The sequence below is a fragment of the Streptococcus thermophilus genome, from assembly GCF_010120595.1.
GTDB classification, from domain to species: Bacteria; Bacillota; Bacilli; order Lactobacillales; family Streptococcaceae; genus Streptococcus; species Streptococcus thermophilus.
Genome location: NZ_CP038020.1, coordinates 1845490 through 1903160 on the forward strand (window position 1 = coordinate 1845490; position 57671 = coordinate 1903160).

Consider the following 57671-nt stretch of genomic DNA (forward strand, 5'->3'; position numbering starts at 1 on the left):
ACGGATTGACCAGAATGATAGAAGGCGATAAGGGTTTCTTTAAATTCTTTTGAATAGCGTTTTTTCATGTTTTTGTCCTTTGTCTAAATTATACAATAGTGACTCTAAGATTTAAGGATAACATCACCTTTACGTTTCACCAAGAACTTATAAACTTGCCCTTCTTCAGGAAGGGCTGAACTTACCTCCCAAACACCGATATGGTTTTTGGTCATATCCAGAGGTTCATCAAACCAACCTGTGAAATCTCCAATTACCTGAATCTGCTCAGCATGAGGGGCCCACACACGGAAGACAAATCCTTCTTATCTCTCCAATTAATGCACACCCAGATGATTCTGAAGGTGGAAGTTCTCACCTGTTCCAAACGTTTACATGGCTTCATCGAGATTCATACCATCACTCCTTCCTAAAACTAGCCTTGATAGATCTAACTATCAAGAAATTAAAACATTGAAATATATGTAAATACACTAGAAAACCCTTCAGATTGATCGGGCTCACGAGTGAATAAAACTGATTGTGTAAACGTTTTCTGTATTATAACATTTTTTGACTGTCTCGCCAGTAAATCTCCAAATCTTTTTTTCATATTATTGAACACAAAAGTCTTACGTAATTTTCCAGAAATGTGTAATTCAACAATACCTGAATCGTACTCCGCTTTTGCGACATAGAGATTATCATATATATCCGCATATGAACGATATGAAAATTCTGCTACTGTTCGCTTGCGTTCAATTAATTTGGCAATTTTATCAATCAATTCTTTCTTAAGAGTCACCTGATTCCAATCCACCCTATTTACTTCATCAGGGGCATTGTAGCTATTCATAGCACGCTTAACATCTTCTTCTGTGTAATTTCCATCTCCACCTGTTGCAACCATCTTACTACGCTGGAATTCTTGTCCCAACTGCATGAAACACATCCCTTGCATACTTAGATTAAGAGCATTTGCCAAGTAGATACGTTTTTCAATATCTTCTGGCGAATCATGTGGATGCAAATGATGCATAAGATCATTCAAATTGTAATTGTCATGAGCTTCAATATAGTTGAGGCCCTGACCTGGCATGAGGTAGTTTAAAAAACCACGGCTACCAAGCAGGCTCTTGGCAATCTAGTCTTCCAATGGGGCTCCAGACACATAGCCATTACTGATGTACCCATAGACCTCTGCTCCCTTGACCGCGTCACGCGCATTATCATTGAAAAATCCGATTCTAGGCATCGAGGCTGCATTATCCTTCTTGGCCTTTTGGTCTACAGGAAGATCAATTCCCATATCCCATCTTTCACCATATAGAAGAATCCTAGGATCAATATCATCCATGGCCGAACGAATGGCATTCATAGTAGCAACATCATGCAAGCCCATAAGGTCAAAACGGAAACCATCCACTCCAAATTCTTCTGCCCAATAGGTCAAAAAATCAATCATATACTTACGGTACATTTCCTTTTCACTGGCTGTTTCATTTCCACATCCTGACCCGTCTTGGAAAGACCCATTGTCATGCATACGGTAGTAATAAGCCGGCACAGATAGTTGGAAGGTAGAGCTGTAAGATGAGTAAGTATGGTTATATACCACATCCATGATGACCCCCTATTCCTGCCTCATGGTAGGTCTGAATCATTTTATTAAGCTCTAAAATTGGTGCCACGGGATTCTTTTGATCAGCAGCAAACTGACGATCCGGGACATTATAATTCTAAGGGTCATCCCCCCAGTTGTAGAGAAGCTTCCCATCTTTATCGTAGGTTTTATGGTGATCAAAGACCGGTTGCAACTGGACATAGTTGTAGCCCATGAGTTTGAGGTAATCAAAGCCAGTCACATCTCCCTTGTCATTTTTTGTCACTTTCTGACAGGCACCTAGATAGGTTCCTCTATAGGATTTCTTAACACCAGACGTCTCTGAAATTGAGAAATCACGGATGTGCATCTCACAGATAACGGATGAGCAAGCATTTGGCTTACGCCAACTCGCTTTTTGTTTGGTAACCTTTTCATATCCTCGTGGGACAAGTCGTTTAGGATCGACCACCAAACTTTTTTATTATCTAAACTAAGTGCGATTCTATAAGGATCTCTCGTATCCTGATAGAAGCTTTCCTCATGATAAACACGAAACTGGTAAGCTACCCCATCTAGATGCTTTTTGACAGTGGCACTCCAAACACCCTGAGTATTCATCTCATGACGGTCCTTATTGACACTGTTTCCTCGACTCATCTTAATGACCTTAGGATTTTTACTCCCCTTTTTAAAAAGTAAGAGCTGCACACAACGAGCTAGGGGTGACCAAAGGCGAAACTCTGTCGCCCCTCTTTCATACTTATGCCCTAACCAGCCTTGAAAACCCCACTTCTGGTCAAATTCCTGTCTACGAAGAGCCATATCAAAGGCATGCTGATCGCGACCCTCAAAACTATGGCTAGTCAAGGCTGCCTGTTTAGAATAATAAACCGTTGGATCACCTTCAACTATCCAAATAGCATTGGGAGCACCCCCTAGGAAGCGTCGGACACGATAATCATGTGTTTGCCTCGACCAGTCTTCCGTTTTGACCAAAAGATTGACAGAATCAATAAAACGATTGGAGGGAGAAGTAACCTGACCAACAAGGCCAAAATCATCCTCACGTGAAAAATGGGCCTCTTCGCCCCAATAACAATCTAGCCACTTCCACATACTGTATCGGGAATAGTCGCCATGCATACTATGAAAATGAACGGTTAATAAATTGTCATTTTTTTACTCCTTAGTTTTTATTACTCACTTTTTCTACTATTATAGAAGAAAATGTTCGTTTTGTAAGCGTTCTTATGGGATGTTTTGCAATTTTTTGGTCTATTTTGAACATAAAAAAAAGAATGAGAAAATTTGCGCCGAAACAGTTACTCTCTCATCCTTTTATTATATTTAAAACATATGTAAATGGTGGGTAGTACTTTTCCTATCATCACTCTTGAGTCATCAAAACCTTACGTGGCTTAGTGCCTTCAGCAGGTCCAATCACTCCGGCTTCTTCTAGTTCTTCCATCAAGCGAGTAGCACGGTTAAATCCGACCGACAGACGACGCTGAAGCATGGAAGCGCTAGCTTTTTGTGTTTCCAATACCAATGCTTTCGCTTCTTCGAAGAGAGGATCTCCTTCCAAGCTACCACTATTAGTGGATGAACCACTACCAAAATCATTCTCTGAAACTTCACCAGGATCAAAGCTCTCGTCATAGTTAGCTGAAGCCTGCCCCTTAATAAAGGACACAATACGTTCCACGTCATCATCTGAAATGAAGGACCCTTGCAAACGAACAGGATGATTCTCATCAATCGGTTTGAAAAGCATATCCCCGCGTCCAAGTAGTTTTTCTGCCCCATTTTCATCTAAAATGGTACGACTATCTGTTCCAGAAGACACAGCAAAGGCCACACGAGATGGCACATTGGCCTTAATCAAGCCAGAGATAACATCAACTGATGGACGTTGGGTTGCAAGAATCATGTGAATTCCAGCCGCGCGTGCCTTTTGTCCCAGACGGATAATGGCATCTTCCACTTCCTTACTGGCCACCATCATCAAATCAGCCAACTCATCAACGATAACCACAATCAAAGGCAAGGGAATCTGTTTCTCTTGCGACTTGGCATTCCAGTCCTCAACCTTGGAATTATAGCCTGCGATGTTACGCACGCCAAACTTACTAAAGAGTTCGTAACGATTTTCCATCTCATCAACTACTTTTTGAAGAGCCTTGGCGGCCTTACGTGGATTGGTCACCACAGGAATAAGGAGATGAGGAATATCGTTGTAAACAGAAAGTTCAACCATCTTAGGGTCGACCATGAGGAACTTAACCTGGTCTGGGCGAGCCTTCATCAGAATACTAGAGATGATTCCATTAACCGCAACAGATTTACCAGAACCAGTTGATCCAGCCACTAACAAGTGAGGCATACGACCTAGGTCAAAGCTACGAGCCGAACCATCAACCGCCTTACCAAGAGGAACTTCCAAGAGCTTATTAGGATCCGTCTTAGACTGTTCCCAAAGTTCACGGAAAGAAACTGTTGCTATCTCGAAATTAGGTACTTCGATACCAACCAAAGATTTTCCAGGTATAGGTGCCTCAATACGGACATCTTTTGCAGCAAGAGCCAGAGCCAAGTCATCCGCTAAATTAGAGATACGATTGACTCGGACCCCAACAGCAGGCTTGACCTCATACTTGGTTACAGACGGTCCAATCTCAGCCCGCTCAACCTTGACATCAATGTTGAAACTTTTGAAGGTATCTTCTAAGATTCGGATGTTCTTACGAACGATATTTTTCTCTTTAGACTGACTCTTTGGTTTATCAGGTGCAAAGAGATCTATATCAGGAAGTTTATACTGTAGGAGTTCCTTCGGTGTAAAATCAACCTCAACAGGAGCATCATCTCCCTCAACCACCATAGATGGTGGGAATTCTTCGGTTGGCAATTCCTCCGGATAGGGAACATAACTATCTTGGAAATCCTCACGATCCCCTGGAGGCGGATTATCATAGTAATCCTCAGAGGCATAATCACTGATTTCAGGTTCAGGTTCAAAAATCTCGGCTTCTTGTGGTAACTCTTCTGAAGCATCGTCCAAGATTTCACCCGTTTCCTCGTCGACAATCAAATCGGCCAGACGCTCTTTCTCGGCACGTTCTTGCGCTTCACGCTCTTTCTTAGCCTGACGTTCCGCCTTCTTCTCCAGACGTTTGGCCGTTCGTTCCAAATGCTTCTTGGCACCTCTCTGCCAGATGTCTTTTGCATAATCCATGATATCTAAAACATCCCAAGGACTAAAAATGAAAGCACCCAATAGAATAATCAAGCCCCCAATCATGAAGCTACCAATATTTGAAAAGAGGAAGGAAATAGGCTTGTACAAGAGTGCACCCAACATACCACCACCCGCAAAACGAGCCACCTGAACACTCACCAAATCCCCAAAAAGCAAATCCTTAGTCCCCGGAAAAATATCTAGCCCATCCATGCGTTCTAGACTAAAGAGATAGGCGTGAAACTCGAGTAGAAGACCTGCAAAGACCATCCAAAATCCAGTCACGTAGTTACTATGTTTCCGTAACCATTTAAAACCAAAGAGATAGATATAGATGGCAAAAATCAAGAGATAAGCCATACTCCCCACGAACACTCGAAAGAGATTATATAGTGTAATCCCAAAGAAACCCAATCGAAAAACTGGGAAAATTAAGACAAAGGCAAAAAAGAAGGTCCATAGCATTCGCTTAATCGCCTTCTGTCTGTCTAATTCTGCTTTTGTGAGACGCTTCTTACCACTCTTAGAAGCCGCCCCTTTTTTCATTTTTTTCGTTGTAGCCATAAATGTATTATACCATGTTTTTAGACACGAAAAAAGAGAGACGAGTCTCTCTTAAGATTGAAGACAAGGTCATCTTTTGAGACTTTCCTAAGGTAATAGTAGAAAATCTCCCTGTTCGCCCACTTCGAGTGACTTATCTCTTCTTTTTTTAATTATTCTTCAATTAATGATGTTGAGTGAACCGGACGATTCTTACCGTCTGGTTCAATATATTGAATAGCTTGGTTGATAGCAATAGGAGCTTCACCCATACCAACCGCAATCAAATCAATCTTACCATCATATTCTGCCGCACCACCAATAGCATAGACACCTTCTTGTGAAGTTTCAAACTGAGCATTAACAGTAATACTAGAACGTTTGTAGTCGACATTCCAGTTACGAAGATTCTTGTTATTAGTAGAGAAACCAAAGCTAACAACGAGGGCATCGATTGGCAATTCTACAACTTCATCCGACTTAACTCTCTGAACAGTCAAGCTTTGAGCATGACCATTTTCACCCTTAATTTCGAGGGGGACATAAGGTGTCATCACATTAACTGATGATTGATAAAGAAGCTCCACACTATGCTCATGGGCACGAAAGGCATCACGACGGTGAATCAAGGTCACACTCTCAGCAACACCATCCAAGTGATTGGCCCAGTCAACAGCTGAATCACCGCCACCAGCAATCACAACCTTCTTGCCAGCAAATTGGTCCAGACTATGCACATTATATAACAAGTTATTGTTCGCAAAATCTTCTTCATTGTCCACACCTAAAGGACGTGGAGCAAAAGCACCATTTCCACAAGCAATGACGATAGCCTTGGACAAGTGTTGACCCTTGCTAGTAGCGATTGTGAAGATACCATCTGTTTTTTCAAAAGTTTGAACTTCCTCTTTTAAGTGAATGCTGACACGATCTTCAAAACGCTTAAGCTGGATCAAGAGATTTTCTGTCAATTCGGCACCTGTCGTCTGAGGAAAGGCTGGGATATCATAGATTTTCTTTTCTGGGTAGAGAACGGCAGGCTGACCACCAAGCTCTGACAAACTCTCGATAATATTCACAGTCATACCACGTAGGCCGGCATAAAAGGCGGCCCAAAGGCCGACTGGTCCACCACCGATAATAGTAATATCGTATATCTTTTCTTCTGACATTTTATTTTCCTTCTGATTTTATCTCTTCTAAAATCTGACGTTCTTCGTCTGTAAAATCATAGTTTTCCAAGAGGTCAGGTCTACGCTCCCAAGTCTTTCGCAAGCTCTGCTCCATACGCCAACGTCGAATATTAACATGATGGCCCGACAAGAGTACATCTGGCACCTTCATGCCACGAAATTCAGCTGGGCGAGTGTACTGTGGGAACTCCAAAAGACCTGATGAGAAACTATCATCCTTGTGACTGGCTTCCTTGCCTAAAACCTCAGGAATCAAGCGGACAGTGGCATCTACAATAGTCATAGCGGCTAGCTCTCCACCAGTCAAGACAAAGTCTCCTAGTGATATTTCGTCAGTCACTAAAGTTTTGATACGCTCATCATAGCCCTCATAATGGCCACAGATAAAAACTAATTCCTCTTCTTGCGCCAATTCCTCAGCATAGGCCTGATTGAAGGTACGACCTGCAGGATCTAGGAGAATAACGCGAGGCTTAGTCACATTTAATTTATCAAAGGTATCGAAAATTGGCTGAGCACGTAACAACATGCCTTGTCCACCACCATAGGGTTCATCATCTACATGACGTGCCTTCTCCGCATTGTCACGGAAATTGTGATAGTTGATTTCTAGGATGCCCTTGTCCTTTGCCTTACCAACAATGGAGTGTTCCAAAGGAGCAAACATATCTGGAAATAGAGTCAAGATATCAATCTTCATCGTCTAATCCTTCCATGAGCTCAACCTCAATACGACCGGCTGTGACGTCAACATCAAGAACAACTGGTGGAATATATGGCAAGAGCAGGTCTTTTTTCCCTTTACGTTTCACTACCCAAACATCATTAGCACCCGGTTGGAGAATCTCTTTAACCTGACCGATTAGCGTATTACCCTCATAGACATCAAGACCAATGATTTCATGATAGTAAAATTCACCGTCATCAAGATCTGTTAGATTTTCCTCAGCAATCTTTAGGCTACAGCCCTTATACTTTTCTACATCATTGATATGGTAAAGACCTTTAAACTTAACAATATCAAAGTTCTTATGCTTACGGTGACTCGCAACCTCAACATCCATGATGTAATTATCTTTGTCATCAAAAAGAGCTAGTACACTCTTCTTCTTAAAACGTTCGTCCGTAAAATCTGTTACAGACAAAACACGAAGTTCACCCTGCAATCCCTGTGTATTTACAATCTTTCCAACGTTATAATATGTCATTCAACTTCCTTATTATTTCTTATTCAAATCAAACCATGAGTCAACGAATTATCAAGTAGCCCATGACGGCTATCTCAAAACGCACATTTTAAACCAGGTTAGATTTTTATTATTCTTCATTTCAAAGCGATATAAAATGTCTGGATTAGACCATTCAACCCCTCTATTTTATCAAAAAGCACACAAAAAAACCAGCTTTCTCTAGCTGGAGCTTATAGTCCGTACGGGATTCGAACCCGTGTTACCGCCGTGAAAAGGCGGTGTCTTAACCCCTTGACCAACGGACCATAATCTGTATCTCTACCCTCAGATAGAACTGGGGTAGCTGGATTCGAACCAACGCATGAGGGAGTCAAAGTCCCTTGCCTTACCGCTTGGCTATACCCCAAAAGACTCTTATTATTCTACAGAAAAATCAGGAGGCTGTCAATACCTTTATTAACTTTTTTCAAAAAAACAATCGGCATAACCGATTGCTAGGAGTTAGGAGATTTTATCATATAAGTGACCTTAGATGATGATTCGAGGTTGAAGAAACCTCATATGAAAAAAAGTTTTAGGACAGACTAATTATATATGTTGCTAGAAATAAAGTCAAACACTTTGACTCGTAAAATAAGAGATAATTTGCACAGCCATAATTAACCTTTTCCAACTCCTAAAATAGATTTATTCATCATCCTGTGAAACCAGATGATGTCTAAAGGCATAAACTACAGCCTGAGTACGGTCATCAACATTTAATTTCCCAAGGATATTAGACACATGAGTCTTGACGGTTTTTAAAGAAATAAAAAGTTCGTTAGCAATGGTTTGATTGTCATAGCCTTTAGCTAGGAGGGCTAAGATATCACGTTCGCGCGCGGTCAAGTCATCATGTAAGTTCGGGTGACTATCGTGGTATTTAATCTTATTGTCTACCTCAGTTTCGATAGCTTCCTCTCCACGGTAAACCTTACGGATACTATTTAGAATCTCTGCTGCACTGCTCGTTTTAAGCATATAGCCTTTGGCGCCAGCTTCAATGACTGGATAAATTTTTTCATTATCCAAATAGCTGGTCAAAACTAGAATCTTAGCTTCAGGCCATTCTTTGAGCAATTCCAAAGTCGCCTGAACACCATCTAGCTCAGGCATAACAAGGTCCATAACAACGACATCTGGTCGTAGCTCCAGGGCAAGATCGACACCCTCACGGCCGTTTTCTGCCTCTCCAACCACTTCTACATCTCCTTGGAGATTCAAGAAACTCTTAAGGCCTAAACGAACCATTTCATGGTCATCTACCAAAATTACATTAATCTTATTCGACATTGTCTTCTCCTCTTAATACTGGCACACGAACATCAATAGACGTCCCTTTACCTTTAGCTGATAGGAACTGCACAGTTCCCGCCATTTCATCAACACGCTCTTGGATATTTTTTAGTCCATATCTCATCTCGTCAGTCGAGGCATTCAAATCAAAACCAACACCATTATCTAGCATTTTTAACTGAATTTCCTGACTATTTTGATAGAGGTAGACCTCTATTTGGCTGGCCTTGGCGTGCTTAAGGGTATTAGAGATAAACTCTTGGGCAATCCTAAAGAGATTATCTTCAATACGCTTAGGCACTTTCTTAACCATATCCTTATAGACAATACGGATATTGGATTTATCAGTTAATTCTTTAAGAATCATCTGCAAGCCTTCCTGTAAAGTCTTGTTCTCAAGTTCTGTCGGACGAAGGTGCAAAAGCAAGACACGCATATCATTTTGAGCATCAGTCAGCAAGGCCTCGACTGCCTGAATCTGATGATGTAAATCTTCCTTACTTAGCTGGTCCACCATCTGAGAAACACCAGATAGAATCATACTAGCCGCAAAAAGCTCCTGGCTAACGGTATCGTGAAGATCTCGAGCAATGCGACCTCGCTCTTTCTTAATAATATCACGACTTTTCAAAGCCTGAGCATTTTCCGTTTTTTGCAGATCCTTGGTCAATTTACGCATTTTATGAGATAGACGCATCATATTCTTGTCCAACTCACTATCTCCCTGACGTTTGACAGGTTGGTTATTGATAATACGACGCAAGTCTTGATTGACCGAACGCATACTATTATCATTTGCAATGGCCCAAAGAATATACAGCAAAATGAGCAAACTCAGAACCACAAAAAACATGTTAAAAAGGAAGTGAAATACCTGAGAGATACTACCGAAAACCAGTGAAAAGTTGAGGTTAAAGCTATCCATAACCACAAGGGTAACCCCAATTAAAACAACAACTGAATAAGTTAGGATTAAAAATAGGTACTGTTTCTTCATTTACGACGTACCTCCACTGGTCCAGCTCCCACATTGAGAATCAATTTAAGCGTTCGATGGGCATGCTCATACTCTGCCCCCTGTAAGGTCAAGCTTTCGTAACGGAGGTCGTATTCATCTTCATCAAAGAAGGTCACAGAGCTATAGATAGCTGATATATTCAACTTAACGGAAATATCAATTGGTACCAAGATTGTCGTTGGTCCATAAAGTTTCTGTAAAATGACGACATTTTCTCGACCTGAAACGATAACCTGGGTCAAATCAATCACATCTGTCCCAAAGAAACGGATAATATTAATATCATCAAAGTCATAGCGATCACTTACGGGTTCCATACGAGTTCCAATCCACTGATTTCGCACAGCCTGTGGATTCAAGTCATCTTCCTTAAATTGAATGAGAGCGTAGCGATTCTTTTTCTTGACCTGTGAAAAATGATTAATCATGACATAGGCCACACCCACTAAGATAGCAAGAACCACATAGATATTCCACATGGAAACCAAAAAAAGTGAAATCAAGCAGATCGTCAAGACAAAGTCGCTCTTGGACTCCTTGTTAAAAAAGCGAACGGCCAACGAGGTTAAAACCAGTATGAAAATAAAACGGATAATATCATTATTAAAGATGGTGATTAAGCCTAGAGTTAAAAGAAGAGCCTCCACCACTAAGAAAAAATTAAATTTGGTCATAAGGACCTCTCAAATAAAAGTATACAGGGTTCATTCTATCAAATTTTGGACTAATTGACAAAGAGGACTATTTCGAGAGATTACTGGCTATACGAGATAGCGACAAAAAAGCACCCCCATCATAGGAAGCACAATCTTTAATCTACAGAAAACCTAGTCGTCGTTCTTATTCATTTTCCTACTCATAGCAAGCACCGTACTTCTGATTTCCTCAAGAATGACACGTTGTTCAGCCAACTCCTTCTCAAGCTCAGCTATTTTTCGTTCAGTTTAGCGACCTGAACGCACAAAAATATTATTAAGAGAGCTGTCAACAACCCCAGAGTAGCAATTCCACTAAACATGAGCACAACAGCAACTGCCTTACCTACGAGGTTTTTAGGGACAATATCCCCGTAACCTACTGTGGTAACTGTTGCCACAGATCACCAAATATCATCTATAAAATTATGATGCTCCACACGGGCAATAATACTACTACTGATAAGGATGATAATACTATTAGCCGAAAACAAAAAGTGAAAACCATTTCTACGATTAATACGATTTGAATTATGCTTAAACTTACTACTTAGACCAATTCAACGTGAGATTTTTTCCAAACGATCAAAGCGTTCCAGCCTTGAAAAATAAAGGAAGGTGAATACTACATTTTAAGAAATAATGGTCAACAAGTCCAACACATGCGTTTTAACAAAAATCCGCTCCCGAAGTGCCAAGGAAAAACGAATAGTATAATCTAAAGCAAATTTAAGGGTAATGGTCTGATTAATAAATAGAAAAGAATGTCACCCAATAGTAATCAACCCAACCAAATCAAAAAATTACTCTCCCTATGAAAAGAAGGGCTAGAACCGTCATGACAATATCGTAGCTAATAATATACCTTTTTCAGTTTTCTACGGTTTCTCATTTACGCCTCTCCTCTATATGACGCGTTCGTTATAAAAGAATCTGCCATTCCTGACAAGCAGCCACTTTAAAATCCCCAAGCAATTGAATCAAAAAGAGAGTCAGAAAGCCTCTCTTTTTCTTATATCTAAAATTTTCAAACTCATTATTGCTCTGTGTGAGTAGCTTCTGTAGCTGTTTCGGTACTAGAAGCTGTACTACTTTCAGAACTAGAACTTGTAGATGACGGCGATTGTGTCGTACTTGCTGAGCTTGACTGTTGAATACTTGAACTCTTAGTTACGACTGAAACATAGAGAATCACTGTGCCATCAACAGCAGTACCAACTTGAGGATCTTGATAAAGGACCTCTGTATTACTAGGTACCTTACTCTTATCCAACTTAACACCAGTATTATAGTCATGATACTCAATACTGCTACTTGAAATGTCTTTACTATTCAAGGTTTGGACTGCTGTCGAGACAGTTAAACCAGTCACATCAGGCATAGTTATAGTCTTAGGAGTTGCCACACGAAACTTGATTTTTGCCTTACTATCTTTAGGATTGAAGGACTTGTTTTTCTCCGGACTTTGAGATAGAATTTCGCCTTCTTTAGCATTATCGTCTTCGACATGTTGAATATCGATCTGATCCTCGGAAACCCCATAATTCGAGGTTAAATCCTCAATGGCATCCTTATAATTTTTCCCCTTGTAATTTTTCAGAGTGAAACCTTTGCTACCAGAAGAAACATAGACATCAATGCTTGCTCCCTCTTTACGCATTGTCCCAGCTGTAGGGTCGGTCTTGATAACTTTGCCCTTATTGACTGAATCATTTTCGACTTCTTTAACATCGCCAACCTTAAAGCCTGCACTTTCAAGTTTCGTCTGAGCTGTTGACAACTCTTGACCTACAACATTTGGTACTTGGACATTGTCAGGATTGGTAAAAACAAGATAGGCAAAAATGATAATTCCTATAAAGACGAAGCCTAGTAAAACCTTGAGTAGAGTTAAAAAGAGATTTTTCTTTTTTTTAGATAGAGAAGCTTTTTCCCTCGGTTGTTTGCTTGGAGCCGGTGTAGGCTCTGATGGTTTAGGAGAAATCTTTTTCTCAGGACCTACTGATGGAACTGAATCGACCTTTGGCAGGGTCTTAGTATCCGTCATGTCATCAAAAACTACCTTAGAATCACGACTATGACTAGGATGCAAACTAGTTGCTAGGTCGCGACTCATTTCCAAAGTGCTGTTGTAACGATTTTCAAGCTTTTTAGCAGTTGCTCTAATAACAACATTTTCTAAAGCTTGAGGAACGTTACGGTTCTCAGCCAAAATCGATGGCAGGGGCTTTTGGAAATGTTGAAGTGCAATGGTTACTGCACTATCGCCATCAAAAGGGATATGCCCTGTCAACATTTCAAAGAGCATAATCCCCATAGCATAGATATCACTTTGGATAGTGGCTTTAGAACCACGTGCCTGTTCTGGTGACAAATAATGGACTGACCCCAACATTGAGTTAGTTTGTGTCAGGCTGGTTTCAGCAAATGCTACTGCGATACCAAAGTCTGTAACCTTAGCTCTACCATCCTTAGTTAATAGAACGTTCTGTGGCTTAAGGTCACGGTGAATAATACCCTTTTGGTGGGCAAGAGTCATGGCGGAAAGGACTTCCCCCATAATACGCACAACATCTTGGTTAGACAATGGTGCATGGTCTTGAATGAATTTCTTCAAGTCCGAACCATCCACATACTCCATCACCAAGAACTGCTGACCGTCTTCTTCACCAATATCTCTAATCGCAACGATATTCGGATGGCTAAGCTCAGTCATGGCACGTGCTTCACGCTGGAAACGCGCCACAGCAACCTGATCAGTTTGATAATTGGTACGTAGCACCTTAATAGCTACACTTTCATTATCCAGAATCAGGTCGTTAGCCAGATAAACATCCGCCATACCACCACGTCCGATAGATTTAAGGATTCGATAACGTCCAGCAAACAATTTGCCAACTTGGATCATTATCCTTCCTCACTTTCTACTTCGATGAGAGCAACTGTAATATTATCATGACCACCGGCTTCATTGGCAGCAGCAACTAAACGACTGGCTTTTTCTTCGACAAGACCAGGACTGTTAACAATATGAATAATCTGTTCAATTGAAATCATATTAGTCAATCCATCTGAATTGACCAAAATATAATCTCCCGGTTCCAATTGTTGAACACCAAGATCTGCTTCAACTGGAGCAGCTTGCCCTATAGATTGCGTAATAATATTACGCTGTGGGTGAACTGCAGCTTCTTCTTCTGTCAACTGACCAGCCTTGATAAGAGCATTGACCAAGGAGTGATCGCTCGTTAATTGCTTATACTCACCATTACGGATAAGGGCAATACGTGAATCCCCAACATGAGCGAAAATCACAGCATTATCAACTAAGGCAAGAACCTCGATAGTCGTTCCCATTCCTTTATATTCTTCATTTTGACCAAGCTCATAGATTTTACGATTTTCTTCATCGATGGCAGCAATCATCCAATCACGAATATGGCTCAACTCACGATGATCAGTATTAATCCAGTCACGACCAAGGTCAGATACTGACATCTCACTGGCAATATTTCCAGCACGGTGTCCACCCATTCCATCTGCAACAATGACAAGTGTAACACCAGCCTTGTTGACAAATTTATTAACAAAATCTTGATTGTTTGACCGTTTTTGGCCAATGTCCGTTAATAATGATATTTCCATAATTTTCTTTCTGACTTGCGTCAGTGTTTCCTCCTCTGTAACCCTAGACTTTCTTACGCAACTGAGCGATAAAAAAACCATCAGTTAGATACTGTTCGGGGGTGATAGCCAAATAGCCATTGACCACGATGTCCTTGCATGGATGATCCAAGGCAACTTGCTCAAAATCAGGATGGCTCTCAAGAAAGGCCTGAATTACCTCTTGATTTTCTTCTGCTATGATGGTGCAAGTACTGTAGGTTATTATACCACCTTTTCGTAGGGTTTGACAAACACTGGATAATATATCCAATTGCTCAGACTTGAGGGATTTAAAGTCTTGGAGATCCTTATTGTATTTTATGTCTGGTTTTCGACGAATGAGACCGATCCCTGAGCAAGGAGCATCCACTAGAATCTTGTCAAAACTAGCAGTCGGAAAGACTTGATGCACCTGACGAGCATCTAGTTTCTGAGTTTTAACCTTATCAGCCAGACCAAGTCGTTGTGCATTTTCTTTAATAAGAGCAAGCTTATGATCATAAAGGTCAAGAGCCGTCACATGTCCACTCGTCAAGTATGATGCCATATGGACAGTCTTACCTCCGGGTGCCGCACAAGCATCCAGGATTTCTTCCATACCTTGAATTGCTAAAGTTGGTGCAACTAGCTGACTAGTCTCATCCTGAATGGTCAATAACCCCTCTTTAAAATAATCAGTCCCAGCAAAATAACCCGAAGACTTAACAAGCCCAACTGGTGACAAATCTGAACGCTCAGCTCCAGTGGCCTCCGCAATTTCTTCCATACGGGACACATCCGTCACACGGACACTGGCCTTGTTTCTCACAAAGAGACTTTGGAAAATAGCAAGGGCTCGCTCTTCCCCATACTGCTCAATAAGCTTTTTCACCAACCATACAGGTAGGGAATATTGAACAGAATAGCGTTTATTGACACGTTTAATCTTGCTTGGATCTGGCAATGGCTGGCTAGATAGTTTGCGAAGAACTGCATTCACCAGCTTCTCAGCTCCTTTTTTATTGCCACGATTTTTGGCAATAGAAACGGCATCGTTAACCACCGCATGGGATGGAATCTTATCCAAGTAGGCCAACTGGTAAAGACTCAAAAGCAATAGGTCATAGACCCAAGCTTCAAGTTTATCTCGATCCTCAATGACATGGGCTAAGATCCATTCCAAAGTGATCTTACGGGCAACAGTTCCATAAACAATTTCCGTTACCAGGGCCTTGTCCTTATCTGTTAGACATGAATTGCTCAGACGTGCATTGAGGGCAATATTTGAGTAAGCCCCTTCTTGAAAGACTTCTTCTAAAACTTCAAGTGCCTGTCCACGGGCTGTTTTTTTCCAATCATTGGCCAAAGACATCACCTACTTCAAGATTGCGACCGACTCCATTAAGGAAATCAGCAATAGCCATACGAGGTTTACCTTCAGGCTGAACACTCTTAAGCGAAATAGCCCCCTGACCAGTCGCAACGACCAAACTCTTCTTAGTTTTTTCGATAATATGACCAGCCTGTCCTTGTCCTTCTACTAAGTCTCCCTCATAAATTTTGAAACGTTTGCCATTAAGCAGAGTGTGTGCCACAGGCCATGGATACATACCTCGGATTTGATTGAAAATGTCACGACCCGACTTATTCCAATCAAGGCGCTCCTCTTCTGGGCTAATGTTTGGTGAAAACGTTACCTGACTGGCATCTTGAGGAACGGGTTTGATTTCTCCTGCAATGTAGGCAGGCAAGGTTTCAAGCAAGAGGTCACGACCCAAAACTGCCAATTTTTCAAACATAGTACCGACATTATCTTGGTCCAGAATTGGCAAGGCCTTTTGGCTGACCATGTCACCAGCGTCCATTTCCTTGACCATTTCCATAATGGTCACACCAGCTTCTGCATCACCATTGATGATGGCATAATGGATAGGTGCACCACCACGATATTTTGGCAAGAGCGATGCGTGAACATTAACCGCAAAGTCCATGCTATCAAGCAATTTGCTTGGCAAAAATTGACCATAAGCCGCAGTAACAATACCATCAGCTCCAAGTGATATCAGTTGGACCATTTCTTCAGAGCCTGATAATTTTTCAGGCTGATAGATTGGCAACTCATGCGCCAAGGCTAATTCCTTAACTGGTGTCATGCGAATTTCTTTTTTTCGGCCGACAGCACGATCTGGCTGTGTGACAACAGCGACAATGTCGTAACGCTCATCTGTCAAAAGTCCCTCCAGCACTGTCGCTGAAAAGGCCGGCGTTCCCATAAATATTATTTTTGTCATATTCTTCCTTTTCTAAATTAGGTAAAATTCTGAGGCTCATGATCGATAATCAAACGTAGATCCTTATTTTCAGGTTCCTGTGTCATATCAAGGATCCTATTAAGCGTCTCTTCCAAGCTATCCTCAAAACGATATTTGATAATAATCTGATAATGATAAAGGTTATGTGTTCGGGCAATAGGTTTTGGTGTTGGTCCCAAGAAAGTCACCTTGTCCGACAAATGTTCTCTTAAACAAGCCATGACATCATAGCTCTTACGGACTACAAACTCTTCATCCTTGTGGGAAAGAGTGATCCCTACCGTATAAAAATATGGCGGGTAGGCCAACTGACGGCGAATCCCCATCTCATAGGCATAGAATCCCTCATAATCCTGTTGCTGAGCAAAACGAATGGCATAATGACTAGGGTTATAGGTCTGAATAATAACCTCCCCTTCCTTGTCCGCACGACCAGCACGACCAGCCACCTGAGTCAACAACTGGAAAGTGCGCTCAGCCGAACGAAAATCTGGTAAATTTAGCGACGTATCCGCATTTAAGACCCCTACCAAGGTAACATTGGGAAAATCCAAGCCCTTGGCAATCATTTGGGTGCCTAGCAGAATATCAGCCTTGCCACTCCCAAAAGTCTCTAAAAGTTTCTCGTGAGCGCCTTTTTTACGTGTAGTATCAACATCCATACGAATCACTCTGGCTTCTGGAAAAAGTTCCGTCAATTGATCATAAGCCTTCTGTGTCCCAGTCCCATAATAGCGAATCTGACGACTCTGGCAATTAGGACAGACATTAGGAATAGCTTTTTGAAAATCACAGTAGTGACAATTCATGGTCTTGGTATCCATATGCAAAGTCAGTGAAATATCACAGTTCGGACAGTCATCCACATAGCCACAGTCACGACACATGACAAATGAAGAATACCCACGACGATTCAACAACAAAACGACTTGTTCCTTACGTGCCAATCGCTCTCGGATTTTCTCCAAGAGAGGTGGCGTAAAATCACTCGCCTCTTGTCTACCGACAAAGTCCTTAAAGTCCACCACTTCAACCTGCGGAATTTTAGCACTAGGATTGGCCCTCTCCGTCAATTCAAAAAAATGGTAGACCCCTTTCTGAGCCCTCGCTCGAGACTCAATAGAAGGCGTGGCTGAACCAAGTACAAGAATAGCGCCATGGCTTTTGGACCTAAGCAAGGCCACATCTCTAGCATGATAGCGAGGATTGGATTCCTGCTTATAGGTCGCCTCGTGCTCCTCATCGATAATGATTGCTCCAATATTGTCCAAGGGAGCAAAGATAGCAGAACGTGCTCCTACAACGACCTTTGCTTGACCAGACCTAACCTTACGCCACTCGTCAAATTTTTCACCATCTGACAAGCCTGAATGCATGATTGCTACCAAGTCACCAAAACGGGAGATGAAACGATTGGTCATTTGTGGCGTCAGAGAAATTTCTGGAACCAAGACAATGGCAGTTTTTCCCATAGCCAAGGTTCTCTCAATAAGATGCAGGTAAACCTCAGTCTTACCTGACCCCGTCACTCCTTTCAACAAGAACGGCTTCCCACCATGACCAATCTGACCTGTCATTACTTCAACAGCATGTGCTTGCTGAGCATTAAGCTCTAGAAAATCCGTCTTCTCTACCTTTTCAAAGTAGCTATCAGCACGATTGACCTCAACTTCAGTGATGGCTAGAGCTCCAGCCTCAATGAAAAACTTCACCACATCTCGAGAAAAAAGTTTATGCAGGTCTACTAACTTTCCAGGCTCATTCTTTTCTAACAAGAAGTCCCGCAACTCCAGCCGCTTCTTGGCTCGTTGCGAAATATCCAAAGTCTCTAAAATGCCTCTTTGAACACTATAATGTTTCTCCGTTTTTATATTTTGTTTATCCCTAGCAATGTAATCAACCGTTACGCGACCAGATCCCACCAAACGCGGAATGGCTTGACCTTGTTTTTTCGACAATTGAGAGAAGAGAATATGGTCTCGCCCCTGAAGAAAAATGTCCCTCTCCTCTTCGCTCAGTTTATCAGTTGCCATGATAACTTTGTCATACTGTGAATTAAGGAGACCCGGAAGCATAGACTTCAAGATGGAAATCTTATAGGAAAAAACCGTGTGTCGCATTTGGTCAGCCAAATCCAGCTGATCCTGATTAAGGACTGGTTCATAATCCAAAAGTTCCGCAATTGGCTTCAAGTCCGGCAGATTTCTTACATTTTCTTGCTCTACAAAGCCAATAACAAACCCTTGCAAGAGACGATTTCCTTTACCAAAAGGCACATGAATCCTCATACCGATGGTAATTTGCCCCTGCATGGATTCTGGTACAAGGTAACTATAAGGCCTGTCCGTCTGCATTAGAGGAACATCTACAATTATTTGTGCAACTAAAACCATATATCTCCTCTCTTCACCTTTGGTCCAGCGATTTCCTAAACTCCAGAAATCCTGAGCTAAGTGATATGCATCATAAAGAAGGAAGCTGAGACACTATGCCTCAGCTCCTCTTATCCTCGTAAACCAAAGCAAGACTTTGATTTTAGATTTTATCTCCCTCTTCTTTTTCTTTAGCGATTTGTTCTTTGATTTTACGTTCTTCTTCCTCAGCAGCAAGACGCGCTTGGATAACTTTCAAACGTGCCAATTTACGTTTAGCTTCTGGATTTGGGTGAATAATGACATTACCAGATTCAATTTCTTCAAGGGCTTGAAGCGTATATTTTACAGACGAAAATTCTTGAGTAGGTTCAGCACCAGCTGCCAATTCATGGGCACGTTTTGCTTGCAAAATAACTAATGAATATCTTGAAGGCACTTTATCCAAAAGTTTATCAATAGAGGGTTTCAACATCATAATTCTATACCTATTTCTAATTTATTTATCTGATAATCTCTTATCTGAAATCATATTACGATAGTGGCCAATCACACGTTCAACTCGGAAGTGTTCCGCTTCAATAACACGCTTTACACGCTCGGCAGCCAAAGGCACCTCGTCATTGACAATGGTATAATCGTATTCGCTCATGAGAGCAATCTCTTCACGCGCACGTTCAATACGTTGAGCAATAACTTCTTCAGAGTCTGTCCCACGGCCAACTAAACGTTCTTCAAGTTCGTTCAAATCTGGTGGTGTCAAAAAGATAAAGACAGCATCTGGAACCTTTTTCTTAACCTGTAGGGCTCCTTGAACCTCGATTTCAAGGAAAACATCAATTCCCTTATCCAAGGTTTCATTGACATAGGCCAAAGGTGTTCCGTAGTAGTTGCCTACATACTCAGCATATTCCAGCATTTGACCATTACGAATAAGCTCTTCGAATTCCTCACGCGAACGGAAGAAATAATCCTTCCCATCAACTTCACCAGGACGTTGAGCACGTGTGGTCATTGATACTGAGTATTCAAATTTGTGGTCAGGTTTTGAAAAAATCTCCTGACGAACAGTTCCTTTTCCGACACCAGAAGGCCCTGAAAAAACAATTAAAAGTCCACGTTCAGACATGTCTTCTCCTTAAACTAAGATTAAAATTCTTATTATGACTCACCTTAAAAAGAGAAGTAAATCATCTCTTTTTATGGTTTAGTAGGGGTTGTTCAGTGATTAAGTTACAGCTCACTTTTCAAAGCAGCCTTATTCTCTTACCATTCTATCAATAAAAGCGACTTTTTTCAAGGTGAGGACACTATTAAAAAGAGTGAATACCTTTTCCCAGTACTCACTCTTTTTAAATATCTTTTTAAACCAGTCCAGTCAAGAGACTTTGCATGAATTCTTCTGAATGGAACTCGCCAATATCATCAATCTTCTCACCGAAACCAATCAACTTAACTGGGATATCCAACTCTTGGCGAATGGCTAGAACCACACCACCCTTGGCACTACCATCCAACTTGGTTAAAACAAGACCCGTAAGAGGTGTGATTTTTGAAAATTCCTTAGCCTGATTAAGTGCATTTTGACCTGTTGAAGCATCCAAAGCCAAGAGGGTTTCATGGGGTGCTTCTGGCACCACACGCTTGATAATACGGCCAATTTTTTCAAGCTCTGCCATAAGGTTGTCTTTGTTTTGTAAACGACCCGCAGTATCAATCATAAGAACATCAACACCTTCAGCAAGAGCCTTCTCCATACCATCAAAAACCACGGAAGCAGGGTCGGCCTTTTCAGCACCAGTCACTACAGGCACATCAACACGACGTCCCCACTCGACCAATTGAGCAACAGCTCCCGCACGGAAAGTATCAGCAGCAACTAGCATGACATTTTTGCCTTCTTGTTTGTATTTATTTGCCAACTTACCAATAGAAGTCGTTTTACCAACCCCATTAACACCAACAAAAAGTATAACTGTCAAACCATCTTGGAAATTAATCTGCTCCTCGTAAACATCGTCCTTCTCGTAGATATCCACAAGTTTTTCAATAATCAAGCGTTGCAAATCCTCAGTCTTTTTGACATTCTCAAGTCGAGCTTCATAGCGCAAGTCTTCCGTTAATTGCGTCGCAACATTGACCCCAACGTCAGAGAGAATCAGTATTTCTTCCAATTGTTCGAAAAACTCTTCATCAACACGACGAAAATTAGCGAAGAATTCATTCAAGCGAGCAGCAAAACCAGTACGCGTCTTCTTAAGCGTACGATTATACTTTTCTTGCTCTGTTTCAGTCTTGGAATCAGGTAATTCTGTAGCTGTTTCCTCAACCTTACGGGTTTGGACCGCTTCAAAAGTAACTGTCTCACCTTTTTCCGCAGCTGCAGCTACTTGAGCCTTCTTAGCATAGTAATCAGCCATGACATCCGCAAAGTGGCTATCCACAGTTGCTTGACTATCGACTGATTCTGAAGCTATTTCTGATTCGCTTGAGGGCTGATTATCCACAGAAAGTTCTTCAGTAAGTGCCTCTTCACTTTCATCTGTCACAACAGATTCTGTGGATAAATCTTCTTCTACTTGAGTATCAGTCTTGCTAAACTGTCCTGCTTGATTTCCAGTTGTTAATTCACTTGATGACAAATCTTGATCAGCAATAGAATCCGTTTCTGAAATCACCTCTGTAAGCTCTTTATTAGCAAGAGTTTCCTGTGAATCGGTTTTCTCTTGTCCAAATAATCGATCAAATAGACCCATCTGGTTCTCCTTATTACTCTAGAATGTATTTATGGATGGCCTCAGCCACTCCAGATTCTTCATTTGTTTTTGTCGTTACAGCCTTAGCAACAGCCTTAACCTGAGGAACACCATTCGCCATAGCGACACCCAGACCAGCCCACTCTAGCATGGACAAATCATTCTCTTCATCTCCCATAGCCATGACTTGACTTCTGTCAAGAGCGAGATAATCAGTCAAGAGTCTCAAACCCGCAGCTTTATGAACACCCTTTGGCATAACCTCTAGGATAATTTCACGAGACTTAAAGACCTCAAACGCTTGGTATAGATGGTCAGGTAGTTTTCCAATTTGGGAATCCAAAAAGTCTCCCTCACAAACCGTAACTACCTTATTATAGACGATATCTTGCGGAATGTCATCAATGCTATCCACATCAACAAAAGTCAAAGTAGGATTAGCCTGACGATAGAGCGAATGATTCCCTTTACTAGGCACTCCATAGACAATACCATCACTAAGAACATCCATAGGGAGTCCCAGAGGTTCAAAAACAGCATAAATCTGCTTTAAATCATCTCTGGTCATCTCTTTCTTGATTAAAATATCGCCGTTATTACGCTGAACCAACCCACCATTGAAGGTTACGCTGTAGTGCTTGTCGTCTAACAAACCCAAGTCTCCCAAGACATGATTAATAGCTGGAAGGGGACGACCGGTCGTGATAACCACGTGAATCCCCTTAGCTTCTGCCGCCTTAAGAGCAGCTCTATTTTCAGCAGTCACTTGCTTATCCTTGGTAAATAGCGTCCCATCCAAATCCAAGGCCAACAATTTAATCTCAGCCATCTGAACCTACCAATCCTTCCATGTAGTCAAAGACTGCACCATCTCTATGGTGACCAATCACCTCATCTGCCACTTCCTTAATCTCATCACGCGCATTTTCCGTAGCAACCGCACATCCTGCAAATGTCAGCATCTCCATATCATTGAGATTATCACCAAAAGCAACGACATCTGAAGCCTGACGCCCCAACTCTTGACAAAGATGGTAAAGCCCAAATCCCTTGTCTACACCTTTAAGGATAATATCCATAGAATCAAAGCCAGTAGTTACAGCTGTTATATCCTCAAAAATCGTATTGAGATAGTCACCACGTTCCATGATGGTATCCCCTTGAAACTTAGCAGTAACCTTGAAAATATCATCTGTAACCCCTTCAAGGTTTGTTGCCATGACATTTTCATAGTAGCGTTCCATGGCCTTAAGATAGGCTGGATCTGCATCTTCTGGTGCATAGGCTCCTCGACGTCCTGACAAAAGAATTCCCTCACAAGTTGGTAAAGCTGAGGTCGTATCTGCAATTTCCAAATAGTCTTTAGGTTCTAGCTTAGACTCAAACAAGACTTCACCCTTGTACTGAACCAAGGCCCCATTTTCCGCAATAATAGCAATGCGGTCCACAAAGCCGTCAAAGAGTTCTTCCAAAGCTAAGAGAGATCGACCAGAAGCTACTGTAAAGACGTAATTTTTAGCTTCACAAGCATCCAAAAGCTTATCTAAACGCACCTTATCATAGGAACCAAGGTGGTCCAAAAAAGTACCATCCATATCTGTCGCTAAAATATTCAAAATAAACTCCCTTCAGGTCGAATATACTTGCCCCTATTGTACCAAAAATAAGGATATAAGTTAGGGAAAAGCTAAAGAAATTAGAGAAAATATGGATTATTACTTGCAAAATCACCTTTTTAGTTGTATCATTACTTTAGTACAAAAAAATAATACTTTTATATCTCTTAGAAAGGAGTCTCTTATGGCTTGGACATTTGATGAAAAATCACCAATTTATCTCCAAATCGCCTATCGTGTGAAATTGAAGATTGTTTCCAAAGAATTAAGTATGGGACAACAACTTTTACCCGTGAGAGAGTTTGCTCAGGAAGCCGGTGTCAATCCCAACACCGTACAAAGAGCCTTCCAAGAACTTGAAAAAGAGGGGTTGGTTTATTCTGCCCGTACGTCCGGTCGCTTCGTTACTGAAGATGAGAAACTCATTGATCAAAAAAGACACGAGATTGCTCAAACTCTCATGAAAAACTTTGTCACTGAAATGACAGCCATTGGTTTTAGCTCACCTGAAATCAAGACTATCATCACTGACTACATCGAACAAACAGGAAAGGACTTATAGACCAATGACTGATATTGTAACTCTAACAAATCTCACCAAGACCTATAACGGTATTCCAGCCCTTAGAGATGTGACCATGTCCATCCCGTCAGGAAAAATTGTTGGCCTTTTAGGTCCGAACGGTAGTGGTAAAACAACCCTAATCAAAATTTTAAACGGTCTCCTTCAACCGACTTCTGGTTTAGTGACCATTAATGGATTTCATCCGTCACCTATCACTAAGGCGCAAGTAGCTTATTTGCCTGACATTACCTATTTAGATGAAAGTAAGACAATCCAGTACTACTTGGATTTCTTCCAAGATTTTTACGCTGATTTCCGCTATCCTCTTGCCTTGCAACTCTTGGAGGATCTAAAGCTCCAACCTGATTTGCGACTTAAAGACCTTTCAAAAGGTAATAAAGAAAAAGTTCAGTTGATTTTAGTTATGAGTCGTGAGGCTAAACTCTATCTCCTTGATGAACCTATTGGTGGGGTCGATCCTGCATCACGTGACTATATCCTAAAAACTATTATCAACCAATACTCTGAAGATGCTTCTGTTATTATTTCAACCCATTTGATTGCAGACATTGAATCTGTCTTAGATGAAGTTGTCTTCTTAAAATACGGTCAGATCGAACTTCAAGGTGATACAGATAATATCCGTCAAGCCCATGGCAAGTCTATTGACAAACTCTTCAGAGAGATGTTCCACAATTAGGAGGTATGAGCATGTTTTGGAAATTAGTTAAATATGAATTACAATCAGTCCGTAAGTGGTATCTTGGCATCTATGGAATTGCCATCCTACTGTCCATACCTTTGGGCTTAATGCTTCAAAAACTAACGGTCACCTTTGAACACATCCACAAGGAACCAAGCTTACTGTTTATGGCTTTCTTTACACTGATTGTGATTGCCACCATTGTTGTTTGGGGAACCATCTATATCGCAACCATTGTTCTCATTATCAAACGCTTTGCGACTAGTGTCTTTGGACGAGAAGGCTACCTAACCAATACACTCCCAGTTTCTGCCCACCAATTAATCTTGTCTAAACTTTTGGCAGCTTTTATTTTAGATACGATTTCATCTCTCGTTGTACTCGCTTCAATTGGCATTATAGCCGCTTTCAACCTTGATATAAAAGATATCCTCCTGACTACCAGCTACTTCGGTCAAATCTTAAAAGAAATGGGGGCCCTCTACCTCTTCATCCCTTCTATAATTTTAGGAAAAATTAGCGGTATCCTATTCTATTACCTCTGTATTAGTATTGGAAACCTCTTCAATACCAACAAAGTTCGTATGGGATTTGTCGCCTATTTCACCATTCAGGCCATCCTATTCTTTATTGGTTTCTTCTTTGGAATCGGTGCAGCCTTGACCGGAAATGCAACAAATACTGTAATTAATAACTCGTCATATATCTTTAGTCTAGTCCAGTCTCTTGTTCTCATCGCAGCAAGTTACTTTGGTACCTACTATATCATGACAAAGCATTTAAATTTGGACTAAAGAAAAACCGTGTTCCTTTTGGAACACGATTTTTTTGCATTGAAAAGACTTACTTACTTTGTTCTTTACGATAAGTCTCAATTTCTGTCTTATTACCCCAAACGAAGTGACCTGGGCGTACTTCCACCATTTCTGGTTTATCAACCGAATAGTCGTGTTGGTTTGGATCATAAACCTTCAAGACTTTCTTACGTTCCAAGATTGGATCTGGAATAGGAACAGCAGACAAGAGTGACTTGGTGTAAGGATGGATAGGATTGTTGTAGAGCTCTTCTGTCTCAGCAACTTCCACGATTGTCCCCTTATAGATAACAGCGATACGGTCAGAAATGAAACGGACCACTGACAAATCGTGAGCGATAAAGAGATAGGTTAACCCCAACTCTTTTTGGAATTTCTTAAGCAAATTCAAAACTTGGGCACGAACTGACACGTCAAGGGCTGAGATTGGTTCATCAGCGATAACCAAATCAGGCTGCATGACCAAAGAACGCGCAATCCCGATACGTTGACGTTGTCCCCCAGAAAATTCGTGAGGGTAACGTGTTAAGTGCTCCTCAAGAAGTCCTACTTCTTTGATGATTTCCTTGATTTTAGCCTTACGTTCTTCCTCATCTTTATAAAGATGGAAATTGTACAAGCCCTCAGACAAGATATAATCGACTGTCGCACGTTCATTCAAACTAGCCGCAGGGTCTTGGAAAATCATCTGAATACGACGGATAAGGTCGTTTTTCTCAGAGTGTGATAAGTATCCATTGATCTTCTTACCGTCAAAAATAATCTCACCATTACTTGTGTCATTTAAACCGATAATGGCACGTCCAATAGTCGTTTTACCACTACCAGACTCACCAACGAGGGAGAAGGTTTCACCCTTGTTGATGAAAAAATTAGCATTGTGGACAGCAACGAACTTCTTTTTTCCTTCGCCGAAGGAAATTTCCACATCTTTTACTTCAACTAATTTCTCAGGCATTGCCTTCCTCCTCATCTCCTAAATGTGCAAATCCCATATTGGCTAGGATTTTTTCATGTAGATTTTGGATAACCGCAGGTTTATCAACTTTTGGCGCATCCTCATGTAAGAGCCAGGTCTTAGCCCAGTGAGTATCTGAAACTTGGAATTGTGGTGCTTTTTCCTCAAAATCAATCTGCAAAGCATAATCTGAACGCAAGGCAAAGGCATCCCCAACAACTGGTGTATAAAGTGATGGTGGCGTCCCTGGAATTGAGAAGAGTTTTCCATTATCACCAGCCAATTGTGGCAGACTTGAAAGCAAGCTCCACGTGTATGGATGACAAGGCTCATAGAAAATTTCCTCAACAGTTGCGTATTCAATGATTTCGCCAGCATACATGACAGCAACCTTGTCCGCGATACTTGCTACGACGCCAAGGTCATGGGTAATGAAAATGACCGAGAAACCATACTCCTCTTTGAGTGATTTCAAGAGGTCAATGATTTGAGCTTGAATGGTCACATCAAGGGCAGTTGTTGGTTCGTCACAGATAAGGACATCAGGACGACAAGCCAAGGCAATGGCAATAACGATACGTTGACGCATCCCACCAGAGTATTGGAAAGGATATTCATTGAAACGTTTTTCAGCATCTGGAATACCAACCTTGTCCATGTAATCAATTGCCATTTTTTTAGCTTCCTTGGCTGTTTTCCCTTGGTGCTTAACAATAACTTCAATAATTTGACTTCCGATAGTCTTAATTGGGTTAAGACTGGTCATTGGATCTTGGAAAATAGTTGCAATCTTAGCTCCACGGATAGCTGCCCAATCTTGGTGACTCTTAAATTTAGTCAAGTCTTTGCCACGGTAGTCGATAGATCCGCTAGCTACACGACCATTTTCTTCCAGCATCCCTGTAAAAGTTTTAGTCAAGACTGATTTCCCTGAACCAGACTCACCAACCAAGGCTAAAACTTCACCTTCAACTAAATCAAGAGAAACCCCTCGAATAGCTGTCAAAACACGGTCACGAACGTCAAATTCCACGACGATATCGCGAGCCGATAATATTACATTTTTATTTTCTGTCATATTGGACTCCTATCTATGCGTACGTGGGTCACTAGCATCCGCTAAGTTTTGACCAATAATAAAGAGAGCAAGAGAAACAAGAATCAAGGTAGTCAATGGAATCCAGAAGAGATAGGCATTGACTGTAACATTCTGTGCATAGTCTGAAATCAAACGACCAAGACTAGGCGTAGTAACAGGAAGACCCAAACCAAAGTATGAAAGGAAGGCCTCATAAGAGATAAATCCTGGCAAAAGTTGACTAGCCATGGTTACAATAACTGACACAAGTTGTGGCATAATATTTTTAATCACAATCTTAGCCGTTGGTGTTCCCAAATTGCGAGAAGCCAAGTTATACTCCAAATCACGATAACGCATGATTTGAATACGGATTGTGTAGGCAATACCAATCCAACCTGTTACGGTCATGGCAAAAATCATATTCCAAAAACCAGCACCTAATGAGTAAGTCAAGACGATAACCACAAGGAGAGAGGGAATATTTGAGATGATGTTGTAGATTTCCATCATAATCATATCGAAGGTCTTAGAAATCCCCCAAACAGCACCTACAAGCAAACCAATTATAACATTCAGGAAGGTAGCGATAACAGCGATAAGGATAGAATTACGAGCCCCAAACCAAACACTGTCAAATAGAGACTTACCATTACCGTCAGTACCGAACCAGTATTGAGCGTTTGGATGTACATAACGCAAACTGAAATCATTTACTTTTGAGACATCATTGAAGTCAAATTTAGAAAACATTGGGTAGATGAAACTCATCAAAACAATAGCAATCAAGATTCCCAACATTACAACTGTTGATTTCTTTTTAAAAAATTGACGCATCACTGATTTCCAGTATGAGTAAGACGGTGCATCAATTGTTTCAGAGGCAAAATCATCGCGCTTTACAAATTGGAACTTACTTTTATCAATTGAAGCCATTATTTACCTCCTTTAGATGTCAATTTGATACGTGGGTCAATAATAGTCATAAGGATATCACCCACAAGCAATGAGAAGATGGAGAGAGCTGTAAAAATAAATACCAGCCCAACGACCATAGCATTATTAGAAGCACGAACAGAATCGATCAACATTTTACCCATACCAGGGTAGGCGAAGATTGTTTCTGTCAAGGTTGCCCCTGTGATAACCCCAACAATAGATGCTGGGAACCCTGAAACCAAGGAAACCATAGCGTTTTTTAAAATGTGTTTATTTGAAATTTCTTGTTCTGACAACCCTTTGGCACGTGCAAAACGAACAAAGTCTTGTGATTGCAAGTCAATCATGTAACGACGAATCCAAATCGCAAGACCTGGTGTTGACAAGAGACCGAGAATAACAGATGGCAAGACGTATGAACGCCAGTCACCCGCACCCAAGATAGGAAAAGAATCCGGAAGACCAATCTCAGAACCAATCAAGCGAATGATATATACCAAGGCAATCGTCGGTAGCGAAAGCAAGAAAGTCAAGACGCCTGTTAACACACTATCAAAGAGTGTATTTTTAAAGCGTGCCATGTAAGATCCCAATGGAATCGCTAAGGCATAAGACAAGACCAAACCAATCAAACCAGCAATGGCAGAGCTTGTCACCATTGATGGGTACTGATAACGACTCTTAGTAGATGTGTACGGATCATCACCATAGTAAGAACGATCTCTAGCGTCAGCCTGACTAGGTGATTTATAAGTACGAGAATAGATATCTACTGAAGATATTTTCTTACCAGTAGGGAAGTTAACCACAGAGCTTTTTGTCTGTCCTTGGCCTTGTGTAATAACATCAAGAACACCTTGCCCAGCATAAGTTGGGTATGAAGTTCCAAGATTCATCTTCACAAAATTTTGGTGAACAAACGGGAACTGACTGTTAAAGTAAAGCAAATATTTGTGCTTAGTCCCTGAACCAACAACCGACCAACCAATAGCTGGATCATTTTCAATACGGATGTAACGCTTCAAGTTTGGATTTGTTTTATCTTTAACCCATCCAGTATTGTCAAATTCAAAGAGGTGCGTGTAGAATTCAAACACACGTTCAAGCACTGGCACATCACGTGTCGCATAGAATTGCTTACTTTGCTTGAACTGATGCAAACGCCAGCCATGTCCCAAACTATCCACATATTTTTGGTAGATAGCTTTATTGGCTTTTGTTGGCTTAGTTGTTACCGACTTATCAAGTGTGCTGGCATTCTCCTGCAACTCCTTGGTGTCATAGTAATCAATGTACCCCATACGTTCAAAGATTGTATTTTCATAGTTTATCTTAGAATCAGCTGTCTTTGCAATCTTATTGTAGTTAGGGTCCTGTCTGAAAATCAGACGCCTCGGCACCATGGTATAGATAATCGTGTAGGTCAAGGCCGTCACGACAAATATTGACAATATAGAACGGAGGGTTCTCAATAAAATATATCTTTTCATGTCTCTTCCATTAATTCCAAAAGAACTTTCCCAATCAAATGAGAAAGTTCCATCGTTCTTTTATTTAACGTGTTTCTCAAGATCTTTTTGAGCTTTTTCGTTAGATTCTTTCTTTTCTTTAAGCCATTTTTCACGACTTTGTTCATATTCTTTCTTAGTAACTACTTTTTCTTGTGGTTTCACATATTTGATGTAGTCGTTTGATGAGTTTTTATCACCCACCTGGAGGCTAGCACCGGTAAACGGTGTCAAGCGTGAGATAACTGGTGCCGCACCATTACCAACAGTCAATGGAATCACAAGCGAACTGTCCTCCAACCATGCTTGAGCTTGAGCATAACGATCGTAACGAACATTAAGGTCACTTGTTTCTGAAGCTGCAGAATTCAGCAAGGCATCATAGTCTTTGAGTCCCACTTGGGCTGCTGCCGCATTATTTGGATCATCATAACCCATGAAAGCCTTAGTGTTTTCACTTGAAGTTGTCTTAAAGATATCAAGGTAGGTTGATGGATCTTGGTAATCTGGCGCCCAAGCGACACTATTTGAAATATCCCAGTCTTCTGCTGCTGCGTTGGCTGCATTAAGTGTTGCATTTTGCAAATCATCAGATGACAATTGGTTAATATCTATAACAACATTTTCGCTACCCAATGATTTTTCAATGGTTTGTTTCAAAGATTGGACTTGGGCAACATTAAGTTTAGAGCTTTGGTCAACTGGAAGGTCCAAATGAATTGGGAATTGAACACCATCTGCTTGGAGAGCATCCTTAGCTTTGGCAAACTCAGTCTTAGCTTTTTCAGCATTGTAGAGGCCATCTTGACTATCAGCAAGATTCACACCTGACCATTCATCCCCATATGAAGACATTTTCTCTGTTACAAGATCTCCGAAGGTCTTATCACCTGCACTCACAAAATCAGAAGGCACAAAGAGGTTACGAACAGCTAGAGTTGCACCATCTTTACCGTTAATTTGTGATTGATAGGCCTTACGGTCAATGGCAAAGTTAATTGCTTGACGGAAGTCCTTGTTTAGAAGGGCTTTCTTGGTTGATGATTTTTCAGAATCCGTCTTTTTGGCTGTATACTTGTAACTTTGACGGTCAATATTAATACCAATAGCTGATGTAGACGCACCTGGTGCTGTGTAAAAAATATTATCTTTATATTTCTTCTCTACAGAAGCATAGTTTGAACTTGTTGGAAAGACACGAGCAAAATTATAAGCACCATCAGTGAAACCACGTACTAGAGCATCTTGATCCGAACCATCATAATATGAGAATTTGATGGCATCAAAGTGTACATTTTTCTTGTCCCAATAATGTTCATTCTTAACCAACTCAATTGAAGATTTAGCTGTCAAAGATTTGAGAAGGAAAGGTCCATTATAAAGGATAGAGGTTGGGTCTGTTGATTTACCAAAATCTTTTCCCTTATTCTTGAGGAAGTCTTCATTTACTGGGAAAAGCAAACTATAAGTTGTCTTAGAGTTCCAGTATGGTTCTGGTTGCTTAAGCGTGTACTGCAAAGTATAGTCATCAATTGCCTTGACACCCACATTCGAGAAATCTTTATTGGTACCAGAGAGATAGTCAGACAATCCAGCAATAGAATCTTGAACCAAATAGATACCACCTGCTTTGGAATCCGCAGCATGTTTAAGACCCGTTACAAAGTCCTTAGCAGTAACATTAGCGTACTCTTCACCTTCAGAAGTATACCATTTGATCCCTTTACGAATTTTATAGGTATAAGTAAGACCATCTTTAGACACAGACCAGTCTTCAGCTACTGATGGAACAAGATTACCATATTTGTCCGCTTCCATAAGTCCATCTACACCATTTGTCACAACAGATTTTGTAGGTCCCGTATTTGATGTAATATAATCCAAAGTTTCTGGATCCGAACTGTAAACGTAACCATAAGTAGTTCCGCTAGTGTTTGATTTAGATGAACAAGCCGCTAACACACCAACACCTAGAAGTGCTACACCCGCGAGGGCCAACCATTTGCTTTTTTTCATAAAATGCCTCCAAAAAAATTTTTTACAACTTTATTATAGCATAAATAATCAAGCAGTCTAGCTTTTTATCAGAAAATTTTGTAAAATTCGATAACATAATGTAAACACGATAACAACTGTAATTCCTTATCAATAAAGGTTCTCATTTAGTTAACATTGATTTATTTTTAATTACAAAAGTTCCACAAAAAAGCCCAGTCGCTTTGTACTGACCCCAAAAAGTTAGACAACTAATTTATCCAAAGGATTTAGTTCTGTATTGCACAGGACTGAGTACTTTTAATTTTACCTTAATACGTTTGTTGTTGTAATAATCAATATAGTCTACAATAGCTTATTTCAATGCTCAAGTGACTGAAAGGTAGCCTCGTAACCACAAAATATCTCAGACTTAAGAATACCAAAGAAGGATCCCATCATACCATTTCTGGTTTATCAACCGAATAGTCGTGTTGGTTTGGATCATAAACCTTCAAGACTTTCTTACGTTCCAAGATTGGATCTGGAATAGGAACAGCAGACAAGAGTGACTTGGTGTAAGGATGGATAGGATTGTTGTAGAGCTCTTCTGTCTCAGCAACTTCCACGATTGTCCCCTTTTAGATAACAGCGATACGGTCAGAAATGAAACGAACCACTGACAAATCGTGAGCGATAAAGAGATAGGTTAACCCCAACTCTTTTTGGAATTTCTTAAGCAAATTCAAAACTTGAGCACGAACTGACACGTCAAGGGCTGAGATTGGTTCATCAGTGATAATCAAATCAGGCTGCATGACCAAAGAACTCGCAATCCCCATACGTTGACGTTGTCCCCCAGAAAGTGAGTGAATAATGCCACTACGTGGACCAACACCAATTTCTTGGATCTTCCATCCAATAATAATCCAGTCCAATCTCACCATGACCAATCACTTTTGGATGCTATAGGTTGGCGACAATCATATCCTCAACCTCTTGATTATAAGAGCCAGCTTCAGTTGGGTGCCAACCGATTGTGGCATAAATTTCTGGGTATTCTTCAGCTAATTCAATAGCTCGTTTAATGGTTGGTGCATCAAAACCAACGACGTTGTGTCGAGTAACGCCCATTTCTTTAGCGAGGGCTAATTCTTCTGCTTCACGACCAGCAAAATCATCAGCGTTAAGATACGTATGTGTATCGAAAATTTCCATGCTTTTTTTATAACACACACCACAAAAGACACCAAAGCAAGTGTGAGGAAAATGGGGGGAAAGTTCCCCTTATTTTACCTTAAAATCTCTCACCCTTGGTCGTTCTGTGGATAATGACTATTTTAAAAACATTTTAAGTTTTTCACATGTTGATAACTTTATCATCAAAAAATAAAAACTTATTTAACCAAATCATCAAACTCTGAACGTTATTATTCATTCTTTTTATATTGTACGTGTTTATTTAAAAATAAATACTACTTTACTTATTTAAAAAAATAATATACAATAATATCCTATCGTTTATAAAAATTAATTGGTTTAATATTCGTAAAAAGGAGAAAATATGTTAGCCAAAAATCGTTACCTCATCGCAAGCTGCGGTGTTATCTTGCATTTAATGTTGGGATCTACTTATGCTTGGAGTGTTTATCGTAATCCTATTATCGCTGAAACTGGCTGGAATCAATCGTCAATTGCTTTTGCCTTCTCACTTGCGATTTTCTGTCTGGGCATGTCTGCTGCCTTTATGGGACAAGTTGTTGATAAATTTGGTCCTAGGGTGACTGGGACCATCTCAGCTATCCTGTACGCATCTGGAAATATTTTAACCGGTGTTGCACTTGCTAATCATAGTCTTTTACTACTTTATCTAGGCTATGGTGTTCTTGGCGGTATCGGGCTTGGTACGGGCTATGTCACACCCGTATCAATGATTATCAAGTGGTTTCCTGATAAACGTGGGCTGGCAACTGGGCTAGCTATCATGGGGTTTGGCTTTGCCTCTCTTTTAACCAGTCCAATTTCGTATTTCTTAATCACCAAATATGATGTTATCAACACCTTTTACCTGTTAGGTGTGGCTTATTTTCTGGTTATGCTTATCGTCTCACAATTTCTCAAATTTCCATACTACAGTGAACAGGATACTAACGACAGTCATAAGCAATTAAGCCAAGGTATTGGGGCTAAAAAAGCCTTAAAAACGGTTGAATTTTACCTGCTCTGGCTAATTCTCTTCATCAACATTTCTTGTGGGCTTGCCTTAATCTCTGTTGTCTCACCTATGGCACAAGATGTAGCTGGCATGACTGCTAACCAAGCTGCCATTATCGTCGGGCTTATGGGAATTTTCAATGGCTTTGGAAGATTGCTCTGGGCTAGCTTGTCAGACTATATTGGTCGTCCGCTGACCTGCACTATTTTATTTGTTGTTAATATCCTCATGACTATATCTCTCATATTCCTTCACGCGCCAGCATTATTCACCATTGCCATGGCTGTGCTCATGACTTGCTACGGAGCTGGCTTCTCACTCATTCCACCGTATCTTAGCGATATTTTCGGTGCTAAAGAGCTAGCAACCATGCACGGTTATATTTTAACAGCTTGGGGAATGGCTGCGCTAGCAGGTCCAATGTTGCTTGCTGTCATATACTCAGCAACCAAATCATACACAAGCACTCTTGTCGTCTTCATCCTACTTTATCTATTTGCGCTAGCTATTACACTTTGTCTAAAATCACAAAAAAGAAAATAAATATTTGTCATAAAAATAACCCCCTACAATGTACTAACCCCAAAAAGTTGGACAATTAATTATTGAAAGGATTTAGTCCTGTAATCTACAGGGCTGAGTCCTTTTAGTTTTGCTTTAATTCGTTTGTTGTTGTAATAATCAATGTAATTGATAATGGCTTGTTTGAGCTCGTCAAGTGAGTTGAATTGTTTCTCAAAACTATAAAACATTTCAGATTTTAAGACGCCAAAGAAAGATTCCATCATACCGTTATCTGGACTGTTTCTCTTGTGGGACATGGATGGACGAATTCCATTTTGCTTAAGAAAATCATGATAAAACTGGTGTTGATATTGCCAACCTTGGTCACTATGGAGAATTGTATTTTCATAATGCTCCTCTGTGAAGGACTGGTCTAACATAGATTTCACTTGTTCTAAGTTTGGTGAAGTTGAGAGATTATAAGCGATAATTTCGCTGTTGAAACCATCTAAAACAGGCGATAAATACAATTTATGTGTGCTATTTGGAATGGCAAACTCTGTCACATCTGTGTAGCACTTTTCCATGGGGTTGGCTGCTTCAAACTGGCGTTGAATAAGGTTATCTGCTTTCTTGCCAACTTCTCCTTGGTATGAAGAATATTTGTGTTTACGACGAATTTGGGAACTTAAACCAAAGAGCTTCATCAGACGTTGGACCTTCTTCTGGTTCACTACAAAACCACGATTCCTCAATTCAAGAGTTATTCGGCGATAGCCATAATTTCCTTTATGCTCATAATAAATTTCTTGAATTTAGCCTTTAGTCTCTTCATCTTTGTCGTGCCCATCTAGTTGTTTCAACTGATAATAGTAAGTCGAGCGAGCTAAACGTGCTGTTTCAAGAAGTAAATCGAGTCGAAATCCTCCTGAAACCCTTTTCTCTAACTGTTTCTGCCTTTCTCGCTGTAAGGCTTCGTCCCTTTCCTCTAACTCTTTTAACTTTTTTAGATAGGCTACCTCGGTACGTAAGCGTTCATTCTCCTCTTGGAATCGCTCTAGTTCTGTCATTTCTTCCCAAGTTTTCTTACGTTTACGCCCCATTTTAGGTACTCTGCCTCTTCTTTTCTCAAGAATTGTATACCCATTTTTTTATATTGTGCTATCTAGTTAGGCAACATTCCACCACTTGGAAGACAATAATCAAGACTTACACTTTTTTGTGAACGACCTTCAAGTAGCACTTTATCAATCATTTCTCGTTTTAATTTAGGAGAATAATAACGATTCTTTCCTTTTTTGATGATGTTTATTCCATAACGGTCAATTAATTTCACCATATATTTTAGACAAGAAACGTTCACCCCAAATTGATTTGAAAGTCGTTTAAAGCTTTCTCCTTGCTTTCTCAATTCATATATTTGAACTTTATCTTCATAAGTTAATTTCATAATAAAAAAAAACACCCCAAAAGTTAGATTTTTTCTGTCTAACTTTTGGGGTGCAGTTCACTTAGCCAGACTTTCTTTTATTATTGCTTTTAATTATTAAGAGCTTGAGCAGCTGTGATAATAGCTAAGTTGTAAATATCTTCAGCACTAGCACCACGAGAAAGATCGTTTACTGGTTTATTAAGACCTTGTAAGATTGGTCCGATAGCCTCAAACATTCCCAAACGTTGGGCAATCTTATAACCAATATTACCAGCCTGTAAACATGGGAAGACAAAGACGTTAGCTTGTCCTGCTACGTCACTGTCTGGTGCCTTAATAGCTGCTGTTGCTGGAACAAAGGCTGCATCAAACTGCAACTCACCATCAATAGCCAAGTCAGGACGCATTTCTTTAGCAATATTTGTTGCTTGAACAACCCTGTCAACTTTTGGTGATTTAGCGGAACCTTTTGTTGAGAAGCTAAGCATCGCCACTTTAGGATCAATACCAAAAACTTTAGCTGTTTCTGCAGTATTAATTGCAATTTCTGCTAATTCTTGAGAATTTGGTTCAATATTGATAGCACAGTCGGCAAACATCAAGCGATGATTGGTGTCTTCACGGTTCATAAGGAAGACACCTGATGTACGAGAAACACCAGGTTTCGTTTTGATAATTTGAAGAGCAGGACGAACGGTATCCGCTGTTGAGTGAATCGCGCCTGAAACCATTCCATCTGCTAAACCAAGTTTAACTAGCATAACACCAAAATAGTTGACATCACGAAGCAACTTGTCTGCATCTTCAATTGTCGCTTTCCCTTTACGGACTTCAACAAATTTTTCCTTCATTTCCTCGAAGCCTTCATAGGTTTCAGGATTAATAATAGTACAGTTAAAGTCTACAAAACCAAGATCGTTCAAGATTTTGTGAACCTCTGTTGGGTCTCCCAAAATAATAGGATCAACTAATTCTTCAAATTTCAAACGGGCAGCTGCACGAACCACACGGTCATCATTACCCTCAGGGAAAACAATCCTAACACCTTTCCCTGAAATATGTTCACGAAGTTCACCAAATAGACTACGCATAAAAATTCCTCAATCAATCTTTTTTAGTTTTCAAGCCCATGATAACGGTTTCGAAATCATCTGTCAAGGAAGACTCATGGACCATTTCTTTTTTGGTGAAAGGATCAACAAATGCAAGTCGGTGGCAATGCAAGGCCTGGCGCTCAATACCATAGTCTAGAGAACCACCATAAAGGTCATCTCCTAAAAGGGGGAGTCCCAAATGGGCAAAGTGGACACGAATCTGGTGGGTACGCCCAGTATGCAAATTGATATCAACCAGTTTAACCCTACCATAATCACCTACCAAACGATAACGAGTGTGGGCATATTTCCCCGATTTATGGACTCGACGTGTGATAATGGAATCCACATCACGCGCAATCGGTGCAATGATTTCACCCTGCTGCTCAAGCTTGGTCTCACCTTCAACCAAGGCATAATAATGTTTTTTTATAGACTTCTGTTGTAACTGTTTATCCATACGAGCATGGGCGTAACCATGCTTGGCAAACAGCATGAGACCAGATGTGTCCTTATCCAAACGTGTCACGATATGGACACGCTGGTTGGGATAATTATTGCTGACAAAGTGATGTTTGACAAAGTTAGCCATGGTATTATCATGGTTAACACTTGGAATACTAGCATAGCCATAGGGTTTATTAATCACCAAGAAGTTATCATCCTCATAGACTATATCCAAGTCAAAAGGAATTGGCTTCAAGGTTTCATGCGGGGCCTCATCAGGGATTTCTATGGCAACCACGTCTCCCTCATGGACAGGATAAGTCGCAAACTGCTCCTCACCATTGACCCAGATGTGACCTCCCTCAAACTTAATTTTGGCTAGAAGTCCTTTTGAAATATCGTGCTCCTTCAAAAAGGTTTTAACTCGACATGAACGTCCTACAGTAAATTCATATCTCATTCTTCCATGTCTCCAATAAAGGATTCACGGACACGTTCCCAAAAACTTGTGTGACTAGCACTAGCAACAAAAGAAATCTTACGTTGGTCAATCGAAAATTCTACCTTTTTCACATTCCGGTTGGTATAGGTCTTATTATCAACCGACAGAGTGTAGCTCCCCATTCGAGTAGGATAGACAGTAATCTTCTCATGTTTTGGCACGATAAGTGGACTACCTAAGGTACGGTAAACACGATTATTAAGACTAGCAATTTCTGTCAACTGCAAAGCCTCAATAGTGGGATGAAGTACCGCACCACCCAAAGATTTATTGTAGGCGGTTGATCCTGTAGGCGTTGACACCGACAATCCATCTCCACGGAAGCTCTCAAACAAGACATCATTAAGGCAAACATCTGCTGCCATGGTTTTCTCATTACGCTTAATTGCTGCTTCATTGAGGGCAATTGACGTAAAAGAACGACCAGCAGCCAGGGTCAATTTGACATTCAAAAGAGGGTAAGAAATCTTTGCACCACTATCTTTTCGAAGCGTCTCGATTAATTGATCCACTTCACTGTCCAAATAATCCGTATAAAAGCCTAGATGACCCGTGTGAATCCCTACAAAACGCACACGCGCAAGCTCTTTTTCATACATATGAAAGGCCGATAGCAACATACCATCACCACCAATTGAGATGACCACATCTGGATTTTTCTTGGTCAAATAAAAATCAGGATCATCTCGAAAGGCATTAAAAAGTTTCGAGGCAACACGCCTACTTTGGGGTTTGCCATTGGCAATAATAGCTACCTTCATCTCATCCGAAGAGGTCTTCATCTGTGTCATCACTATTTCCTACACTATCCTTCAAAGTTCTATTAATTGGATCAAAGAGCAACTGGGCTTCTCTAATATCATCACGTATCTTCCGCATTTCTTCGTCAAGCTCATAAGCCATGCGGGCCGTAGTTTCCAAGCGAAGTTTAATTTCCTCAGGAAAATTCCCCTGATACTTGTAATTAAGAGAATGTTCAATGGTGGCCCAAAAGTTCATGGCCAAAGTCCTAATCTGAATCTCTGCAAGAATTTCCTTACGACCATCTATGGTATCAACGGGATAAGAGATAATAACATGATAAGAGCGATAACCCGAATTTTTACGGTTTCTGATATAGTCTCGCTCTGAAACAATCGTCATATCACTACGATGACGAAGCAAAGCCAAAACCTCATCCACATCATCGACAAATTGGACCATGACTCGGAGACCAGCGATATCCTGCATATCTTGAGCCAAATTTTCAATTGAAAGACCACGAAGGGCGATTTTCTCCTCAATGGAAGCCACTGACTTCACACGTCCCGTCACAAACTCAATAGGCGAGTGACGGTTTTGCTTACGAAATTGTTTACGAATGCCTCGGAGCTTGATTTTGAGCTCACCTACGGCCTGAATATAGGGGTCTAAAAATTGTTCCCAATCCATGGTCAAGATAGGACTCCTCCTTGTCAAAAGCTTTAGTTTTTTATAAAATAAATATAATCTGTTATATTATACCACATTTAAAAGAACAAGGGAGGACACACATGAACCATTTAGAGATAGAGTACAAGACTCTGCTCACCAAAGACGAGTATAATCGTTTAGCAGTGCTTTTCTCCCATGTAACACCTGTTACGCAAACCAATTACTACATTGATACACCCCAAGGTGACATGAGGAATAAAAGGTTGTCTTTACGTATCAGAACCCTTCCCACTCATGGTGAGTTGACCTTGAAAATTCCTGAAAAGGTCGGAAATATGGAATACAATGTCACCATGGACTGTTCAGAGGCTAAGGCTATGACCAAGTCTCTTGACTTCCCTGAATGCCAAATCAAGTCCATTCTTCTAGAACGTGGTGTTAAGTTAGAGGATCTAACCATCCTTGGACATTTAACCACAACCCGTCGTGAATACCAGACCAATATTGGTCTCATGGCACTTGATGTCAATGTCTATGCTGATAAGAAAGACTATGAGCTTGAGTTGGAAGTTTCAGATGCTAAGAGAGGTAAAGACGACTTTTATGCCTTTCTTAAGGAAAATAATATTAACTTTAAGTATGCCAAGAGTAAGGTTGCACGTTTTATAGCAACCCTAAAGCGAGATAAAGACTAGTTGGTGAAATGTGAGTTTATAGAAATTCTGCTAGTCATTTTTGATCCGTTCTGAGGCGGACTTTCCACCGTAAAAACGTCTATAAAAACCATTTACTTCATTTTAAGACAAGGATCAACCCTTGTCTTTTTTATATATGCAAAAACAATTTGGTACTTGTGGCAACTTCCACAATCTCTCTTCTGTCTAAAAACGCATACAAAAATGATTCAGTGATTTATGGTTCGTCAATTTTCATCAATATCGCTTTCTGAAGGCTGAAATTTCTATTTTTTTTTGTTAAAATAGAAGCATCTGTAGTTTTATTATAATAGCCCTAATTGGGCTTCGCATCTTATTTTTTTAAAGGAGTCACCATCGTCATGGTACATCAAAAAGCAAACCCAAAATTGAAATTGTTCTCGCTCAGCTCAAATCCAGAAATTGCTGAAAAAATTGCTGAGAATACCGGATTGCCACTTGGAAAAGTATCTTCACGTCAATTTTCTGACGGTGAAATCATGATTAACATTGAAGAGTCTGTTCGTGGAGACGATATTTACATCATCCAATCTACTAGCAACCCTGTTAACGACCACCTTTGGGAATTGCTCATCATGATTGATGCCTGCAAACGTGCCAGTGCTAACTCTGTCAATGTAGTTATGCCTTATTTTGGTTATGCACGTCAAGACCGTATTGCTGCTTCACGTGAACCAATCACTGCTAAATTGATTGCCAATATGTTGGTTAAAGCTGGTGTCAACCGTGTCTTGACGCTTGACCTTCACGCTGTCCAAGTTCAAGGCTTTTTTGACATCCCCGTGGATAATCTCTTTACTATCCCTCTTTTTGCTGAATACTACAATGAAAAAGGGTTGACTGGTGCAGACGTTGTCGTTGTTAGCCCTAAAAATTCTGGTGTTAAACGTGCTCGTAGCTTGGCTGAATATCTTGATGCTCCAATCGCTATTATTGATTATGCTCAAGATGATACGGGACGTGAAGAAGGCTACATCATCGGTGAGGTTGAAGGTAAAACTGCGATCTTGGTTGATGATATCCTTAATACGGGTAAAACTTTTGCCGAAGCGGCTAAAATCCTAGAACGTGGTGGGGTTAATGACATCTATGCAGTAGCTAGTCACGGGCTCTTTGCTGGTGGTGCCGGTGAAGTCCTCAACGCTTCTCCAATCAAAGAAATCTTGGTTACAGATTCAGTTGCAACTAAAGAAAATGTTCCTACAAGTGTTAAATACCTTTCAGCAAGTGAGCTTATCGCTAATGCTATTACCCGTATCTTTGAACGTCAACCACTTAGCCCACTTTTTGCATATACTGCCAACGAGGACTAATTTATGGTTTATTTGGATAATGCAGCAACCACTCCTTTGAATACTGCTGCTATCTCAGCGATGACACATGTCATGACTGAAACCTTTGGAAATCCATCCAGCCTACATGCTTATGGTCGTCAGGCTTCTAAGGAACTCCGTGAGGCTCGTGAAGAAATGGCCAAGCAATTTCAAGTTCCTGCTCGAAAACTCATTTTCACCTCTGGTGGGACTGAGGGTAACAATACAGCTATCAAAGGTTATGCCCTTGCCAATCAAGCTAGGGGGAAACATTTGATTACGACTGCTATCGAGCATCACTCTGTCCTTCACACCATGGCCTACCTGGAAGAGCGTTTTGGTTTTGAGGTTACTTATATCCAGCCGGTCAATCAGGTCATTACAGCCCAACAGATTGCTGAGGCCTTACGTGACGATACTATTCTGGTTTCTGTCATGTATGCCAATAATGAAACTGGTCAGTTACTTCCTATTAAGGAAATTGGTGACCTGCTCACCAACCACCAGGCTGCTTTCCACGTGGATGCTGTTCAGGTTGCAGGAAAACTTCCAATTCACCCAGAAGAACTCGGTGTCGATTTTCTCTCAATCAGTGCTCATAAATTTCATGGACCTAAAGGTGTCGGCCTGCTCTATCATAATGATTTGCACTTTGACAACCTACTCCACGGTGGTGAACAAGAGGAAAAGCGTCGTGCCAGCACTGAAAATCTTGTCGGTATTGCAGGCATGACCGCAGCTTACAAACAAGCTAGTAAGAACTACCAAGACAATTACAAGCATGTTGAAACGATCCGTCAGGTGTTCCTTAATTCTCTCACTGTTCCTTACGAGATTAACAGCGTAGGACCCAGTCTACCTCACGTTATCAACATTAGTTTTTCTGGCAAGGAAAATGGACCTCTCTTAACCCTGTTAGACTTGGCTGGATTTGCTGTCTCAACTGGATCTGCTTGTACTGCTGGAACTGTTGACCCAAGCCACGTCATCCAATCCCTATATGGCAAGGATTCTGACAAGCTTAAAACAGCTATCCGCGTTAGTTTATCAGAGGAAAACACTGCTGAAGAACTTCAGGCCCTAGCAGAAAAACTTAATCAAATCATAGGAGACTAAGATGGCATTTGAAAAAAGCATCCATTTGGCTGACTGTAAATACCGTTACACCATCAGCTCTAATGTCAAAAAATTCACCCTTCGTGATACAACTTTTGTACAAAATAAAATTGGAAACTACGAGTTACACCGTCTACTCGAAAAAGTGCCTAACTCAGGTGAAGGTTTCCCACTAAAGATCACTATTAACAAAGATTTGACAGGTTTCAAATTGTCAATCACAGACAAATCTGGCCTTCGTAACATTAATATCTTTAAAAATGAAGACCACCATATCTTACAAGAAAAATTCTACTTCTTGATGCAGAGTTTAGTAGACCGTCAAGTTTTTGAGCAAGAAGAGGTCTAAACCATTTTTAGATATATAAATAACCTATCCTAGTGATAGGTTATTTATATCGCATCATTTATACTATTTTGTTGCAATCTTCACAAACCTTTCCTAAAATAATATAAGTGAATCATATTAATTCAAGAAGGGAAATGCGATCAATGACATATGAGAAAAACATTCCAAACGCTACTGCTAAACGTCTCTCTCTCTATTATCGAATATTCAAACGATTCCATCGTGAAAATATCGTCAAAACAAGTTCCAAACAAATTGCTGAAGCAATTGGAATTGATCCTGCTACAGTGCGTCGTGACTTCTCCTATTTTGGTGAGTTAGGTCGTCGTGGTTTTGGTTATGACGTTAGTAAGCTGATGACATTTTTCGCAGAACTCCTTAATGATAATGCGACAACTAAGGTGGTCCTTGTAGGAGTAGGAAATATCGGACGTGCTCTTCTTCACTACCGTTTTCAAGAACGTAACCGCATGCAGCTGGTTATGGCTTTTGATACAGACGATAACGAACTGGTAGGAAGCCAGACTGAAGACAATATTCCTATCTATGGTATCTCTCAAATCAAGGACAAGATTGCCCAGGAAGATATCAAAACGGCCATCCTGACAGTGCCATCAGTCAAGGCACAGGAGGTGGCTGAGCTTTTAGTTGATGCTGGAATTGAAGGCATTCTCTGCTTCTCTCCAGTCAACCTCAATCTTCCACGCCACGTGGTGGTCCAATATGTAGACTTGACTAGCGAACTACAAACCCTACTCTATTTCATGAAAGAAGAGGAAAAATCAAGGAGAAACAATGACTAAACCAATTATCGGAATCACAGCCAATGTAAGACCTAATCCAGCCCATAAAGACATCAAATGGTCCTATGCCCCATCTGGCTTTGTAGAAGGAGTTCAAAGAGCCGGTGGCTTAGCAATCCTACTACCCGTATCCGAACCTTCGGAGGCTAAAACCTATATTTCCATGATTGACAAGCTTATCCTCATCGGTGGACAAAACGTTGACCCTAAATTCTACAACGAAGAGAACCATGCCAGTGAAGATGACTTCTTCCTCGAACGGGATATCTTTGAAATGGCACTCATTGAGGAAGCCACTAAGCAGAAGAAACCCATCTTTTCAATCTGTCGTGGAACCCAACTCATGAACGTCGCACTAGGTGGTAGCCTCCATCAAGATATTGAGCATCACTGGCAGGACAAGCCTTCTGATTACCTCTACCATAAGATTATTGTTGATGAGAACAGTGAGTTGGCTGAAATCTACGGACGTGAAACCTCTATCAACTCTTTCCACCATCAAAGTATCAAACACTTGGCCCCTGACCTCCGTGTTATTGCGCGTGACTCTGAGGATAATACTGTCGAAGCTGTTGAATCAAACACACCAGATCTTCGTTACCTTGGTGTTCAGTGGCATCCAGAACTTCTCCTACACAAACGTGAAGAAGACCTCAAACTCTTTGAATACGTTGTAAACGAACTTTAAAAGCAACTGATACTGCACTCAGTTGCTTTTCTTGTGTCTTTATAGACCCTACTTAAAGTTCAAAATCCTCCCTCTCCTCACGAAAGGAATAATAAGTTGATTTTCCAACAATAAGATGGTCAAGAAGACAAATTCCCAAGTCGTCACAGGACCTCTTAATCTTTTGAGTAAAATCAATATCATTGCGACTAGGATAGGCTTCCCCCGAAGGATGATTGTGGACCACAATCAAGGAAGTTGCCATCAGATGACAAGCATAATGCAAAATCTCACGCGGCTCGGCAATCGAACGGCGAACCCCACCAATAAAGACCGTCTTTTGCTGAATAATACGGTTCTGCGTATCAAGGTAGATGGCCACCAGATGCTCCTGAGGCTTGTCACCAATATCTAACATCATACGACGAGCCACCTGCTGACTGGACATTATCTGCTCGGAACGAGCCAACTCAGCCTTCTCAATCCTCTTAGCCAACTCCACCATAGCCTTCAGCTCAATGGATTTCACACGCCCAATACCAGGAATTTTTTGAAGCTCATTCAAGGACAAGCGAGACAAATCCGCCAAACTCGTCATTCCTTTTAAAATACGGTTGGCCATGGATAGGACCGACTCAGACCTCGTCCCCGTTCGCAGCACTATCGCCAACAGTTCCTGGTCAGACAAGACCTCTGCACCCTTTTGTAAGAGACGCTCACGAGGCAAAAGCCCCGACTCCTCAGCTACAATACTATACATAAGAAAAAACCTCCTACTTACTTATTCGTAAGTGGGAGGGGAAGTTACACAGCTGATGATTTTTTCTTTGACCAAACTCTGAAACAACAAAAGAAGAAAAACATTTTCTGATTTATTGACTTCCTTCTATCTGTATTGGGAGAGCTTCGATTATACCTCAAACAAAGATAAATTATGTCTATAACTGAGTATATATGCCGATACTTATAGTTAGGATATTTAGATACACTAACAAATATTGTAAAGTACTTTCAAAATTTAAGTTTTCACTCGTAACAGTTTCAGCAATGCCGAATAATTTTCTAAACCAGGAGCCACAATAAAGTGGCATGAACATAAGGATAAAATAATAATAACGGCCTTGAACGCCACCAACAATAATATCTCCTTTATGGTATACTCTAGGATCTCCAGATATGGCAATCACTATCAGAGAAGCAATTGCTATAAGCAAAATAAGGCTAAAATATTTAAAGAATTTTGGAAGTTCAATCTTATTTCTCATTACAACAATAAATAAGAGTAAAAAGAATATTATTGTTGATATAGCAATTAAAAATGCTGATGGTTCTTTGACGTATTTTAATGGCTCAGAAACAAAGTCATTAATAATACCATACGGTGCTTGGAATAAAGTTCTAATTAAAGGCAAAGGATGGGTTATAAAATAGTAAATTCCCGGTCCATTTCCTGAAAGGGCACCTTTAGAAGGAAATAACTTAATTATTCCAGCATAAATAAATGAGACTAATAAATTCAAAAAGAACAAAATTGAACTTAAAATTCTCACCGATTTATTCTCGTAGTATTTATTAGGTAAAACGGAGAATAGACTGCCAATTAGTACAAACGGAAATTTTGAAAATGAAAAAAGCAAGGTTGAACATTGAAAAGCGATTGCATACCTTCTATCAATTTTATGGCTTCCACTAAGAACATTTGTTAGTAAAGCAAGACTAAACATGCTCGCACCAAAATACAGATAATCATAATGATAACCCGCTATAATATACAAGACTGCAGGAAAAGTAGAAAACAAATAGATGACTTCTCTATAAGACTTACTTATTTTCAAAGCAAAAAATACTATTAAAGCAAATGCTAGCACCTCAAATATTCTTCCTAAAAAGTAAGAGATATACACTTTATTTGAAATAATCCTACCAATATTCCATCCTATTGAACTAGGAATATATGCTGGATTGTCGAATCCAGTCTTAACCCCGCTAATCTTACTTTTTTTATGTTCAACATTTAACCAATAATTTTTATCTTTTTTAGCAGGATTCCTAAGAGAATCATATGCAAATACCGAATCATAGTCTGTTAGTTTTTCTTTAGAATATTTGAAAATTGGACTATCCGAAACACTGATTACATTTGGTAAATGTGACTCCTCGTCTAAACCGTACTGAACTGGTTTTACAACAGAAATAATTGTTCCAAATATAATAATCAAAAAGAAAGCATTTATCGGTAATTTTTGTTTATCTGTTGGATCGAAAATTACAAAATACATTATTACACCCAGAATTAAAAGATAAACATTGGTATTGATAGTGAAGTCAAATAAACTAGCTAAGAACACCTTCGAAAATAAAATCAGAAATACCGAAATAATAATATTAACTATTTTTGTCTTATTTATAATTTTCACAATACATACACTACTTTCTACTCAATAACCTTTTGAGAATATATTTCACAGCTCTTGCTGGACCTATCACAATATACTTCAAAGCTCCCTTAATCCCACCAATTTGATTAAAATCCACAAAGGTATGTGGTTGGAGATCCTCACGATTGTTCAACTGCTTATTATCGATAAATGGTGTGAGAACGTGTGGGTTTTGGGAGATCCTAAAGTCATATTTTTGATCCCAAGCAATATAGACTAATAAGCGTTCAATCGCATGAAGAATTGAATTTTGAGGAAGAGGTTCAGCTGGAACATCTGATACTGTCAAATTCAAATCAAACAAGGGTTTCAATGCATCATATTTAAACCAAACAAAAGTACCATAACTCATGACAAAGGTATTAAGATTCTTGAAATCAATGTTCTTGGTCGCTCCCATCCGTTGCCAGAGCTTGTTCATCTCTGGTGAAATGAGAGCTTCATTCCAGGCAACCACTATTCGATTGTAACGGAAGTAGGTTGGAATATCTCCAATGGTGATTCCGACTTTTGGATTGGCCTCCATATTGGCAAGGATTTGATCTGCCGGCTTGACTAGCATATCGATCAATTCTTTCCGCCAGGATTCACCCGCCCAGAAATCTGCTTCTTTGGATTTCTTGGTATGGAAATGACCGACATAATCATAGCGCGAGAGTTTCTCTTTTAAGAGCAGCATTGGTAACACGTCTCGTCCAATATTTCCAGTCACTACAATCGTCGCATCTTGACTCCGACGAGATAGAATTTGCTCAATTTCCTGTTTCTTCTCTTCTACATCTGTCGTAATCCATAGGTCATAGGCGAAATGAAAATCTTGGAAAGCATCTAAAAATTCTTCCAAGAGGTCCACATAAAAGACATGGAGATGAACCGCAACTTTTTTATCGAAATCTCCTGTCAATTCTTGGTTTTTCAAGTACTTACGAGACAAGAGATAAGGATAGTCTGGACGATCAATCATAGACATGTGGTTGAGAATCAGGTCTAATGGATAGTCTGATACACGCTCCAATTCATCAAAAATATAGGGCATGATTCCTTGATTGTTTGCAATGGACTTGACCTTGATAAAAGGAACCTTATGTTTGAGAATCGCTGTAGGATTGTAGTAGGAAAAGTCTGGATGGAGCATCCCAGTTGTATCTTCATGGATGGTATGAAAGACAGTTTTATATCGAAAACCAGCATCCAAGAAATTTGTTGTGATCTTGGTTTCGTAGTTATCTATCACATCTTGAACATTGGTAAAGTCTTGAACACCCTGCCAAAATTCATGGAAAGAACATGATTCAATAACCTGTTTTTTAAAACTAAGATAATAACTCTGAATATGCTCGTTAAAATCCTTGTTTTTCCGGTAATTGGTCATTCCCCAGAAATCCACTTCATTTTCATTTTCAAACCGCTCATAGATTGGTTCTAGATCCCAAAGAGGTCCAAAGCAGGTATCATTCATGAGGGTAACTGAATCAAAGTGAGCCAGTTGGTCAAAGCCAACTGTCTTCATTCCATCCCGCCACGCAGCGAAGTCAAAACCACTATTCTGACGTTCAAGGATATCATCCACCAAGTGTTGATTGGACAAATGGTCCTTCACATCTTCTGGTAGCTGACTATTGGAGATAAAGACCACCCGTGAATACAAGGGACGAATTTTTTCTAATTGATAGAGTACATGCCCACTAATAAAATTAAACTTATTGTAATGAACATATAAAAGTAAACGTTCCATATTATTTCCTTATTCTTAAGAATTTCAAAATCTTTGTTGGAATGGTCCAACGGGGCGAATGGATGACGGAATTGTATTCATGAGATAATTTTTTATGTTTCTCGATGACGGAATTGTATTCATGAGATAATTTTTTATGTTTCTCATGTAAGTTGAATAGGTGTCTGCTAAATTCTTTGTCACTTTCTTTTTCATAGGAGAATTGAAATTGATTACCTGAACTATTCGAAAGATCAAAAAGAATATGTGGATGGGTATTAAAGAAAACCAAAACATCCTCGAAATCAATTCCGTTTGAAGTTACAGGAGGAATTTCTCTTTGATCCTCCAATGCTATCAATGACAATTTTTTATAAGAGCTTGGAAATTCTGAAAGTAATATTTTTAGACTCTTTTCATTTTCAAGCTGAAAGATAATGGTGCCCGTATTTTCCATTCTCTCTTTTGTTATTTCATGGTAGACTGAATGGAGCCCATCATTAGAAGCTGAAATTACCACTTGAGATTTACCAATCACTTCGATATCACGATTCTTGAATTTCATCCCCAAAAATCGAGCATACTTGGACGATAGTTTATTGTTAACAATTGGCGTTCTTTCCTCGATATATTCTCTAAAACCAGCATAAATTGTCTTAAGATTATATTTCTTTCGAGCAAGTTCTTGATCCAGTAATTGTTTTTCTTTATAGCTATCAAAATTATCCATCACTGTAGCCATTTGTTGACTTAGCAAATCCCTATCCCCTAGTGAATATAAATTTCCAGTTTCTAAAAATTTACTCGAAGATAAATGACCTAAATTATCGGAAATGATTGCAGGAACACCATTTAGGACTGATTCCACAAATACCAAAGAAAATGTTTCTAATGTAGCAGGCAAGACGAGGATATCCTTATCTGTCACCAAGGACCATGGATCCGAGTGAAACCCAACAAACGTCACACGATCTAGATGATGCGTTTGAATATAGTCATCCATCAACTTTTTGTATTGCTCATCCCATCCTCCGATGAAGACCAGTTCGATATCTTTCCGATTTAAGTGATTATAGGCTGCAAGCAACTCAAGCTGATTTTTTCGTTCGTTAATCCCACCGATTGATACAAAACGAGAAATAGTAGAATTCTTAAGAGGACGCTCTTGAACTTCTGTATAGGGAATAAACGGGATCAATTTATCAGTGGTAAAATAATTCGTTAGAGTGTGGTATAATTCCCCTTCAACTACAAAAATTTTATCAGACAAATCATCAATTAAGGGAATTAGGTCCTTATAATAGCCAAACTCGCCAAAAGGAAATTCATGAATAATATAAAAATGTCTCACCTTTTCACATGCAGCTGCGATAGCTCCCTGAAACACATTTACTGTATTCGAAATAACCAGTTCAATCTGTTCATTCTGAATGATTTCTCTTACTTCATCAATATTCTTTTGTTGAGAAGCTTGGATTTCTAAATCGGAAATATCCAGCGTTTTAGATTCAGGCCACCACCACTGATTGGTTTTTAACTGAAATAGTTTAATTCCAGTGGTATCCATATGACGGAGATAGTCTTTATCGATGTGTGGAGCATTATCCGGTATTACATTGTAAACTTCATGACCTTGCTGAACTAACAATTTCATCAGGTTCACAATCGATACTTCTGCTCCACTAAACATGGCTCCAACAGGAGAAACAAATAAAATTTTCATAGCCCACACCAAAGGTATTATTCCCACTTGCCTTGACGGACTAACAATCCAGTAGAAGAATCCAACTCTGAACGATTGGTCCGATCCACAACCCGATCAATTGAAAAGACTGGAGGGTTTGTTGTCGACAATATTGCTAAGTTTTCTTGATTTTCGTCTCTTAAAAATGCTACTAATCTTAACTTCACATGATTAAAGTACGGCAACTTACATTTATAAGTGATTTTTTTGGGTCCGACACCAGATAATGGAATATCCATGGAATTATCATTATAAAGTCCATTCCCAGTAGAAATATCAATAAATGAAAAGGCTATATGAGGATTCACAGAATCATCTAATAGATCAAATGAAAACTCAATAACAACCTCATCATCAGGAGTTACTTTCTTAGGAGAAAGCAATATAGCTGTAAAACCTTCAACTTTCGTTGTATCCAAGCCCTCGTCTTCATTTCCATTATGATGAGAATTCGATTCCAAATTATCAAAACTATATTGATCAGAAACGTCAAAAGGATCCCCGATTGCCTTCACCAATCCATTTTCTATCAAAACAGCCTTGTTACAATATTTCTTAACGGCTCCCATATCATGGGTAACTAGGATAGTGGTTTTCCCTGATTTCTTGCGTTCTTGGAAGTAATCGTTACACTTGCGCTGGAAGGCTTCGTCTCCTACTGCTAGTACCTCGTCCAAAATCAAGATATCACCCTGGGCCTTGATCGCAACCGAAAAAGCTAGACGAACCTGCATTCCTGATGAGTAGTTCTTGAGTTTTTGGTTCATGAAGTCATGCAACTCAGCAAAGTCTACGATATCATCGTACATGGCATCAATTTCAGCTGTCGAGAAGCCCAGCATAGCTCCATTCATGTAGACATTTTCACGTCCAGTAAGCTCTGGGTTAAAACCCACACCAAGCTCGATAAAAGACACCAGTTTCCCATCGATAGTGACAGTACCTTTTTCCGGTACATAGATTTCAGAAATAATTTTTAAGAGGGTTGATTTCCCAGAACCATTTCTTCCGAGGATCCCGAAAAAGTCTCCTTTTTCTACCTCAAAAGAAATATCCTTGAGGACGTGTTGCTCTTTGTAGCCTTTGATTCCTTTGAAGCGATTGACCAGGGCAGTTCGAAGACTATTGGTTGCCTCTGTTGGCAACTTAAAGTACTTACTGACATGGTCTACTTTTACTGCAATTTGTTTATCTGTCATTAGAGAATCTCCGCAAATTTCTTAGCATGTTTGTTAAAGTAAGCAAAGCCAGCGACAAAAATAAGAATTGGCAAAACATAAGGGGTCAGAACCAAATACTTATTCTGCACCAAAAGCCATACTGGAGTGTTAGCTTTATCAATCAAGAAGTAACGCATGTCTTGAATAATTTGAGCCAAAGGATTCATCATGACCAACTTAGCAGCCCATGGATTTTGGTCTGCAATAAAGGTAATCGGGTAGATAATTGGCGTCGCATACAAGCCAGCTTGCAAGAGTACTTCCCAAACTTGACCTAAGTCACGGAAACGAACAAAAAATGTCGCTAAGATCAATGCGCATCCTGTCGCCATCAAGAATAACTCAAAGAACAACGGAATCACCATCAAAGCTGTCCAAGAAAATGTCACCCCATTAAAGAATGAAAAAATCAACACGACAACAAGGTTAATGACAAAGTTAATCGCTGCTCCTGAAATTGCAGATAAGACAATGATGTGTTTTGAGAAGTTCAACTTCCGCAATAGGTCGCCTCGACTAACGATCGACACCATCCCCATAGATGTGGCTTCTGAGAAGAAGCCCCAGATTACATTGGCCAACAAGAGGGCAACTGGGAAATGGGGAACATCTCCACCTAAGCGTAAGAATCGAATGAAGACAATATACATGATCGTAAAGGTCATCAGGGGTTTTAAAATCGACCAAAGATAACCAATCGCTGATCCTTGGTAGCGTAATTTAAAGTCTGTTTTGATTAATTCTCTTAATAAAATTCGATTTTTCTGACTAAAAACGTCAAACATTATTTTTTACCTCGATATGCAAACTTTGTCAAAACCAAGCTAGTAAACACAATGGTGTGAAAGGCTCGGTTCTTCCGATAACCATACTGACGAATCCGTCTCAAACGTTCTCTTAGCGGTACGTCCATAATGGTAACAAAGTTTTCAATGATTTCTTTAGTTTGGGAACTGACAGGCAGATCCAATAGATTTTTTGCTTGTTCTTGACTGGACTCAATGAGATTCCAATATTTAGCAAAAAGAATATGAGGGCGAACCCAGTTTTTGACCCGTTTTCTAAGGGTACGAGCCCCCAGAACATTGCTACTGTGTTGACGGTACAATTCGGTTGGCTGATCGATATAGATGAGCTTTCCAAAGGCAGTTGCTAGTAAGGCTAAATACCAATCATGCATAAGGAGTGCATGATTTTCTTGACCTGTCCATAATTCCGCCAGGGCATGGTTAATCATAGCAACTCCGCCAGTTACTGTATTTTCTGTCAATTCTTGAATCAGTTCCGTATTGGCATGATCAGACTGGGTGCGAATCATACTTTCATGCTGCACGTTCAAGTTTTCATCGACTACTTTTAAATCTGTGTAGACTAGCAAAGGTACTTCTTGAGGGTGCTTGGCCGCTTCTGCTACTTGAAGAGTAATTTTTTCAGGAAGCCAAACATCATCTTGGTCACTGAAGCAATAAAGATCTGCTTTTTCATATTTCAAGAGGGCATGGAAGCTCTTGATGACACCAAGATTTTCGATAGCACCTTGATTGATAAAGCGAATGCGCTCATCCTGCGCCACCAACTCTTGAATGATCTCTACCGTACCATCGGTTGATCCATCATCTCGGATCAAGAGTTGCCAGTCCCGATAGGTCTGGTCTTGGATACTTTTGACCTGCTCTTTTAGATACTGCTCACCATTATAGGTGGACAACAAGATATTTACTTTCATGATAAAAATAATTCCTCGTACTCACCTACAATTTTTTCCCAGATAAAGTTTTGCTTCATATTGGCTTTGGCTCGTTGACCCCATTCAGATACATCTTCCAAAGGATCGACCTGGTCGATCAAATGCGCCAAATTCCCAGTCTCTTTGGTCCAATATTGGGCTGTGTCCTTTGCAACCGTTTGGTTAAAGGAGACTCCTAAAACTAAATTCAGATCCGTCTGAGCAAGAGCTTCTAGGAGTCCCGGATTGGTTCCGCCCACTTCATGGCCATGAATATAGGCAAAGGCTTCTTTACGGATATACTTCAACAGATCTTGATCATAAACCGTTCCTACAAACTTGACACGTGGATCCTGATCAAAATCTGTTCGAACCCGAAGCTCTTCAAAATAGGGATTGCCTTCATGGTTACAAATGATGACCAAATCCCTCTTGGTAGAAGAGGCCATAAATTCACGAATGGCGGTCTCGTAATTATTTTCTGGAACAAAGCGACCCAAGATTAAGTAATAGTTTTTCTCGTGTGTCTCCCACTTTTGATATAGTTCTCTGACTTTCCTATCCTGACTGGTCAGGCTGGTCGGAGATAAATCCGTGCCATAGGAAATATAGGTCGTATTGGACCAAGGATAGGATTCCTTGATATAGGATTCAATACCCGGGTTGTCTGAAATCACCAAATCCGCATGACGCGTCATGATTTTTTCAGAATACTTGAGATAGGCTTGGATTGTCTTGGCCCACTTGGCCCGCTTCCACTCCAGTCCATCTGGATTGATATAGAATTGGCCGCCCATCTTATGAATCTTGCGTACAAAAGGCGCCACAAAGGCCCCGATGGTATTGCCCAAAATATAAAAAATAGGTTTTTCAATTCCTTGTTTCTTAATGACCTTCAAGGCATAATTGATGGCCATCATATCATAGGCAATGACCCGCGCAGGCCCAAGTTTGGGTGCTTTAATCGTAAAACAATCTACACCCTTGTAGTCAAAATGATAGTAGGCTTGATCATTAGAAAGGCAAGCAACATGGTACTTGATATTCGGTGATACTCGATTGGAGACCAATTGGTCCACGAAGGTCTCGAAACCACCATATTGAGCCGGAAGTCCACGACTTCCGATAATAAAAACGTGTTGCATATTATTTCCTTTCTTACAAATTACAATCCACTCAATTATACCATTTTCTGGGCTTTTTTCCTAATACAAAAAGAAAAGCGACTGTTCAAGTCGCCATTGCTATGAATATAAAAACAAATCAATTATTCGTCTTCTGACTCTTCACATACTGTTTCATTAAGAGATTTGCTATCCATTTTGGCCAAAAGAGTTGATACATATACAAATCTTCTTGACTACGAGTATTATCAGCAATTGTCTTAGAAGTCTCAGATTCCTCATGAATTCGGTGACACATTAACTTATCTGATATATAGACAAAACGTCCCTGGTATTCACTAATCTTATACCAAGCATACCAGTCAAGGCTAACCTTCATTTCCTCATCAAAATAGAAATTCTTCAATTTTTCAAGATTGTAGGTGACAGCTGGACAACAAATTGGATTCCCAAAAGCCATTACACGATTACGCCAAAAATGACTGCTAGGAAAAAGATTCATTGTTTTTAGCATTAAGGTTTTAATCTTGAGGTTTGTATTTGCAGGGATCTTAAGACCATTTTTTTCTTCAAAATAATCAGAATATCCAATTAGGACATCACTAGTTTTTTCCATCTTGGACAATACTTTTTCTGCATAACTTGGCTCATAATAGTCATCCTGATGGGCGATGGTAGCATATTTCGTTTCTACAAAAGAGATGGCGTTATTCCAATCCTTGCCAATTCCTCCACCTTGTTTCGTATAAAATGGGATAGCATAACGCTGACAAAGGTCCTTAATCGAATCAAGTGGTGTTGAACTATAACAGATAATTTGTGATTGGAGAGTTTGATTTTTCAAAGATTGAATACAAGCCTCTAGATAATCACTTTCTCCATAAGCGCAAATCACCCAAGTATGATTATCTTTCATTCTTTTCCTCTTTCTCTTCTACATGACTTTTGAGAATAGATAATTCCTGAACCAAATGCTTTATCTGTTCTTTTTGTTTTGATAAAGTCATGGTTTGTAAAAAAGCGATCACTAACAAGAAAAAAATAGCTAGCGAAAGTAAAAAATTCGATGTCAATTCAAATCCAAGTAACCTAGCAAAATAACCAGGAATAACATCAAAAATAGAAATAACAATCAATACCAGACTGATGACAATCCACATGAAAGCCTGTTCAAATAAGATATTATTCTTATTAATATTTCTAATGACTAGATAAAGGAAAAAGATGGAAGCTACCAACATCACAATAGATAAAACTGACATTATTCACTCTCCTTCATAAAGGCTGCAATAACAATCGACGAACATACTTCAAGCATATATCGAATCGATTTAATGGGCGTAATGGAAGAAACACCACCAGTACGTTCAAACATATTTGCTGGTCGTTCAACAACTCGATATTTACGTTTCAAAATATGAACAATAGTCTCTGGTTCTGGATACTTGATTGGATAACGCTTAGCGAACTGTTTAATAACAGCTTTATCAGCCAAACGGTAACCCGAAGTTGTATCTAAAACTCTTTGTCCAGTTGTCCATTTGATAAGATTGGAAATAACACTAATTCCGAAGCGCCTCATAAAAGTTGTTTGAAATTCAGACTTAACATCACCAACAAAACGAGAACCAATAACTAGGTCTGCTTCATTTTTTCGAATTGGCTCTAGTAAATCTGACAAGGATTCAATATCATGCTGGCCATCGCCATCAAATTGAACTGCTACATCATAGTCATGCTCTAGTGCATATTTGTAGCCTGTTTGAACCGCACCACCAATCCCAAGATTCATCACAAGGTTAACAGCATTAAAATGATTATCTTCCAGAATCTGTTTTGTCTTATCTGTTGATCCGTCATTGATAACCACATAGTCCAAATCAAAATCAACTTTCTTGCGGTAACTCAAGATACTCGTTACCGTGTCAAAAATACTTTCCTCCTCATTGTAAGCAGGAATTATCATTAAAACTCTCATCTACTTCTCCTTTCCTTTACAGTAAAATCTCGAAAACAGTGAAACTAATCTTAAGCGTTCCAACGTTCTAAAAGCCATTACAGAAATAACTGTTTGATTTCTTTCTCCAGTTATCTCGGATGATAATGGTGTTAAATTTGAATCAAGATTTTCTTTAGAAATCCATTGCTTAATTCTTCTATATTGATCCATAAACGATGAACTTGAAGCTGCTCTTCCAGAAAAGAGTAAGTACCATATGTAATATCGTTTAATAAAATAGCGAATATATTTTGAATCACCAGCAACTTGAAGCAAGTGACTCAAGAAATACACAATATCTATATTCGGATTAAACCCTCTTTGAGATGTGTTTGATATACTCTTCTCGTTAAAAAACCAATTATAGCCATTATAATCAATTATTTTAATTTTTTCTGTTAGATTGTAAGCAGTCAAAGTAAAGATAACATCTTCACCTATTGGATAGTCAAAGAACTGGATATTATTATCTGTTAAAAACGAAGTTCGATAAATACGTGCCCAAGGTGCAACAACTATATACTTAGACCATTCAGATTGTGTTAAATCTTGCTTAAAAAGTGTCTTCATTTCCTGATTAACACGCTTATAACCACCAAGAACAATATCTAGTTGTTCTTGATCTATTTCATTATAAAAACGCTCTAAATAATCTGAATCAACAAAATCGTCATTATCGATAAATACAATGTACTTTCCATTAGCAAGTTGTATACCCTTATTTCTGGTTTTAGCAACTCCCTCATTTTCTTTATCAATTACTCGGATAAAATCATTATCAGCTGCATACTTTTTAATAACTTCTAAACTATTATCTGTAGAGCCATCATTTAACAGAATAATCTCAAAATCTGTAAATGATTGATTTAGAAGAGAATCCATACATTGTTTAATTCCCTCTTGTGCATTATATACAGGAATTATGACTGAAACGGTTGGATTAGACATATTATACTTTCTATCTATTATTTTTTATAAAATTTCATCAAATATGGGAATATTTTAATTGATAATCTCAGTCCAAATAATCTTGTTATCATTCCAGTGTATCTGAATGGTCTATTCTCTATCTCATCTAAAAACTTAAGAAGGAATTT

At 39.8% G+C, this 57671-nt stretch carries 50 protein-coding genes, 2 tRNA genes and 7 pseudogenes (2 of these 59 only partly in view); 10 read left to right on the plus strand and 49 right to left on the minus strand.

Going from position 1 to position 57671, the window contains the following annotated elements; all coding sequences use genetic code 11:
* The 23 genes and pseudogenes from E3C75_RS11315 to E3C75_RS09775 form a co-directional block, all read right to left on the minus strand.
* Nucleotides 1-68, minus strand: a pseudogene (locus E3C75_RS11315) (IS3 family transposase); its annotated part reaches 1040 nt to the left of the window's first position; the annotation flags it as partial.
* A gap of 42 nt (nt 69-110) precedes the next feature.
* Nucleotides 111-395 (minus strand): annotated as a pseudogene (locus tag E3C75_RS09670) (1,4-alpha-glucan branching protein GlgB); the annotation flags it as partial.
* A gap of 50 nt (nt 396-445) precedes the next feature.
* Nucleotides 446-2701: pseudogene (pulA, locus tag E3C75_RS12170) on the minus strand (type I pullulanase).
* Nucleotides 2702-2972: 271 nt separating this feature from the next.
* On the minus strand, nt 2973-5387 hold the full coding sequence (locus tag E3C75_RS09680) for a DNA translocase FtsK (RefSeq protein ID WP_100262588.1): 2415 nt from the start codon (nt 5385-5387) through the stop codon (nt 2973-2975).
* A gap of 152 nt (nt 5388-5539) precedes the next feature.
* Nucleotides 5540-6538 carry an NAD(P)/FAD-dependent oxidoreductase gene (locus tag E3C75_RS09685; RefSeq protein ID WP_111679664.1) on the minus strand — a complete coding sequence of 333 codons (999 nt, stop codon included), beginning with the start codon at nt 6536-6538 and terminating at the stop codon, nt 5540-5542.
* A gap of 1 nt (nt 6539) precedes the next feature.
* Nucleotides 6540-7259, minus strand: coding sequence for a tRNA (guanosine(37)-N1)-methyltransferase TrmD (gene trmD, locus E3C75_RS09690; RefSeq protein ID WP_011226285.1), 720 nt, complete (start codon nt 7257-7259; stop codon nt 6540-6542).
* Nucleotides 7249-7767 (minus strand): ribosome maturation factor RimM, encoded by a 519-nt coding sequence (rimM, locus tag E3C75_RS09695; RefSeq protein WP_084828975.1) that lies wholly within the window; start codon nt 7765-7767, stop codon nt 7249-7251. The genes trmD and rimM overlap by 11 nt, the downstream gene beginning before the upstream one ends.
* A gap of 215 nt (nt 7768-7982) precedes the next feature.
* Nucleotides 7983-8054: transfer RNA gene (locus tag E3C75_RS09700), tRNA-Glu, on the minus strand.
* Between the two features lie 29 nt (nt 8055-8083).
* Nucleotides 8084-8155, minus strand: a tRNA-Gln gene (locus E3C75_RS09705).
* Nucleotides 8156-8436: 281 nt separating this feature from the next.
* Nucleotides 8437-9081: a response regulator transcription factor gene (locus E3C75_RS09710; RefSeq protein ID WP_002951384.1), complete on the minus strand. Its 645-nt coding sequence runs from the start codon at nt 9079-9081 to the stop codon at nt 8437-8439.
* Nucleotides 9071-10081 (minus strand): envelope stress sensor histidine kinase LiaS, encoded by a 1011-nt coding sequence (locus E3C75_RS09715; RefSeq protein ID WP_100262586.1) that lies wholly within the window; start codon nt 10079-10081, stop codon nt 9071-9073. Before E3C75_RS09715 ends, E3C75_RS09710 begins: the two co-directional genes overlap by 11 nt.
* Nucleotides 10078-10776, minus strand: a complete 699-nt coding sequence (liaF, locus tag E3C75_RS09720) for a cell wall-active antibiotics response protein LiaF (RefSeq protein WP_014621793.1) — start codon at nt 10774-10776, stop codon at nt 10078-10080. Before liaF ends, E3C75_RS09715 begins: the two co-directional genes overlap by 4 nt.
* Before the next feature lie 254 nt (nt 10777-11030).
* Entirely contained in the window at nt 11031-11198 is a 168-nt protein-coding gene (locus E3C75_RS11875) for a potassium channel family protein (RefSeq protein ID WP_014727613.1), read from the minus strand.
* A 635-nt stretch (nt 11199-11833) separates the two neighbouring features.
* The gene (gene pknB / locus E3C75_RS09730; protein ID WP_084826071.1) at nt 11834-13705 is read right to left on the minus strand and encodes a Stk1 family PASTA domain-containing Ser/Thr kinase; all 1872 of its coding nucleotides are present in this window, start codon (nt 13703-13705) and stop codon (nt 11834-11836) included.
* A complete protein-coding gene (locus tag E3C75_RS09735; RefSeq protein ID WP_014727615.1) occupies nt 13705-14442 on the minus strand; it encodes a Stp1/IreP family PP2C-type Ser/Thr phosphatase in 738 nt (245 codons plus the stop codon). Before E3C75_RS09735 ends, pknB begins: the two co-directional genes overlap by 1 nt.
* A 43-nt stretch (nt 14443-14485) precedes the next feature.
* Entirely contained in the window at nt 14486-15808 is a 1323-nt protein-coding gene (rsmB, locus tag E3C75_RS09740) for a 16S rRNA (cytosine(967)-C(5))-methyltransferase RsmB (RefSeq protein WP_111679780.1), read from the minus strand.
* A complete protein-coding gene (gene fmt / locus E3C75_RS09745) occupies nt 15798-16733 on the minus strand; it encodes a methionyl-tRNA formyltransferase (protein WP_084828976.1) in 936 nt (311 codons plus the stop codon). The genes rsmB and fmt overlap by 11 nt, the downstream gene beginning before the upstream one ends.
* A 17-nt stretch (nt 16734-16750) precedes the next feature.
* Nucleotides 16751-19147 (minus strand): primosomal protein N', encoded by a 2397-nt coding sequence (locus E3C75_RS09750; RefSeq protein WP_064355547.1) that lies wholly within the window; start codon nt 19145-19147, stop codon nt 16751-16753.
* A 142-nt stretch (nt 19148-19289) separates the two neighbouring features.
* Nucleotides 19290-19604, minus strand: a complete 315-nt coding sequence (gene rpoZ / locus E3C75_RS09755; protein WP_002951415.1) for a DNA-directed RNA polymerase subunit omega — start codon at nt 19602-19604, stop codon at nt 19290-19292.
* A gap of 21 nt (nt 19605-19625) precedes the next feature.
* Nucleotides 19626-20255, minus strand: coding sequence for a guanylate kinase (gmk, locus tag E3C75_RS09760; protein ID WP_002951416.1), 630 nt, complete (start codon nt 20253-20255; stop codon nt 19626-19628).
* A 235-nt stretch (nt 20256-20490) separates the two neighbouring features.
* The gene (ftsY, locus tag E3C75_RS09765; RefSeq protein WP_064355550.1) at nt 20491-21882 is read right to left on the minus strand and encodes a signal recognition particle-docking protein FtsY; all 1392 of its coding nucleotides are present in this window, start codon (nt 21880-21882) and stop codon (nt 20491-20493) included.
* A 13-nt stretch (nt 21883-21895) separates the two neighbouring features.
* Complete coding sequence (locus tag E3C75_RS09770; RefSeq protein WP_024010001.1) at nt 21896-22711, minus strand: Cof-type HAD-IIB family hydrolase; 816 nt, start codon at nt 22709-22711, stop codon at nt 21896-21898.
* Nucleotides 22704-23498: an HAD-IIB family hydrolase gene (locus tag E3C75_RS09775; protein ID WP_011681412.1), complete on the minus strand. Its 795-nt coding sequence runs from the start codon at nt 23496-23498 to the stop codon at nt 22704-22706. The genes E3C75_RS09770 and E3C75_RS09775 overlap by 8 nt, the downstream gene beginning before the upstream one ends.
* 184 nt (nt 23499-23682) lie before the next feature.
* Here E3C75_RS09775 and E3C75_RS09780 point away from each other — a divergent pair, with 184 nt between their 5' ends.
* Genes E3C75_RS09780 through E3C75_RS09790 form a run of 3 tightly spaced genes read left to right on the plus strand, consistent with a single transcriptional unit; the run spans nt 23683 to nt 25560 of the window.
* On the plus strand, nt 23683-24060 hold the full coding sequence (locus E3C75_RS09780; protein WP_011681413.1) for a GntR family transcriptional regulator: 378 nt from the start codon (nt 23683-23685) through the stop codon (nt 24058-24060).
* Nucleotides 24061-24064: 4 nt separating this feature from the next.
* Nucleotides 24065-24763, plus strand: coding sequence for an ABC transporter ATP-binding protein (locus tag E3C75_RS09785; RefSeq protein ID WP_011226301.1), 699 nt, complete (start codon nt 24065-24067; stop codon nt 24761-24763).
* 11 nt (nt 24764-24774) lie between these two features.
* Nucleotides 24775-25560, plus strand: a complete 786-nt coding sequence (locus E3C75_RS09790; RefSeq protein ID WP_011681414.1) for a hypothetical protein — start codon at nt 24775-24777, stop codon at nt 25558-25560.
* A gap of 49 nt (nt 25561-25609) precedes the next feature.
* Here E3C75_RS09790 and E3C75_RS09795 read toward each other — a convergent pair whose 3' ends face one another.
* The 8 genes and pseudogenes from E3C75_RS09795 to E3C75_RS12180 form a co-directional block, all read right to left on the minus strand.
* Nucleotides 25610-26539 carry an ATP-binding cassette domain-containing protein gene (locus E3C75_RS09795; protein WP_082245810.1) on the minus strand — a complete coding sequence of 310 codons (930 nt, stop codon included), beginning with the start codon at nt 26537-26539 and terminating at the stop codon, nt 25610-25612.
* A complete protein-coding gene (locus tag E3C75_RS09800) occupies nt 26532-27617 on the minus strand; it encodes an ABC transporter ATP-binding protein (protein ID WP_084828981.1) in 1086 nt (361 codons plus the stop codon). Before E3C75_RS09800 ends, E3C75_RS09795 begins: the two co-directional genes overlap by 8 nt.
* Nucleotides 27618-27626: 9 nt before the next feature.
* Nucleotides 27627-28553, minus strand: a complete 927-nt coding sequence (gene oppC / locus E3C75_RS09805; RefSeq protein WP_084828982.1) for an oligopeptide ABC transporter permease OppC — start codon at nt 28551-28553, stop codon at nt 27627-27629.
* Nucleotides 28553-30046, minus strand: a complete 1494-nt coding sequence (locus E3C75_RS09810) for an ABC transporter permease (protein WP_064355564.1) — start codon at nt 30044-30046, stop codon at nt 28553-28555. Before E3C75_RS09810 ends, oppC begins: the two co-directional genes overlap by 1 nt.
* 60 nt (nt 30047-30106) lie before the next feature.
* Nucleotides 30107-32080, minus strand: coding sequence for a peptide ABC transporter substrate-binding protein (locus E3C75_RS09815; RefSeq protein ID WP_111679665.1), 1974 nt, complete (start codon nt 32078-32080; stop codon nt 30107-30109).
* A gap of 235 nt (nt 32081-32315) precedes the next feature.
* Nucleotides 32316-32506 (minus strand): annotated as a pseudogene (locus tag E3C75_RS09820) (IS3 family transposase); the annotation flags it as partial.
* A pseudogene (locus tag E3C75_RS12175) lies at nt 32500-32910 on the minus strand (ABC transporter ATP-binding protein); the annotation flags it as partial. The pseudogenes E3C75_RS09820 and E3C75_RS12175, both read right to left, overlap by 7 nt.
* A gap of 31 nt (nt 32911-32941) precedes the next feature.
* Nucleotides 32942-33256, minus strand: a pseudogene (locus E3C75_RS12180) (TatD family hydrolase); the annotation flags it as partial.
* A 346-nt stretch (nt 33257-33602) separates the two neighbouring features.
* Here E3C75_RS12180 and E3C75_RS09840 point away from each other — a divergent pair.
* Nucleotides 33603-34796, plus strand: coding sequence for an L-lactate MFS transporter (locus E3C75_RS09840; protein ID WP_100262689.1), 1194 nt, complete (start codon nt 33603-33605; stop codon nt 34794-34796).
* Nucleotides 34797-34855: 59 nt separating this feature from the next.
* Here E3C75_RS09840 and E3C75_RS09845 read toward each other — a convergent pair.
* From E3C75_RS09845 to yjbM, 5 genes and pseudogenes are all read right to left on the minus strand, one after another.
* Nucleotides 34856-36207, minus strand: a pseudogene (locus tag E3C75_RS09845) (IS3 family transposase).
* Between the two features lie 89 nt (nt 36208-36296).
* Entirely contained in the window at nt 36297-37280 is a 984-nt protein-coding gene (pta, locus tag E3C75_RS09850) for a phosphate acetyltransferase (RefSeq protein ID WP_084828984.1), read from the minus strand.
* 13 nt (nt 37281-37293) lie between these two features.
* Nucleotides 37294-38190: an RluA family pseudouridine synthase gene (locus E3C75_RS09855; protein WP_100273464.1), complete on the minus strand. Its 897-nt coding sequence runs from the start codon at nt 38188-38190 to the stop codon at nt 37294-37296.
* On the minus strand, nt 38187-39023 hold the full coding sequence (locus E3C75_RS09860; RefSeq protein WP_082245815.1) for an NAD kinase: 837 nt from the start codon (nt 39021-39023) through the stop codon (nt 38187-38189). The genes E3C75_RS09855 and E3C75_RS09860 overlap by 4 nt, the downstream gene beginning before the upstream one ends.
* Nucleotides 38995-39669 carry a GTP diphosphokinase gene (yjbM, locus tag E3C75_RS09865; RefSeq protein ID WP_049554140.1) on the minus strand — a complete coding sequence of 225 codons (675 nt, stop codon included), beginning with the start codon at nt 39667-39669 and terminating at the stop codon, nt 38995-38997. The genes E3C75_RS09860 and yjbM overlap by 29 nt, the downstream gene beginning before the upstream one ends.
* 95 nt (nt 39670-39764) lie before the next feature.
* Between yjbM and E3C75_RS09870 the strand changes: the two genes are divergently transcribed.
* The 6 genes from E3C75_RS09870 to E3C75_RS09895 all read left to right on the plus strand — a co-directional run bounded on the left by E3C75_RS09870 (nt 39765) and on the right by E3C75_RS09895 (nt 44630).
* Complete coding sequence (locus tag E3C75_RS09870) at nt 39765-40340, plus strand: CYTH domain-containing protein (RefSeq protein WP_002951444.1); 576 nt, start codon at nt 39765-39767, stop codon at nt 40338-40340.
* A 362-nt stretch (nt 40341-40702) separates the two neighbouring features.
* On the plus strand, nt 40703-41674 hold the full coding sequence (locus tag E3C75_RS09875; RefSeq protein ID WP_011681428.1) for a ribose-phosphate diphosphokinase: 972 nt from the start codon (nt 40703-40705) through the stop codon (nt 41672-41674).
* Nucleotides 41675-41677: 3 nt separating this feature from the next.
* The gene (locus E3C75_RS09880) at nt 41678-42790 is read left to right on the plus strand and encodes a cysteine desulfurase family protein (protein ID WP_002948029.1); all 1113 of its coding nucleotides are present in this window, start codon (nt 41678-41680) and stop codon (nt 42788-42790) included.
* Between the two features lies 1 nt (nt 42791).
* A complete protein-coding gene (locus E3C75_RS09885) occupies nt 42792-43139 on the plus strand; it encodes a DUF1831 domain-containing protein (protein WP_014608555.1) in 348 nt (115 codons plus the stop codon).
* A 143-nt stretch (nt 43140-43282) separates the two neighbouring features.
* The gene (locus tag E3C75_RS09890; RefSeq protein ID WP_100262330.1) at nt 43283-43942 is read left to right on the plus strand and encodes a redox-sensing transcriptional repressor Rex; all 660 of its coding nucleotides are present in this window, start codon (nt 43283-43285) and stop codon (nt 43940-43942) included.
* Nucleotides 43935-44630 (plus strand): gamma-glutamyl-gamma-aminobutyrate hydrolase family protein, encoded by a 696-nt coding sequence (locus E3C75_RS09895; protein ID WP_100262331.1) that lies wholly within the window; start codon nt 43935-43937, stop codon nt 44628-44630. The genes E3C75_RS09890 and E3C75_RS09895 overlap by 8 nt, the downstream gene beginning before the upstream one ends.
* 52 nt (nt 44631-44682) lie before the next feature.
* Here the strand turns inward: E3C75_RS09895 and radC are convergent, their stop codons facing one another.
* From radC to E3C75_RS09960, 13 genes are all read right to left on the minus strand, one after another.
* A complete protein-coding gene (gene radC / locus E3C75_RS09900) occupies nt 44683-45369 on the minus strand; it encodes a RadC family protein (protein ID WP_011681432.1) in 687 nt (228 codons plus the stop codon).
* Between the two features lie 178 nt (nt 45370-45547).
* The gene (locus E3C75_RS09905; RefSeq protein WP_223899627.1) at nt 45548-46888 is read right to left on the minus strand and encodes a DUF2142 domain-containing protein; all 1341 of its coding nucleotides are present in this window, start codon (nt 46886-46888) and stop codon (nt 45548-45550) included.
* Nucleotides 46889-47036: 148 nt separating this feature from the next.
* Nucleotides 47037-48782, minus strand: a complete 1746-nt coding sequence (locus tag E3C75_RS09910) for a rhamnan synthesis F family protein (RefSeq protein ID WP_111679666.1) — start codon at nt 48780-48782, stop codon at nt 47037-47039.
* A gap of 1 nt (nt 48783) precedes the next feature.
* Entirely contained in the window at nt 48784-50484 is a 1701-nt protein-coding gene (locus E3C75_RS09915) for a glycosyltransferase family 4 protein (RefSeq protein WP_064355771.1), read from the minus strand.
* A gap of 17 nt (nt 50485-50501) precedes the next feature.
* Complete coding sequence (locus tag E3C75_RS09920) at nt 50502-51704, minus strand: ABC transporter ATP-binding protein (protein WP_011681436.1); 1203 nt, start codon at nt 51702-51704, stop codon at nt 50502-50504.
* A complete protein-coding gene (locus E3C75_RS09925) occupies nt 51704-52510 on the minus strand; it encodes an ABC transporter permease (RefSeq protein WP_064355774.1) in 807 nt (268 codons plus the stop codon). The genes E3C75_RS09920 and E3C75_RS09925 overlap by 1 nt, the downstream gene beginning before the upstream one ends.
* Nucleotides 52510-53451, minus strand: a complete 942-nt coding sequence (locus tag E3C75_RS09930; protein WP_064355776.1) for a glycosyltransferase family 2 protein — start codon at nt 53449-53451, stop codon at nt 52510-52512. The genes E3C75_RS09925 and E3C75_RS09930 overlap by 1 nt, the downstream gene beginning before the upstream one ends.
* A complete protein-coding gene (cps2T, locus tag E3C75_RS09935) occupies nt 53448-54596 on the minus strand; it encodes a beta 1-4 rhamnosyltransferase Cps2T (protein WP_024010019.1) in 1149 nt (382 codons plus the stop codon). Before cps2T ends, E3C75_RS09930 begins: the two co-directional genes overlap by 4 nt.
* 118 nt (nt 54597-54714) lie before the next feature.
* Nucleotides 54715-55491: a glycosyltransferase family 2 protein gene (locus E3C75_RS09940; RefSeq protein ID WP_064355778.1), complete on the minus strand. Its 777-nt coding sequence runs from the start codon at nt 55489-55491 to the stop codon at nt 54715-54717.
* Complete coding sequence (locus E3C75_RS09945) at nt 55481-55837, minus strand: DUF2304 domain-containing protein (protein ID WP_011681441.1); 357 nt, start codon at nt 55835-55837, stop codon at nt 55481-55483. Before E3C75_RS09945 ends, E3C75_RS09940 begins: the two co-directional genes overlap by 11 nt.
* Entirely contained in the window at nt 55837-56553 is a 717-nt protein-coding gene (locus E3C75_RS09950) for a glycosyltransferase family 2 protein (RefSeq protein WP_011681442.1), read from the minus strand. The genes E3C75_RS09945 and E3C75_RS09950 overlap by 1 nt, the downstream gene beginning before the upstream one ends.
* Complete coding sequence (locus E3C75_RS09955; protein WP_011681443.1) at nt 56554-57522, minus strand: glycosyltransferase family 2 protein; 969 nt, start codon at nt 57520-57522, stop codon at nt 56554-56556.
* A 17-nt stretch (nt 57523-57539) separates the two neighbouring features.
* Nucleotides 57540-57671 carry the 3' end of a glycosyltransferase family 2 protein gene (locus tag E3C75_RS09960; protein WP_024010021.1) on the minus strand. 846 nt of this gene lie beyond the right edge of the window, so only the last 132 of its 978 coding nucleotides appear in the window; the start codon falls outside the window, past its right edge — the gene reads right to left on this strand; it ends in the stop codon at nt 57540-57542.

Coding starts and splice junctions, on each gene's coding strand:
- E3C75_RS09680 (WP_100262588.1), bottom strand. CDS start 5,387: ATGGCTACAACGAAAAAAATGAAAAAAGGGGCGGCTTCTAAGAGTGGT.
- E3C75_RS09685 (WP_111679664.1), bottom strand. CDS start 6,538: ATGTCAGAAGAAAAGATATACGATATTACTATTATCGGTGGTGGACCA.
- trmD (WP_011226285.1), bottom strand. CDS start 7,259: ATGAAGATTGATATCTTGACTCTATTTCCAGATATGTTTGCTCCTTTG.
- rimM (WP_084828975.1), bottom strand. CDS start 7,767: ATGACATATTATAACGTTGGAAAGATTGTAAATACACAGGGATTGCAG.
- E3C75_RS09710 (WP_002951384.1), bottom strand. CDS start 9,081: ATGTCGAATAAGATTAATGTAATTTTGGTAGATGACCATGAAATGGTT.
- E3C75_RS09715 (WP_100262586.1), bottom strand. CDS start 10,081: ATGAAGAAACAGTACCTATTTTTAATCCTAACTTATTCAGTTGTTGTT.
- liaF (WP_014621793.1), bottom strand. CDS start 10,776: ATGACCAAATTTAATTTTTTCTTAGTGGTGGAGGCTCTTCTTTTAACT.
- pknB (WP_084826071.1), bottom strand. CDS start 13,705: ATGATCCAAGTTGGCAAATTGTTTGCTGGACGTTATCGAATCCTTAAA.
- E3C75_RS09735 (WP_014727615.1), bottom strand. CDS start 14,442: ATGGAAATATCATTATTAACGGACATTGGCCAAAAACGGTCAAACAAT.
- fmt (WP_084828976.1), bottom strand. CDS start 16,733: ATGACAAAAATAATATTTATGGGAACGCCGGCCTTTTCAGCGACAGTG.
- E3C75_RS09750 (WP_064355547.1), bottom strand. CDS start 19,147: ATGGTTTTAGTTGCACAAATAATTGTAGATGTTCCTCTAATGCAGACG.
- rpoZ (WP_002951415.1), bottom strand. CDS start 19,604: ATGATGTTGAAACCCTCTATTGATAAACTTTTGGATAAAGTGCCTTCA.
- gmk (WP_002951416.1), bottom strand. CDS start 20,255: ATGTCTGAACGTGGACTTTTAATTGTTTTTTCAGGGCCTTCTGGTGTC.
- ftsY (WP_064355550.1), bottom strand. CDS start 21,882: ATGGGTCTATTTGATCGATTATTTGGACAAGAGAAAACCGATTCACAG.
- E3C75_RS09770 (WP_024010001.1), bottom strand. CDS start 22,711: ATGGCTGAGATTAAATTGTTGGCCTTGGATTTGGATGGGACGCTATTT.
- E3C75_RS09780 (WP_011681413.1), top strand. CDS start 23,683: ATGGCTTGGACATTTGATGAAAAATCACCAATTTATCTCCAAATCGCC.
- E3C75_RS09785 (WP_011226301.1), top strand. CDS start 24,065: ATGACTGATATTGTAACTCTAACAAATCTCACCAAGACCTATAACGGT.
- E3C75_RS09790 (WP_011681414.1), top strand. CDS start 24,775: ATGTTTTGGAAATTAGTTAAATATGAATTACAATCAGTCCGTAAGTGG.
- E3C75_RS09795 (WP_082245810.1), bottom strand. CDS start 26,539: ATGCCTGAGAAATTAGTTGAAGTAAAAGATGTGGAAATTTCCTTCGGC.
- E3C75_RS09800 (WP_084828981.1), bottom strand. CDS start 27,617: ATGACAGAAAATAAAAATGTAATATTATCGGCTCGCGATATCGTCGTG.
- oppC (WP_084828982.1), bottom strand. CDS start 28,553: ATGGCTTCAATTGATAAAAGTAAGTTCCAATTTGTAAAGCGCGATGAT.
- E3C75_RS09810 (WP_064355564.1), bottom strand. CDS start 30,046: ATGAAAAGATATATTTTATTGAGAACCCTCCGTTCTATATTGTCAATA.
- E3C75_RS09815 (WP_111679665.1), bottom strand. CDS start 32,080: ATGAAAAAAAGCAAATGGTTGGCCCTCGCGGGTGTAGCACTTCTAGGT.
- E3C75_RS09840 (WP_100262689.1), top strand. CDS start 33,603: ATGTTAGCCAAAAATCGTTACCTCATCGCAAGCTGCGGTGTTATCTTG.
- pta (WP_084828984.1), bottom strand. CDS start 37,280: ATGCGTAGTCTATTTGGTGAACTTCGTGAACATATTTCAGGGAAAGGT.
- E3C75_RS09855 (WP_100273464.1), bottom strand. CDS start 38,190: ATGAGATATGAATTTACTGTAGGACGTTCATGTCGAGTTAAAACCTTT.
- E3C75_RS09860 (WP_082245815.1), bottom strand. CDS start 39,023: ATGACACAGATGAAGACCTCTTCGGATGAGATGAAGGTAGCTATTATT.
- E3C75_RS09870 (WP_002951444.1), top strand. CDS start 39,765: ATGAACCATTTAGAGATAGAGTACAAGACTCTGCTCACCAAAGACGAG.
- E3C75_RS09875 (WP_011681428.1), top strand. CDS start 40,703: ATGGTACATCAAAAAGCAAACCCAAAATTGAAATTGTTCTCGCTCAGC.
- E3C75_RS09880 (WP_002948029.1), top strand. CDS start 41,678: ATGGTTTATTTGGATAATGCAGCAACCACTCCTTTGAATACTGCTGCT.
- E3C75_RS09885 (WP_014608555.1), top strand. CDS start 42,792: ATGGCATTTGAAAAAAGCATCCATTTGGCTGACTGTAAATACCGTTAC.
- E3C75_RS09890 (WP_100262330.1), top strand. CDS start 43,283: ATGACATATGAGAAAAACATTCCAAACGCTACTGCTAAACGTCTCTCT.
- E3C75_RS09895 (WP_100262331.1), top strand. CDS start 43,935: ATGACTAAACCAATTATCGGAATCACAGCCAATGTAAGACCTAATCCA.
- radC (WP_011681432.1), bottom strand. CDS start 45,369: ATGTATAGTATTGTAGCTGAGGAGTCGGGGCTTTTGCCTCGTGAGCGT.
- E3C75_RS09905 (WP_223899627.1), bottom strand. CDS start 46,888: ATGTATTTTGTAATTTTCGATCCAACAGATAAACAAAAATTACCGATA.
- E3C75_RS09910 (WP_111679666.1), bottom strand. CDS start 48,782: ATGGAACGTTTACTTTTATATGTTCATTACAATAAGTTTAATTTTATT.
- E3C75_RS09915 (WP_064355771.1), bottom strand. CDS start 50,484: ATGAAAATTTTATTTGTTTCTCCTGTTGGAGCCATGTTTAGTGGAGCA.
- E3C75_RS09920 (WP_011681436.1), bottom strand. CDS start 51,704: ATGACAGATAAACAAATTGCAGTAAAAGTAGACCATGTCAGTAAGTAC.
- E3C75_RS09925 (WP_064355774.1), bottom strand. CDS start 52,510: ATGTTTGACGTTTTTAGTCAGAAAAATCGAATTTTATTAAGAGAATTA.
- E3C75_RS09930 (WP_064355776.1), bottom strand. CDS start 53,451: ATGAAAGTAAATATCTTGTTGTCCACCTATAATGGTGAGCAGTATCTA.
- cps2T (WP_024010019.1), bottom strand. CDS start 54,596: ATGCAACACGTTTTTATTATCGGAAGTCGTGGACTTCCGGCTCAATAT.
- E3C75_RS09940 (WP_064355778.1), bottom strand. CDS start 55,491: ATGAAAGATAATCATACTTGGGTGATTTGCGCTTATGGAGAAAGTGAT.
- E3C75_RS09945 (WP_011681441.1), bottom strand. CDS start 55,837: ATGTCAGTTTTATCTATTGTGATGTTGGTAGCTTCCATCTTTTTCCTT.
- E3C75_RS09950 (WP_011681442.1), bottom strand. CDS start 56,553: ATGAGAGTTTTAATGATAATTCCTGCTTACAATGAGGAGGAAAGTATT.
- E3C75_RS09955 (WP_011681443.1), bottom strand. CDS start 57,522: ATGTCTAATCCAACCGTTTCAGTCATAATTCCTGTATATAATGCACAA.